General features: G+C 59.4%; 43 protein-coding genes (2 of these 43 running past the window's edge). 20 read left to right on the forward strand and 23 right to left on the reverse strand.

Annotated features, from left to right (window positions below):
- The 3 genes from ACIP66_RS03625 to ACIP66_RS03635 form a co-directional block, all read right to left on the reverse strand.
- A protein-coding gene (locus ACIP66_RS03625; RefSeq protein WP_400645499.1) for a gamma-glutamyltransferase family protein crosses the window boundary here: on the reverse strand, positions 1–552 show its start. The gene continues 1,020 nt to the left of window position 1, outside the view; only the first 552 of its 1,572 coding nucleotides appear in the window; its start codon is at positions 550–552; its stop codon lies beyond the left edge, outside the window.
- A 75-nt stretch (positions 553–627) separates the two neighbouring features.
- Complete coding sequence (locus ACIP66_RS03630) at positions 628–1,743, reverse strand: Rieske 2Fe-2S domain-containing protein (RefSeq protein ID WP_400645502.1); 1,116 nt, start codon at positions 1,741–1,743, stop codon at positions 628–630.
- Between the two features lie 87 nt (positions 1,744–1,830).
- Positions 1,831–2,079, reverse strand: a complete 249-nt coding sequence (locus ACIP66_RS03635) for a CsbD family protein (RefSeq protein ID WP_053120194.1) — start codon at positions 2,077–2,079, stop codon at positions 1,831–1,833.
- Between the two features lie 243 nt (positions 2,080–2,322).
- Here ACIP66_RS03635 and ACIP66_RS03640 point away from each other — a divergent pair, with 243 nt between their 5' ends.
- Together ACIP66_RS03640 and ACIP66_RS03645 are read left to right on the forward strand one after the other, a co-directional pair.
- A complete protein-coding gene (locus ACIP66_RS03640) occupies positions 2,323–3,861 on the forward strand; it encodes a cryptochrome/photolyase family protein (RefSeq protein WP_400645504.1) in 1,539 nt (512 codons plus the stop codon).
- Positions 3,858–3,986: a DUF2256 domain-containing protein gene (locus tag ACIP66_RS03645; RefSeq protein WP_082341438.1), complete on the forward strand. Its 129-nt coding sequence runs from the start codon at positions 3,858–3,860 to the stop codon at positions 3,984–3,986. The genes ACIP66_RS03640 and ACIP66_RS03645 overlap by 4 nt, the downstream gene beginning before the upstream one ends.
- On the opposite strand, the gene ACIP66_RS03650 is transcribed toward ACIP66_RS03645, so the two are convergent.
- Positions 3,953–4,579: a dTMP kinase gene (locus tag ACIP66_RS03650; protein WP_400645506.1), complete on the reverse strand. Its 627-nt coding sequence runs from the start codon at positions 4,577–4,579 to the stop codon at positions 3,953–3,955. The two genes, ACIP66_RS03645 and ACIP66_RS03650, sit on opposite strands and share 34 nt — an antisense overlap.
- 192 nt (positions 4,580–4,771) lie before the next feature.
- On the opposite strand from ACIP66_RS03650, the gene ACIP66_RS03655 reads away from it, so the two are divergent.
- From ACIP66_RS03655 to ACIP66_RS03670, 4 genes are all read left to right on the forward strand, one after another.
- A complete protein-coding gene (locus tag ACIP66_RS03655; protein ID WP_400645509.1) occupies positions 4,772–5,905 on the forward strand; it encodes an aminotransferase class V-fold PLP-dependent enzyme in 1,134 nt (377 codons plus the stop codon).
- Between the two features lie 119 nt (positions 5,906–6,024).
- Positions 6,025–6,936 carry a bestrophin family protein gene (locus tag ACIP66_RS03660; RefSeq protein WP_400645512.1) on the forward strand — a complete coding sequence of 304 codons (912 nt, stop codon included), beginning with the start codon at positions 6,025–6,027 and terminating at the stop codon, positions 6,934–6,936.
- Positions 6,937–7,221: 285 nt separating this feature from the next.
- The gene (locus ACIP66_RS03665; protein ID WP_400645515.1) at positions 7,222–9,627 is read left to right on the forward strand and encodes a glucose/quinate/shikimate family membrane-bound PQQ-dependent dehydrogenase; all 2,406 of its coding nucleotides are present in this window, start codon (positions 7,222–7,224) and stop codon (positions 9,625–9,627) included.
- Between the two features lie 89 nt (positions 9,628–9,716).
- Positions 9,717–11,015, forward strand: coding sequence for a carbohydrate porin (locus ACIP66_RS03670; protein ID WP_400645517.1), 1,299 nt, complete (start codon positions 9,717–9,719; stop codon positions 11,013–11,015).
- A 141-nt stretch (positions 11,016–11,156) separates the two neighbouring features.
- Here the strand turns inward: ACIP66_RS03670 and ACIP66_RS03675 are convergent, their stop codons facing one another.
- The 7 genes from ACIP66_RS03675 to ACIP66_RS03705 form a co-directional block, all read right to left on the reverse strand.
- On the reverse strand, positions 11,157–12,341 hold the full coding sequence (locus ACIP66_RS03675; RefSeq protein WP_159811796.1) for a DUF2252 family protein: 1,185 nt from the start codon (positions 12,339–12,341) through the stop codon (positions 11,157–11,159).
- An 84-nt stretch (positions 12,342–12,425) separates the two neighbouring features.
- Positions 12,426–13,772 (reverse strand): glutamine synthetase family protein, encoded by a 1,347-nt coding sequence (locus ACIP66_RS03680; RefSeq protein WP_053120123.1) that lies wholly within the window; start codon positions 13,770–13,772, stop codon positions 12,426–12,428.
- Positions 13,773–13,797: 25 nt separating this feature from the next.
- Positions 13,798–14,355 carry a helix-turn-helix domain-containing protein gene (locus ACIP66_RS03685; protein ID WP_053120121.1) on the reverse strand — a complete coding sequence of 186 codons (558 nt, stop codon included), beginning with the start codon at positions 14,353–14,355 and terminating at the stop codon, positions 13,798–13,800.
- A 25-nt stretch (positions 14,356–14,380) separates the two neighbouring features.
- The gene (locus ACIP66_RS03690) at positions 14,381–15,670 is read right to left on the reverse strand and encodes an NAD(P)/FAD-dependent oxidoreductase (protein ID WP_400645522.1); all 1,290 of its coding nucleotides are present in this window, start codon (positions 15,668–15,670) and stop codon (positions 14,381–14,383) included.
- A 101-nt stretch (positions 15,671–15,771) separates the two neighbouring features.
- Entirely contained in the window at positions 15,772–18,069 is a 2,298-nt protein-coding gene (locus ACIP66_RS03695) for a TonB-dependent receptor (RefSeq protein WP_400645524.1), read from the reverse strand.
- Between the two features lie 123 nt (positions 18,070–18,192).
- Complete coding sequence (locus tag ACIP66_RS03700; RefSeq protein WP_212549498.1) at positions 18,193–19,311, reverse strand: aryl-sulfate sulfotransferase; 1,119 nt, start codon at positions 19,309–19,311, stop codon at positions 18,193–18,195.
- Positions 19,312–19,372: 61 nt separating this feature from the next.
- Positions 19,373–20,350, reverse strand: a complete 978-nt coding sequence (locus ACIP66_RS03705) for an ABC transporter substrate-binding protein (protein WP_400645526.1) — start codon at positions 20,348–20,350, stop codon at positions 19,373–19,375.
- A gap of 47 nt (positions 20,351–20,397) precedes the next feature.
- On the opposite strand from ACIP66_RS03705, the gene ACIP66_RS03710 reads away from it, so the two are divergent.
- Positions 20,398–21,510, forward strand: coding sequence for a GlxA family transcriptional regulator (locus ACIP66_RS03710; RefSeq protein WP_400645529.1), 1,113 nt, complete (start codon positions 20,398–20,400; stop codon positions 21,508–21,510).
- On the opposite strand, the gene ACIP66_RS03715 is transcribed toward ACIP66_RS03710, so the two are convergent.
- Positions 21,499–22,845 (reverse strand): ATP-binding protein, encoded by a 1,347-nt coding sequence (locus tag ACIP66_RS03715; protein WP_400645531.1) that lies wholly within the window; start codon positions 22,843–22,845, stop codon positions 21,499–21,501. The two genes, ACIP66_RS03710 and ACIP66_RS03715, sit on opposite strands and share 12 nt — an antisense overlap.
- The gene (locus ACIP66_RS03720) at positions 22,842–23,564 is read right to left on the reverse strand and encodes a response regulator (RefSeq protein WP_400645534.1); all 723 of its coding nucleotides are present in this window, start codon (positions 23,562–23,564) and stop codon (positions 22,842–22,844) included. Before ACIP66_RS03720 ends, ACIP66_RS03715 begins: the two co-directional genes overlap by 4 nt.
- A gap of 147 nt (positions 23,565–23,711) precedes the next feature.
- Between ACIP66_RS03720 and ACIP66_RS03725 the strand changes: the two genes are divergently transcribed.
- Together ACIP66_RS03725 and ACIP66_RS03730 are read left to right on the forward strand one after the other, a co-directional pair.
- Positions 23,712–24,026: a hypothetical protein gene (locus tag ACIP66_RS03725; protein ID WP_159811804.1), complete on the forward strand. Its 315-nt coding sequence runs from the start codon at positions 23,712–23,714 to the stop codon at positions 24,024–24,026.
- The gene (locus ACIP66_RS03730) at positions 24,026–24,688 is read left to right on the forward strand and encodes a DUF3313 domain-containing protein (protein ID WP_400645536.1); all 663 of its coding nucleotides are present in this window, start codon (positions 24,026–24,028) and stop codon (positions 24,686–24,688) included. The genes ACIP66_RS03725 and ACIP66_RS03730 overlap by 1 nt, the downstream gene beginning before the upstream one ends.
- 272 nt (positions 24,689–24,960) lie before the next feature.
- Here the strand turns inward: ACIP66_RS03730 and ACIP66_RS03735 are convergent, their stop codons facing one another.
- Positions 24,961–25,542, reverse strand: a complete 582-nt coding sequence (locus ACIP66_RS03735) for a hypothetical protein (protein WP_159811806.1) — start codon at positions 25,540–25,542, stop codon at positions 24,961–24,963.
- 1 nt (position 25,543) lies between these two features.
- On the reverse strand, positions 25,544–26,314 hold the full coding sequence (locus ACIP66_RS03740; RefSeq protein WP_159811807.1) for a DUF2092 domain-containing protein: 771 nt from the start codon (positions 26,312–26,314) through the stop codon (positions 25,544–25,546).
- Between the two features lie 221 nt (positions 26,315–26,535).
- Between ACIP66_RS03740 and ACIP66_RS03745 the strand changes: the two genes are divergently transcribed.
- From ACIP66_RS03745 to ACIP66_RS03765, 5 genes are all read left to right on the forward strand, one after another.
- The gene (locus ACIP66_RS03745) at positions 26,536–26,868 is read left to right on the forward strand and encodes a cupin domain-containing protein (protein ID WP_400645539.1); all 333 of its coding nucleotides are present in this window, start codon (positions 26,536–26,538) and stop codon (positions 26,866–26,868) included.
- A 32-nt stretch (positions 26,869–26,900) separates the two neighbouring features.
- Positions 26,901–27,599 carry a cytochrome P460 family protein gene (locus tag ACIP66_RS03750; RefSeq protein WP_400645541.1) on the forward strand — a complete coding sequence of 233 codons (699 nt, stop codon included), beginning with the start codon at positions 26,901–26,903 and terminating at the stop codon, positions 27,597–27,599.
- 44 nt (positions 27,600–27,643) lie between these two features.
- Positions 27,644–28,705 carry a DUF4331 family protein gene (locus tag ACIP66_RS03755; RefSeq protein ID WP_400645544.1) on the forward strand — a complete coding sequence of 354 codons (1,062 nt, stop codon included), beginning with the start codon at positions 27,644–27,646 and terminating at the stop codon, positions 28,703–28,705.
- A gap of 174 nt (positions 28,706–28,879) precedes the next feature.
- Positions 28,880–29,656 carry a DUF4198 domain-containing protein gene (locus ACIP66_RS03760; RefSeq protein ID WP_400645547.1) on the forward strand — a complete coding sequence of 259 codons (777 nt, stop codon included), beginning with the start codon at positions 28,880–28,882 and terminating at the stop codon, positions 29,654–29,656.
- Positions 29,653–30,234 (forward strand): HupE/UreJ family protein, encoded by a 582-nt coding sequence (locus tag ACIP66_RS03765; protein WP_159811812.1) that lies wholly within the window; start codon positions 29,653–29,655, stop codon positions 30,232–30,234. Before ACIP66_RS03760 ends, ACIP66_RS03765 begins: the two co-directional genes overlap by 4 nt.
- 45 nt (positions 30,235–30,279) lie before the next feature.
- On the opposite strand, the gene ACIP66_RS03770 is transcribed toward ACIP66_RS03765, so the two are convergent.
- Positions 30,280–30,966: a DUF5064 family protein gene (locus ACIP66_RS03770; protein WP_400645549.1), complete on the reverse strand. Its 687-nt coding sequence runs from the start codon at positions 30,964–30,966 to the stop codon at positions 30,280–30,282.
- 372 nt (positions 30,967–31,338) lie between these two features.
- Here ACIP66_RS03770 and ACIP66_RS03775 point away from each other — a divergent pair, with 372 nt between their 5' ends.
- A complete protein-coding gene (locus ACIP66_RS03775; protein ID WP_400645551.1) occupies positions 31,339–32,358 on the forward strand; it encodes a hypothetical protein in 1,020 nt (339 codons plus the stop codon).
- A 32-nt stretch (positions 32,359–32,390) separates the two neighbouring features.
- Here the strand turns inward: ACIP66_RS03775 and ACIP66_RS03780 are convergent, their stop codons facing one another.
- The 5 genes from ACIP66_RS03780 to ACIP66_RS03800 form a co-directional block, all read right to left on the reverse strand.
- Positions 32,391–32,861, reverse strand: a complete 471-nt coding sequence (locus ACIP66_RS03780) for a hypothetical protein (protein WP_159811815.1) — start codon at positions 32,859–32,861, stop codon at positions 32,391–32,393.
- Positions 32,862–32,972: 111 nt separating this feature from the next.
- Positions 32,973–36,518, reverse strand: coding sequence for a transporter substrate-binding domain-containing protein (locus ACIP66_RS03785; protein ID WP_400645554.1), 3,546 nt, complete (start codon positions 36,516–36,518; stop codon positions 32,973–32,975).
- A 107-nt stretch (positions 36,519–36,625) separates the two neighbouring features.
- Complete coding sequence (locus ACIP66_RS03790; RefSeq protein ID WP_159811817.1) at positions 36,626–37,252, reverse strand: response regulator transcription factor; 627 nt, start codon at positions 37,250–37,252, stop codon at positions 36,626–36,628.
- 75 nt (positions 37,253–37,327) lie between these two features.
- The gene (locus tag ACIP66_RS03795; protein ID WP_400645557.1) at positions 37,328–37,903 is read right to left on the reverse strand and encodes an RNA polymerase sigma factor; all 576 of its coding nucleotides are present in this window, start codon (positions 37,901–37,903) and stop codon (positions 37,328–37,330) included.
- Between the two features lie 259 nt (positions 37,904–38,162).
- The gene (locus ACIP66_RS03800) at positions 38,163–38,531 is read right to left on the reverse strand and encodes a co-regulatory protein PtrA N-terminal domain-containing protein (protein WP_159811819.1); all 369 of its coding nucleotides are present in this window, start codon (positions 38,529–38,531) and stop codon (positions 38,163–38,165) included.
- 441 nt (positions 38,532–38,972) lie between these two features.
- Here ACIP66_RS03800 and ACIP66_RS03805 point away from each other — a divergent pair, with 441 nt between their 5' ends.
- Genes ACIP66_RS03805 through ACIP66_RS03825 form a run of 5 tightly spaced genes read left to right on the forward strand, consistent with a single transcriptional unit; the run spans position 38,973 to position 56,072 of the window.
- The gene (locus ACIP66_RS03805) at positions 38,973–50,318 is read left to right on the forward strand and encodes a VCBS domain-containing protein (RefSeq protein ID WP_400645560.1); all 11,346 of its coding nucleotides are present in this window, start codon (positions 38,973–38,975) and stop codon (positions 50,316–50,318) included.
- 25 nt (positions 50,319–50,343) lie between these two features.
- Positions 50,344–51,879 carry a TolC family protein gene (locus tag ACIP66_RS03810; RefSeq protein WP_400645562.1) on the forward strand — a complete coding sequence of 512 codons (1,536 nt, stop codon included), beginning with the start codon at positions 50,344–50,346 and terminating at the stop codon, positions 51,877–51,879.
- Positions 51,860–52,633, forward strand: a complete 774-nt coding sequence (locus tag ACIP66_RS03815; protein WP_159811821.1) for an efflux RND transporter periplasmic adaptor subunit — start codon at positions 51,860–51,862, stop codon at positions 52,631–52,633. Before ACIP66_RS03810 ends, ACIP66_RS03815 begins: the two co-directional genes overlap by 20 nt.
- The gene (locus ACIP66_RS03820) at positions 52,630–53,976 is read left to right on the forward strand and encodes an efflux RND transporter periplasmic adaptor subunit (RefSeq protein WP_400645565.1); all 1,347 of its coding nucleotides are present in this window, start codon (positions 52,630–52,632) and stop codon (positions 53,974–53,976) included. Before ACIP66_RS03815 ends, ACIP66_RS03820 begins: the two co-directional genes overlap by 4 nt.
- On the forward strand, positions 53,976–56,072 hold the full coding sequence (locus ACIP66_RS03825) for an HlyD family efflux transporter periplasmic adaptor subunit (protein ID WP_400645568.1): 2,097 nt from the start codon (positions 53,976–53,978) through the stop codon (positions 56,070–56,072). The genes ACIP66_RS03820 and ACIP66_RS03825 overlap by 1 nt, the downstream gene beginning before the upstream one ends.
- A gap of 151 nt (positions 56,073–56,223) precedes the next feature.
- Here the strand turns inward: ACIP66_RS03825 and ACIP66_RS03830 are convergent, their stop codons facing one another.
- Together ACIP66_RS03830 and aspT are read right to left on the reverse strand one after the other, a co-directional pair.
- A complete protein-coding gene (locus ACIP66_RS03830; RefSeq protein WP_400645571.1) occupies positions 56,224–56,472 on the reverse strand; it encodes a hypothetical protein in 249 nt (82 codons plus the stop codon).
- Between the two features lie 934 nt (positions 56,473–57,406).
- On the reverse strand, positions 57,407–57,671 hold the end of the coding sequence (aspT, locus tag ACIP66_RS03835; protein WP_400645574.1) for an aspartate-alanine antiporter. 1,427 nt of this gene lie beyond the right edge of the window; only the last 265 of its 1,692 coding nucleotides appear in the window; its start codon lies beyond the right edge, outside the window — the gene reads right to left on this strand; its stop codon occupies positions 57,407–57,409.

Below are 57,671 nucleotides of genomic sequence, written 5' to 3' on the forward strand. Positions count from 1 at the left end.
CCGCAGGGTGTTGGCCAACTCGGGCTGGCGCAACGTATCGCCCTCGCGTAACCAGTGTCCTTCGTGTTTGCACAGACGATGCAGATCCGGCAATTGCTCGATCAGGGGTTGGCGCAGGGTTTGCCAGAACAGCTGCGAGCGCGACACCTGCACACCGGCATCGGCCACGCTCGCGGCGTCACTTAACAGATCAGCCCAGCCGAGCCGCGAGCCCCATTCATGCCGACTGATGTTCGCCGCCGTCTGCCAACTGGCCATCGCGCCCGCCGTGCTGGCGACCGACGCCGGGCCGCGCACGGTGATGATTCCGCCCTCGGGCAAACGTTGCCCGGCCTGACCAATCCCCACGATGGTGCGCACCTGACTGTCGTGGATCATCCATAGGGCATCGCCGCCCAGGCCAGTCATGTGCGGGAACACCGCCGCTAGCATCGCACTGGCGGCGAGCATGGCATCAATGGCTGTGCCGCCCGCGTCGAGAATACGCAGGCCGGCGGCGCTGGCATCGGCATGAGGCGTACAGATCACCGCACGGCTGGAGGTTGCGATCATGGTGGCGGGCTCTCTCTTTGCTAGTGATCGTTATGGTGATTGCTAGCAAAGCAAGATGTATGCCTTCAGGAGCCGCTATTCCTGCTCGTGGGTAATGTCCACCAGCGGGATCGGTTCGATCGCCCAGGCGTGGATCTGACGACGCTCGGGGCTCGGCACCGCACAGGCCTTGCGCCCGGTAAATATTCGCGCGAGGCGTTCTTCATCAATGCGCCAGCCGCGCTGCTCCAGTGCCTGCACGTCTTTACGAAAGGCGATTTGCAGCGCGTCGGATTTTAACGAGACCTCTTGCTGAAAGGAGTCCGGCACGCGCTCCGGGCGTACGTTTTTCAGCACGGCGTGATCCTGTTCAAAGATACGAATGTTGCTGGCAATGAACCGGCGATCCAGCAGCCGTGAGCGCAGGAATGTTCTGCCCATCATCCACCAGGTTCGCGTGCGGTTGGCGTCAATCGGCACGTGCGCCGAGACGATGTAGATCCGCCAGCCATTGGGTAATTCGAGCTCCAGCGTTGTACACGGCCCGGACAAATGAAAACCCGGAACAGTGACCACACTGACAAACTCGGTGGAAGATTTGCGTCTCAACAGCCCTTTGCGCGCGGGCCTGCGCATGAGCATTTGTGCGCTGCCGCTCCACGCATCGCTTTCCACATCGAACGCTTCAATCTCGGGATGATCCGGATCGCCGAAGGTTGAACCATGCACAAAGGGAGCGTGGGCGAAATCGAGGCCGTTTTCGATAATCCGATCCCAACTGGCCTGCCAATCGAAATGGCCGCTGACCACCCGAATGGCCGGATCGTCAATCCAGTCGAGCGTTGGTAGAGGCGGACGTTCCGCTTCTGGAAGATCACCTAAAAACGCCCAGATCCAGCCATAGCGTTCCAGCGTTGGATAGGCGTCGACGCGAGCCTTCGCCGGAATCCGTTGGTCTGGCTGCGCGGGTATGTGCGTGCAGACGCCATCCGCACCAAACCGCCAGCCGTGATACGGACACTGCACGCTGTTGCCGACCTTGCTGCCGGCCGACAGCGAACCGCCGCGATGCACGCACACATCTGAAAGCAGATGCGCGACGCCCGCCTCATCACGGAACGCCACAAACGGTTGCCCGAGCAATTGCACCGGCATCAATCCTTCAGTCAATTGCGACGAGGGCAGAACGACATACCAGAGGTTCGTGAGCATGGGGCGCGGGTGATTCCGTCAATTCGGTTAGCTGAGATCATAAAACGAAAGCGGCTCCGAAGAGCCGCTATGTCTGCCTTACGTGATTCAACGACGCAGAAAGCGGTTGACCAACAGCAGCACTGCCGCACCGATGGCCAGTGCAGCCACTGGTTTTTCTTTAACAAACGTCGAGACGTTGTCCAACGTGTCGCCGTAGGTTTTAGTCAGTTGGCCCGAGGCCTGACGTGCAGCGCCTTCAGCGTCCAGCCGCGAATCACCGATCAATTTCCCGACTGCGCTCTGCGCCTTGCCTGCGAGTTTTTCTGCAACGCCTTCAACTTGTTCACTTTTCATAATTCATCAAACCTTCGTCTGTAAGTGGAGAGTTCAGAATCGACCTGAGCGTGTGCCGAGAGGCTATCTGCACAGCATTAGGGGAACGGGCGTGGTGATTGGTTCCATCGAGATGAGCTTCAGCAGCCGAAAACCCGTGTTTGCTGACCTTCTGCTGGACTCGCAAATACCTATACAGAAGACTACCCTTGTATAACTAATTGCCGGCCTGGCGATGACCTCGAATTTAACGGACTCCGATTGATGAATGCGACGCGGCGCTTGTGCCTGGTCTTGGGCGACCAATTATCTTTCGACCTCGCCTCCCTGCAAGGCCTCGATCAGGATCACGATGCCGTGTTGCTTGTCGAGGTGATGGAGGAAGCCAGCCATGTCCCCCACCATCCACAAAAAATCGTCCTGATCTTCAGTGCCATGCGGCATTTCGCCGAGGCTTTGCGTCAGCGTGGCGTTCGCGTGCACTACGTCACGCTAACGGATCCGGACAACAGCGGATCGGTGCCGAGCGAATTACAGCGCTGGCACGCACTGCTCAAACCCAGTGAGATTCACCTGACAGAGTGCGGTGACTGGCGCCTGGAGCAATCGATCAAGGATTGCGGCTTGCCCATCCACTGGCACAGCGATGCTCGCTTTCTTTGCACACGTAACGAATTTTCCGACTGGGCGCAGGGCAAAAAGCAACTGCGCATGGAGTTCTTTTACCGTGAAATGCGCCGCAAAAACAGGCTGTTACTCAACGGTGACGGCAGCCCGGTCGGAGGCGCCTGGAACTTCGACGCCGACAATCGCAAAGCCTTGCCCAAGGGCGTTCGGCCCCTTCCTCCCGTGCGCTTCAAACCCGACGCCATCACCCAAGAGGTGCTTGCGTTGGTGGCCGAACACTTCGCCAGCCACTACGGCGCGCTCGACACATTCGACTACCCGGTGACGCACGCCGACGCACAGGCATTGTGGGAGTACTTTCTCGATTGGGGACTGGCCGCGTTCGGCGATTATCAAGACGCCATGGCCAGCAACGAACCCTTTCTGTTCCATGCGCGGATCAGTGCGGCGCTCAACATTGGTCTGCTGGATCTTCGGCAGATTTGCAGCGATGTCGAATCAGCCTATTGGTCGGGCGGCATTCCGCTCAACGCGGCTGAAGGCTTTATTCGACAACTGATCGGCTGGCGCGAGTACGTCCATGGCGTCTACTGGCTGAAGATGCCCGACTACGCGCAAGGCAATGTCTTCGGCAACACCCGCGTGCTTCCAGAGTTTTACTGGACAGGCAAAACGCAGATGAACTGCATGCGCCAGGCCATCGGACAGAGCCTTGAACATGCTTATGCGCACCACATCCAAAGGCTGATGGTCACCGGCAATTTCGCCCTGCTCGCGGGCATCGCGCCCAGCCAGATATGCGACTGGTATCTGGCGATCTACATGGATGCCTTCGACTGGGTGGAACTGCCCAACACACTGGGCATGGTCATGCACGCCGATGGTGGTTATCTGGGTTCAAAACCCTATTGCGCGAGCGGCCAGTACATCAAGCGCATGTCTGACTATTGTCGTGGCTGCGCCTACAAAGTGAGCGAAAGCACCACCAACGACGCCTGCCCTTTCAATTCTTTGTATTGGCACTTCCTCATGCGCCACAGCGACCTACTGCGCGGCAATCAGCGCATGAGCATGCTCTATAAAAACCTCGACCGCATGCCTGAAGCCAAGCAGCAGGCGCTATGGCAACGCGGCGAGTTCTTGCTCGCCAAACTGGATCACGGTGAGTCGTTGTGAAAAAGAGCGAGCTGCCGGTCAAAACCTGCGTGACCTGCGGCCTTCCGTTCACTTGGAGAAAGAAATGGTCGCGCTGCTGGGAACAAGTGCGCTACTGCTCGGAGCGCTGCCGAAGAACCCGATAGATCTCGCCAACCACCTGAGCCACGGCTTCTTCAATCGTGCCTTCATTGCGGCACAACACCCAACCCTGATCCGCCACCGCGCGCGCGAACGCCTCGGTACACGCCACGTGTTCTTCGCGCTTGTGGATCACCGTGCTGCCCAACCCCCGGGAGCGTGCCGCCGCCCTTGCCCAGGAAATATCAGGATCGGTCACGACGCCGACATGCAGATCCGGCACGCGCACGTCTCGCGTCATGTTCATTTGGAGAATCTCTGCGAGCGGGACGGTACGGCGAAACGCCGCGTCTGACGGGTACCAACGGTCGATCAGGATGATGCTGTCCAGCGGTTGCTTGGGCAGCACATGCTGTGAAATCCAGCTGCGGCTATCCGCCAGACGCTGACAAATAGCCCACTCCAGATCCGTTGAGGGGTCTCTTGCGAATTGATTGACGAGGGTCATGGTGCCAGCCCTGTCGGGATCGTTTTTTCTCTCGCACAGGCGAATGACTTTCTTGTTGTCGGCCCTCAGGGCTGCCGTCACGGCTTCCAACAATGTGGTTTTGCCGGTGCCTTTGGGGCCATCGAGAGAAATAAACAGCGCGGGATTCATCGTTCACACGGCGTGTTGAGACATTGGTGGGCACTTTAACCGTATTGATGCCATTCAATCAGCTCATAGCTGTCCCTTGCCTACATTTCTTTGCCTGACCCGAAGCTGCATTTCAATCTCTGCAATCTTGTCATTTGCCAACACTTGAGGCACGGTCGAACCCACTGACATCTCTGCCAAAGGAATCACGCCATGTCGAAGCTCTATCCCAGTATCGATCCCGAGGGGTTGGTCGAGTACTCCGTGGTCTACACCGACCGCTCGCTGAACCACATGTCGCAGTCCTTTCAAGCGGTGATGAAGAACATTTCCCAGACCCTCAAGCAGGTCTACAACGCCCAAGGCGTTGCCGTGGTGCCGGGCAGCGGCACGTTCGGCATGGAAGCGGTGGCGCGGCAGTTTGCGACTGGCCAGCAATGCCTGGTGATACGCAATGGCTGGTTCAGTTATCGCTGGAGCCAGATCCTTGAAATGGGCAACATCCCGGCCGCCACCACGGTGCTGAAAGCTCGCCCCGTCGATGCCGGTCACCAGGCTGCGTACGCCCCGCCACCGCTGGACGAAGTGCTGGCAGCGATCGCCGCGCAAAAGCCGAAGATTGTCTTCGCTCCCCACGTTGAAACGTCCTCCGGGATTATCCTGCCCGACGAGTACCTGCGGGCCGTCGGCGATGCCGTACATGCGGTGGGTGGTCTGTTCGTGCTGGACTGCATCGCCTCGGGCACGCTTTGGGTTGATATGCACAAATGCGCGGTCGACCTGCTGATCAGCGCCCCACAGAAAGGCTGGAGCGCCTCCCCTTGCTGCGCGCTGGTGATGTTCAGCTCATTAGCCCTTGAGCGCATCGAACACACGCAAAGCAGCAGCTTTGCCTGCGACCTGAAAAAGTGGCTGCAAATCATGCAGGCCTACGAACAGGGCGGCCACGCCTACCACGCGACCATGCCCAGCGATTCCCTCGCACGGTTTAACGACGTGATGAAAGAAACCCAGGCCTACGGTTTCGACAAGATTCGCGACGAGCAACAGGTGCTGGGTGATCGGGTGCGCGCGATGTTGACCGGCAAGGGCTTCAAAAGCGTCGCCGCTGAAGGCTTTCAGGCCCCGGGTGTGGTGGTGAGTTACACCGACGATGCCGACATCAAAAACGGCAAGAAATTTGCCAATCATGGTTTGCAGATCGCCGCCGGCGTGCCGTTGCAATGCGACGAACCGGCCGACTTTCAAACCTTCCGCATCGGGTTGTTCGGGCTGGAGAAGCTGCACAATTTCGAGCGTACGGTGAGCACGCTAGAGCAGGCGCTGGATGAGGTGATGGTTGACTGATCGGGCGCGGATGACTCGTCGTTCCGGACACATTGTGTAAAGCGATCGCCGAACCTTTGCTGCGAAAACACCGTCCGAGCTAAGGCATCACTGCTTCCGGCTCGCCACGAGGTTTCCGTTTGAAAGCTGCCATCGTCAAAAAATACCGTTTGATCATCAAGACCCTGGGCTATGTCGGCTGGGCGTTGTTCTGGCTGTTGCTGTGGGACATCGCCGTCACGGTCGACTTCATGCTGTTTCTCAACGCCAAGCTGAATTTGCCGCTGATGCCCCTTACGTTATTGGGTTCGGCATTGATCGTGCTGATCAGTTTTAGAAACAGCAGCGCTTACAACCGCTGGTGGGAAGCGCGGACGCTGTGGGGCTCGATGATCAACAGTTCGCGCAGCTTTGCCCGGCAGGTGCTGACGTTGCTGGATGATCCCGACAGCGAAGTTAATCCGGTCAAGTCCACCTTGCTGCGCCGCCATGTGGCGTACGTCAATTGCCTTGCGGCACATCTGCAAGGTTTGCCTTGCCCTGAGGAAGTCCGGGCGTTTATTCCCGCTGATGAGTTCGCCCGCAGCGGCACCACCAATAACTTTGCCAACGACATCCTCACCGGCTCCGCTGCGTTGTTGGCGCGGGAATACAAGGCCGGGCGTCTGGACAGCATTCGTCTGGCGCGGCTGGAGTCGACGCTGGTGGATCTCTCGAACAGTCAGGGCGGTATGGAGCGGATCGCGAATACGCCGCTGCCCTACCCTTATGTGTATTTTCCGCGCCTGTTTATTTCGCTGTTCTGCCTGATCGTGCCGGTGGGGTTGGTGGAATCGCTGGGCTGGTTTACGCCGCTGGCTTCGACCGTGGTTGGTTTTATGCTGCTGGCCATCGAGCGGATTGGCACGGATCTGCAGAGCCCGTTTCGCCATAGCGAGCATCAGATTCAGATGGAAGCGCTGTGCGAAACCATCGAGAAAAACTTGCAGTCGATGCAGCGCGACTCGTTAGGCATTGAACGACGCAGCGAAGCTTTCACGCAGCCCTTGTAGGAGCTGCGGCACGCTGCGATCTTTTGATCTTTAAACAATCAACATCAAAAGATCGCAGCGTGCCGCAGCTCCTACAGGGAATCGTTGGCTGTCATAACTTACGGTTTATTTGTCGAAAGCGCTGTTTTTTGAGATTTCAAATATTTATCCCGCCCGTTGAACAGCGCCCATCCCGTTGAAAGACAGACCATTCGGCAGTGATCTACGCTTTACGCCGAATTGATGATTTAACTGGATAGTTAACTAACTATATAATGGCCATCTCATTTCAACGGGACACTCAACGTGAAGCAGAGTCAACGCCTCTCGGGCATATCAAAATTCATTCTGGTCGGGCTGGGCGTCGTCATCGCCCTGCTCGGCTTGGCGCTGGCTGCGGGCGGCGTGAAGTTGGTCAGCCTGGGAGGCTCGTGGTACTTCCTGGTGGGTGGCTTGGTCATGGCCGTTTCCGGTCTGTTGATCGCGCGCTTCAAACTGAGCGGTGCCTGGTTGTTCGCGGCGTTCCTGGTCGGGACGGCGATCTGGGCGGGCAGTGATGCCGGTCTGGTGTTCTGGCCGGTGTTCTCGCGCCTGTTCATGTTCAGCGCGATCGGCTTGGTGGTGGCCTTGGTCTACCCGATGCTCAAGCGCGCCAACGGTGGCGTTGCGGGTCGCGGCGCTTACGGCGTTGCCGCTGTGTTGGCGGTTGGCCTGGCCGTTGCTGCCGGCAACATGTTCGTCGCGCATCCGACCGTTGCCGCCACCGGCACTGGCCCGGGCCTCACTCCGGTTGAGCCGGACAAGGCGCAGAAGGATTGGGCGCACTACGGTAATACCGAAGGTGGCAGCCGCTTCGCTGCACTGGATCAGATCAATCGCAACAACGTCGACAAGCTCAAAGTAGCGTGGACCTATCACACCGGCGACATTGCCGAGAGCGATGGCAACGGCGCCGAAGACCAGCTCACCCCGCTGCAAATCGGCAACAAAGTGTTTATCTGCACCCCGCACAACAACCTGATCGCCCTCGATGCCGACACCGGCAAAGAGCTGTGGAAGAACTCGATCAACGCCCAGTCGAAAGTCTGGCAGCGCTGCCGTGGCATGGCCTATTTCGATGCGACTGCCGCCATTGCCCAGCCGAGCAATTCGAGCATCATCGAAGCCAAACCGGCGCCGGCCGCCAATTGCCAGCGTCGTCTGCTGACCAATACCATTGATGCTCGCCTGATCGCGGTCGATGCCGACACTGGTGAGTTCTGCCAGGGTTTCGGCAACAACGGTCAGGTCGATCTGAAGGCCGGTCTGGGTAACGTCCCGGACAGCTACTATCAGTTGTCCTCCGCACCGTTGATGGCCGGCACCACTGTCGTGGTCGGCGGTCGCGTGGCTGATAACGTGCAAACCGACATGCCGGGCGGCGTGATCCGTGGTTTCGACGTGATGACCGGCGCCATGCGCTGGGCGTTCGACCCGGGCAACCCGCAGGATCGCAACGCGCCGGCAGACGGCAGCACCTACGTGCGCAGCACGCCGAACAGCTGGGCACCGATGTCGTATGACCCGGCGACCAACACGGTCTTCCTGCCGATGGGCAGTTCGTCCACCGACATCTATGGTGTCGAGCGCAGCAAACTCGATCACACCTACGGTGCTTCGATTCTCGCGCTGGACGCCACCAGCGGTGAAGAGCGCTGGGTGTTCCAGACCGTGCACAACGATCTCTGGGACTTCGACCTGCCAATGCAGCCGAGCCTGATCGACTTCACCAAGGACGGCAAAACCGTTCCGGCGCTGGTCATCGGCACCAAGGCCGGGCAGATCTACGTGCTCGACCGTGCCACCGGCAAACCGTTGACCGACGTAAAAGAAGTGCCGGTCAAAGCGGCGAACATCCCGAACGAACCGTACTCCCCTACCCAGCCGAAATCGGTGGGCATGCCGCAGATCGGTGCGCAGCACCTGACCGAATCCGACATGTGGGGCGCCACCCCGTACGATCAGTTGCTCTGCCGCATCGACTTCAAAGGCATGCGTTACGACGGTTTGTACACCGCGCCGGGCATGGATAAATCGTTGAGCTTCCCGGGTTCGCTGGGCGGCATGAACTGGGGCAGCATCTCGACTGACCCGGTACACGGTTTCATCTTCGTCAACGACATGCGTCTGGGTCTGTGGATTCAGATGATCCCGTCGCAGAACAAAGGCCAGGCCACGTCCGGCGGCGAAGCACTGAACACCGGCATGGGCGCCGTTCCGCTGAAGGGCACACCTTACGCGGTGAACAAAAACCGCTTCCTGTCGGTGGCCGGCATTCCGTGCCAGGCACCGCCGTTCGGCACCCTGACCGCAATCGACATGAAGACGCAGAAAATCGCCTGGCAGGTTCCAGTCGGCACGGTTGAAGACACCGGTCCGTTGGGTATCCGCATGCACCTGCCGATCAAGATCGGTCTGCCAACCCTCGGCGGCACGCTGTCGACCCAGGGTGGCCTGATCTTCATCGCTGGCACGCAGGATTTCTACCTGCGCGCGTTCAACAGCGGCAACGGTGAGGAAGTCTGGAAAGCGCGTCTGCCGGTGGGCAGCCAGGGCGGCCCGATGACTTACGTCTCGCCGAAAACCGGCAAGCAGTACATCGTCATCACCGCGGGCGGCGCTCGTCAGTCGACCGATCGTGGCGACCTCGTCATGGCCTACGCGTTGCCGTAAGCCGTCGTCACTTCATCCAGTCAAGCGCGGCACCTTAGGGTGCCGCGCTGCTTTGCTCCATTGCCCAAGATTCCAGCAGGAAGATTCACATGCAATCGGCTGTTCGTTTTTCTCGTTCCGACCTGTTCAAAGGCCTGTTGATCGGCCTTTCCTGCACCACTGCCCTGCCCGCGCTGGCCGCCGGCGAATCCGATCTGTTTACCCGCAGCACGCTCACTGGCGACTGGGGCGGATTGCGTCATCAGATGGATGAACAAGGCGTCAAATTCACCGGCGATTACAGCGGCGAAACCGCTTACAACGCTGACGGCGGCTTGCACCGTTCGGCGCGTTACTCGCAGAACATCAAGCTCGGCGTGCAGTTCGATCTGAGCAAATTGTATGGCGTCGATAACGCCGGCAAAGTGCAATTGACCATCAACGACAGGCGCGGCAACAGCGCTTCAGAAGACCTTGTCGGCAACCGTTTGCCGATTCAGGAAAACTACGGCGGCCTGTACACGCGCCTGACCGAACTGAGTTACGAGCGCAGCCTGTTTACCCCGGCGCTCAATGTGAAACTCGGCTACATGGCGATGGGCAACGACCTCGGCGGCCTCGACAGCGGCATTCTCTGCAACTTCATGAACGCAGGGTTCTGCGGTCATCCGCTGAACATGTCCGGTGGCAGCGGCTGGACCAACTACCCCAACGCGCATTTGGGCGTGCGGGTGAAATACGACCTGTCGTCCTCCTGGCAATTGCGCGTGGCGGCGTTCAACGTCGACCCGCAAAGCAACGGCAACTCCAGTCGCGCCTGGCACCTTGGGCCGAAACACACCACCGGTACGGTGGTGCCGATCGAGCTGGTGTACAAGCACGGCGGCGAATTGCCTGGCGAATACAAGGTGGGTTACTACTACGACAGCTCCGACGTTAAACGCATCGGCAGCGACGATGAAGTGTCCGGTCGCGGCGGTCATTATTTGCTGGTTGATCAAGCGGTGTGGGCTTCGCAGACTTCCACCGGCCGCAGCCTGCACGCGTTCGGTCAGTATTCAGCGGCCAGCGACGCGGCCTCGCCGTTCAGCAAGTGGTATGGCACTGGCGTGGTGTTGTACAAACCGTTCGACAGCCGCCCGCATGACACCGTCGCGCTGGGTTACGGTCGCGCCGTGCCTAACCCACGCAGCCGTGATGTGCAGCAAGACGCTGCACTGGCGAATGGCACCGCGTTCCCGAATCTGGACAGCGCCGAGCAATTGATCGAATTGGGTTATGGCTATCAAGCCACGCCATGGCTGACGCTGCGCCCGAATGTGCAATACATCATCGAACCAGGCGCGTTCTCGGGGCAAGACATCGACAACGCACTGGTCGTGGGCCTGCAAGTAAAAGCCTCGCTCTAACACCACGCCCTGTAGGAGCTGCCGCAGGCTGCGATCTTTTGACGTTGTTTTTTAAGATCAAAAGATCGCAGCCTGCGGCAGCTCCTACAAGGGTTCAGCGTTGTATGTGTAATAGATTCAGCGTTGCAGTGTGTAAGGGGTTTAGTGTTGCAGGGCGTAGCGGCGACAGTGTTCGAGATAGCCTTTCTCATGACTGCCAACCAACTGCACAACACTCGACCAAAGCCAAGACGGCGCATCCAGCGTCTTCGATCGGCAGTTCTGCAACTCGCTGATCCACGATGACCGCGTCGCCAGATCCATCTGTCGCGCATGGGCAATCCCCACCACTCGCGCCAGATACCCCGCCGCCAACATCGCATCACGCTGACTCAACTGATCGAGTTCCAGCTTCATGTCCTGCGGCAGCAATTCGCGGACAAAAAATCCGTGGTCGAGCACGCGCGTCGCAATCATGCGGTTACCCAACCCCGGCGATAGAAACCGCGCGCCCTCAACCACACGTTTACCGTTATCGCGCGGCATCGAAGATCTGGCCGCACGCGGTGCTGCAGCCGTTACCGCTTCTTTGACATCGAGCAGGCAGAAGTCCTGATCATCGCCCTCACCCACACCCAACAACACCGCGTAACGCTTCAATCCGAGCGAGCTGCAGCCTTTGACCCAATACGCCGAGTCGAGCAGTTTGACCCGGTCATCCTTCGACCGGCCCTTCAACGAAGTCACTAACGTATGAATATCGTCGGTAGCGCACAGGGTTTTCAGCGCCGCACGCTCTGCCCGCGAAAGCGACCAGAAGTGTTTGCCCAAGGGAATCGTCGGTTTGGTGTTCTCGATACGCTCCTGCGCCAGATGCTTCCACGTGCGCTGCACGGCACTGCGCATGCCAGCCTTGACCTGCGCCGGGCGTGGCGGCTCTTTATCGACATCGTCAACAAACGCTTGCTCGTAGCCGCGCATCATTTCTTCGAGCATGCGCGCGGTCGCGACACCGGGCAGATCGGAACCGCGTGCCGCCGTGGCCAATGACAGGGCCAGTCTGACCAGGTCGTGCGCGGGATTGCCGATAACGGTCTGATCGAGGTCGCGGATATGGATGTCGATCTGCCCTTTCAGATCCCCGGTGGGCCCGAGGTTGCCGGCGTGGCAATCGCCACAGATCCATACGGCAGGCCCGTGGGGAAGGCGCCGGCCGGGTTGGCTGTGCAGCCATTCATAAAATTGCACCGTGCTGCCGCGAACATAAGCATGCGCTGACCTCGCCATCTTGAAATTTCGCAGTTGCGAAAGGGTTTCCAGGCGTGCGGAGGGACGAGGTGTTTTCATGGGGACTTCTGGCAGGGGATGTGCTCTGTTGACCCCTGCCCTCAGCTGATTGTTTCAAGATGTTTCGTCAAAATCTAAAAAACATCACAAATACCAGCGATATTCCCGCGCGCTGATCTCCTGCATAAACGCCAAATGATCCTGACGTTTGTTCTCGCAATACACATCCACAAACTCGGCGCCCAGCCCTTCACGCAATTGCGGCTGCTGCTGCATGGTTTTTACCGCTTCAAACATTTCAGTGGGGAAACCGATACCGCTGTCACGGTCTTCATTCAGCGGCGCGATGGGTTCCTTGCCCGCTGCCAAGCCGTGCTCCAGTCCCACCAGAATCGCTGCCAACACCAGATACGGATTGGCATCCGCGCCGGCCAGTCGATATTCAATGCGCAGGTTTTTCGCGTCCGATTCAGGAATGCGCAAACACGCATCACGATCCTCAAAACCCCAGCTTGCCTTGGTCGCCGTGTTTACCGTACCGCCCAAGCGGCGCATCGCGTTCTGGTTCGGGGCGAAGATCGGCATGCTGTGCGGCAACAATTCCAGACACCCCGCCACCGCATGACGCAACGGCTGTTGTTGATTCGCCGCCAGCAGGTTATTGCCGTCAGCATCGTAAAGACTGACGTGCACATGCATGCCGCTGCCCGGGTGCTGCAAATACGGTTTGGCCATGAAACTGGCGCGATAACCGTGCTTGAGTGCCACGCCACGGGTGCTGCGGCAGAACAGCGCCGCCCAATCCGCTGCACGCAAACCATCATCGAGATGCCCGAAATTGATTTCAAACTGACCGGGGCCGAGTTCCGCCGTGATCACCGTGGCGTCGATACCCTGCGCTCGTGTCGCCTCGACCATCTCATCCAGCACCGGCGCAAACCGCGACAAGCGCTCGATGTGCATGTTCGGCTGATCATCGGCATCGTCGGTCAGGTCATCACGAGGGAATTGCGGGAGGCCGTCGCGCAGCTTTTTATCGAACAGATAAAACTCCAGCTCGAACGCCACCACTGGGTGAATGCCTTTACGCGCCAGTCGATCGAGTACCTGCGCCAGCACTTCACGGGGTTCGAATTCGATGGGTTTTTCAGTGCCGTCCGAGGTAATCAGCATCTGCCCCAGCGGCTGCGCTTCCCAGGTCACCGGCTTCAGCGTGCCCGGCACCAAACGCCGTACGGCATCCGGATCGCCATCGTTAAAGCAGTAATCACCAATTTTAAACAAACCGCCCTGCACGCCCAGCAGCACGCAGTTTTGCGGCAACTTGAGCGCGCTGCCCGCCGCGACTTTTTCGAGCATGTCGATCGGGTAGCGCTTGCCGTAAAAGTGCCCCGGAATATCCAGAGAAATCAGGTCGACATAACGCACTTCGGGGTGTTGTTGGCGAAACGCGCGCACTTCAGCCAACAGGTCGGCGCAGACAGCGTCCATCGTGTTCATCCTTTATTTGTTGTTATCAGGTGTAGACCCACAGCACGCGTGTGAGCTGATCGGTGAGATTGCCGTAGCGGCAAACGGTGTGGCTGTCGAACTGGAAACTGTCGCCAGCCTTGAGCGTTGCCGGCTCTTCGTCGTCGCCCAGCCACAGCGTCAACTCGCCTTCGAGCACGTAACCGCCCTGCTCCGAGCTGTCCGTCATATGCCGATCGCCGCTGCTGGCGCCCGCTTCCAGATGACTTTCAAGCATGGAGAACGAGGCGCGCATCTGCGGCGACACCAGAATGTCGGTGATGCCGTTGGCGTAATACAACGTGCGGCGCTCGTCCGGGCGCGTGACCCACGGCAGCTCTTTAGGCTTGGGCAAACTGTAGAAATACGTGGTCGGCACGCCAAAGGTTTCGCTGATCGCGGTGAGGTCTGCCACGGTTGGCCGCGACAGGCCGCGCTCGACCTGCGAGAGAAAACCCACCGAGCGGCCGATCTTGTCGGCCAGCTCTTTCAGCGTCCACTTCTTGTGCTTGCGCAGGTCATGGATGAGGATCGCCAGTGCGGCGATTTCTTCTTGCTTGTTCATGATTCAACTTCCGGAAAGTGACGCATCAGACGCTGTCACGCAGTCGATACCAGGCCTTGCCGATGGCTTCCAGCGGCGCGGCAAAATGTTTACCGCCGGGGAAACGACCGTTGCTCAGGCCTTGGTACAACGCCAATTCATCGCTCTGACCGAGGATCGCATCGGACACCGCGCGGGCGGCGGCCAGTGTCGGCAACACGCCGTGCCCCGAGTAACCCTGAAGCCAATAGCGGTTGCCCTCGCTGCCGACATCCGGCGTGCGCTTCAACGTCAGATCGATATGGCCGCCCCAGGCAAATTCCACCTCGACGCCTTTGAGTTGCGGGAACACTCGCTGCAGAAACGGCCGAGTGGCCGCCGCAATATCCTTGGGCATGCCGCCCAGATAGGTGCAGCCACCGCCGAACAACAAACGGTTGTCCGGTGTGCGGCGGAAATAATCGAGGACGAATTGGTTGTCGGTCACGCAGACGTTGCTCGGCAGCAATGCCGTGGCTTGCTCCGGCGTCAACGTCGCGGTGGCGACCTGATAAGTGCCGACCGGCAAAATGCAGGCGGCCAGTTGTGGATCGAGTTCATCGAGATAAGCGTTGCAGGCAAGGATCAACACATCAGCGCGAACTGATCCGCGCGCAGTGTTGACCCGAAAACCTGCGCCCTCCTCCTGATAACTCAGCGCTTTGCTTTGTTCGTAGATGTGGCCGCCGGCACGTTCTATCGCGGCGGCAAGGCCGAGGGCCAGTTTCAAAGGATTGAGGTGTGCGCCTTCCGGGTCATAGAGCCCGGCTTGATATCGCTCGCTGGCCACCCACTCGGGCAACTGTTCACGCGCAATGAACCGCAAAGCATCGTGGCCCCATTTGTGGCTGGCCTCGTGTTGCCATTCGGTCAGCAAGCCAACCCGGCGCGGCATCACAGACGTCCACAAATGGCCGGGCCGGTAGTCGCAATCAAAACCATGACGCCCCGGCAATTCACGCAACTCCTGCGCCGCCCAGCGCATACCGTCCCACAGACGTTTGGCGCGTTCATGGCCGAGCGCGGCTTCCAGCGGCGGCATGTCGCACGACCAGCCAAGAATCGCCTGCCCGCCATTACGCCCCGAAGCCGCCCACGCCACCCGACTGGCTTCCAGCAAAGTCACGCGTTTACCGGCCAAGGCCAGACGCAACGCGGTGTGCAACCCACTGAAACCGGCGCCAATGATGACGACGTCGGTGTGCTGCTCGCCTTCCAGCGCAGGTCGCTCACGCAAAATATCGGCGCAACTGTGGGCGTAATAGCTGTCGACGTGCTGCGTGGATTGCTGAAACATTCGCGACCTCATGAAATTATCTTTTTATAATTTCATGAAAATCTACAGAACTAATTTCACGCAAGCAACATCGGCAGTGTGAAAACACAGATGTTTAATGATCAAAAATCGTAACGCGCCGTCATCCCCAGCGTCCTCGGCGTGCCCAACACCCCGGTATAAGCACCATTCGGTGAATTCCACAGCGTGGTGTAGTAAGTCTTGTCGAAGGCATTTTTCAACCACAACGACACGTCCCACTGAGCCTTGCCCCAATCACCGCGCACGCCGGTGGACAGGTTGACCAGTCCATAACCCGGCAACTGCGCTTCACTGGAATCATCAACGGTGCCGACTGCATGCGAGCGCCAGGCGTAGTTGCCGTTGACGTAGGGTTGCAGGCCGTCCTGCAGATTCCATTGATAACTGGCGCTGGTGTTGAAGATCCATTTCGACGCGCCCACCACCGCGTGGCCACTGAGGTCGCAGGATGCCGGGGCGCCGGGGCGCAAAGCCACTTCGGCGGGACACGGTGCATCATCGTAAGACAGGTAACGCACATCGTTGAACGAGCCGTTGGCGTTGATCGTCAGGCCCGACATTGGCCGCCAACTGCTGTCGAGTTCCAGTCCTCGACTGCGCACCGTGCCGGCGTTGGTCAAATAGCTGGTGAGCGAGACATCGTCGTAAGCGTTGGTCTGGTAGCCATGCACCACCGTCCAGAACAGATTGGCATTGAGCAGCAAGCGCTGGTCGAGCAGCGTGGTTTTGATGCCCAGTTCGGCGTCGTTGGCGCGTTCGCTGCCGATCAACAACGAGTCGGCACCTGCGACGGGGGCGCTGGCCACGCCGAGATTGACGCCGCCGGATTTCTCGCCGTGCGACAACGAGCCGTACGCCAGCACTTGATCACTGACATGCCAGGCCAGACTGGCCAGCGCCGAGGGGCTGAAACTGTAGAGGCTCAAGTCGCCGGAATCGTAAGCACCGACCCTCGCATCTCTGACGCGCAATGCAGCGGCGCTGGCCGCATCGCCACCGAGCGGCACGTTGCGGGTGACCTCTGCGAGTTTGCGTTCATAGGTGCCGCGCACGCCCAGGCTGAAATCCAGGGTTGGCGTCAAGTGCCAGGTGCCTTGGGCAAACGTGGCGTAACTGTCGGTGTCGACATCGCCATGGCCGACGCTGGTGACGTTGTTCAGCGCGCCCTGCGGGGTACCGTTCCACGTGTCCGCCAACGGGCCGTAATCGGTGAACACTGTGTTGCTCATTTCCTGGCGGAAGTAATAGGCGCCGAGCACGTAGTCGAAATGTTCACCCACCGGTGAGGCCAGACGAATCTCTTGCGAATATTGTTTGTCGCGCGCGGATTGCCCGACGTTGTGCATCACGTCGACGTTCAGCTCATCATCATTGCGCGGGGTGAAATCCCACCAGCGATAGGCGCTGATCGAGGTCAGTGTGTAATCCCCGGCCAGATTCCAGTTGGCTTCCAGCGAGGTGCCGCCCTGAAACACCGTGACGTTCTGATCGGCATCCAGATTGACCCGACGGCCGTCCACCAGCGTCGCCCCGACCGCCGCTGCACGCTGTTGGTAACGGTTGACGCCGTTGATCACCGGCCCGGTGCTGAACAGCGAACGCGTGCCAGCGCTGGAATCTTCCTCATGATAATCGGCCAGCCAGCGCAGATTGAAATCCTCGTTGGGCTGAAACTCCAGTTGCCCACGAACACCTTGGCGCATGCCGCCGCCGAGTTCATGGCCGTCGTACTCGTTTTTCACGTAGCCGTTTTCATGAGTCTTGTAAGCGGCGATGCGCCCGGTGAGCGTGTCATTCAACGGCCCGGAAAAACTCGCTTGAGTCTGCGAGTAACCGTCCTCGCCGACCGACGTCGCGAGGGTGCCTTGCGGTGTCGCTGAGGGGCGACGCGTGGTGATGTTGAGCACGCCCGCCGTGGTGTTCTTGCCGAACAAGGTGCCTTGCGGGCCGCGCAGCAATTCGATCTGCTCGACATCGAGCAAGTCGAACACGGCCATGCCGGGGCGGCCGAGATAGACGTTGTCCAGATAGATCCCGGCGCTGCCTTCCAGACCATCGCTCGCCGGATTGTTGCCCAAGCCACGAATCGACAGGCTCGACTGCCGAGCGTGCATAAACGCGACGTTGACGCTCGGCATCGCCTGCTGCAAATCCTGCAGGCGATACAGACGTTGTTCCTCAAGGGTTTGCGCGCCGAGCACGCTCATTGCCGTGGGCACTTGTTGCGCGTCTTCGCTACGACGACGGGACTCGACCGTTACCGTTTGCAAGACATCGCTGTTGCCGGGTAAATCATTGGCGATCGCCGGCAGCAGCGGCATTAACGAACACAAGCCCAGAGCGGTCGCAGAAAAATTGCGCGAATAAAGAAGATTCATCGGTGGTTCCTGGAGCTGCATCACGCAGCTCTTTGAGAGGAATCGATACTTCGCTGCGCGTGGCCTGCGTGAGCGTGATCGTTGCGGTTGAGGTTAAGGTTTGGGTTTGAGGTTTATGGGTGATCAGTCACGCAGCCATGGCAGGTCTTCGCGTTGATAGCGGTGAGCACGGAAGATCGCGTTGTTTTCGCCCGGCAGATAACGGCGCGAGGCGGCATCGGGGTACGTGGCGAAGTGTGGATTGACGTATTCCCAGACCACATCGCCGGCTGGCGTCACTTCAAACAACCGACCGAAGTTGGCCTCAGTGACCAGCGTGTTGCCGTTATGCAACCGCTGCGCGCCGCCCATGAACGGGGTGAAAAACGCATAGCCCGGGGTGTCGGCGTATTGCCATTCGATGCGCTGAGTCGACGGATTGATTTCGAGGATGCGCGAGTGCGGCATGCTCACGTGCGGGCGGAAGATGCCGTTGTCGAACACCAGCACGTTGCCGTTTTCCAGTTCGCTCGGGCAATGTTGCTGGGCGACCAAATCGTGGCCCAAACGCCACAACACCTCGCCGCTGCCGCGCTGCACGGCGATCACCGAAGACACGCTGCGCAGGCTGAGAATCACCTTGCCGTCACGGCCCGGCGTCACCGCGTTGGTCATTGGCCAGTGATGCCGCTCGAAGGCTTCGTGCAGCGGATAGTCTTCCGGTTGCAGGTGTTCCCAGCTGCGCCATTCCCACACCGTGTTGCCTTGGCGATCGACTTCCTTGACCACGTCGGCATAAATCACCCCGCCCGGCGCCTCGCTACCGGGAATGCCGCCGACCACGCGTTTCGCCAGTTCCGGCGGCAACGGCTCGGCGGTGGTGTAGAGCAGATGGCCGTTATCCAGCCATTGCGCATCGTGGTGATGAAGCAGATCGGTGTGCTGCCAGACCACTTCGCCGTCCGGAGTGACTTCGCTGAACGCGCCGCCGTGCCACACCGACCAGCCCGGAAACAGATCTGGCGAATCCGGGTGATTGCCGTTGTAGCCGAGGTTGCCGTTGCGCAAGATCACCGCGTCGCGACCGGGGCGTTGCGGGAGTTTCCAGCGGTGCACGACTTCGCCATCGAGGTCGATGAGGAACACATTGCCGTCCGCCGTTTGCGGTGCGAACAGCGTATAGCCGCCGGCGCTACGGGTGTGATCGACGGCGATGAGGCCGGTTTTACGACGTTTGAGTGTGGTGGGATGCAGTTGAGGCATGGCTTTTCTCCAGGCGAGTGAATCCCGGCCGCGAGCAACGCGGCACGGTCAGTTCAAAGGGTTATTGAGGGTTGGGCAGCAAGCGGTTAAAGCGGTCGTCGAAGATTTGCTCGACCTGCAGCGGTCGCGGAATCAAGCGCTCGGCGGCGAACATGTCGGCCAGATGCTGCTGCGAATCGATGACGGTTTTTTCAATCGGCACATAACGCAGATCCTGATGCGCGAGCATCTCTTGCACCAGCGCGACCGGCAGGCGCGTGGTCTGCGCGAATACCTCGGCCCACGCTTGTGGATGCGCGGTGGCCCAAGCCTGAGCGCGGGCAAATCTGCTCAGCAGGTCGCCGAGTTGCGCTGCCCGCTGCGAGTCGTTCAGGGTTTGCAGGCCGGCGACGGTGAAGTTCAGACCTGTTTCCGGCCAGCCACTGCCGTCGACCAACACGCGGGCACCGCGCGAAGTGGCCTGCCCCACAAACGGATACCACACCGCCCAGCCATCGAGTTTGCCGCTGGCGAAAGCGTTTTGCGCATCCACCGGGCTGACGTAAGCAATGTTCACATCACGAGGCGTCAGCCCGGCACGCTGCAGGGCCGCGAGTAAAAGGTAATGGCCGCTACTGCCTTTGGCCACGGCCACGCGTTGACCCTTGAGATCGGCGACTTCCGTGACGGTGGAGCCTTCCGGCACCAGCAGCGCATTGTTGTTCTGCGCGCCACTGGCCACACCAACGATGCGCACATCGTAGCCGCCGGCCTGAGCGAATACCGGCGGCGCATTGCCGACCACACCGACGTCGATGGCCCCGGCACTCAGTGCTTCAAGCATCGTCGTGCCGGCCAGGAATGGATGCCACGACAGCGAATACGTGATGCCCTCGTCCTCGCCGGCGGCGTGCAGCAGCGCCTGAGTCAAACCGCTCTGGTCACCGACTTTCAGCCCGTCGTTCGCCGCCCAAAGCGGATGTGCGATCAACAACGCAGCGCAGCACAACAGCGCTTTCAGAGTGAGCGATGGCTTGGCAGCAGAAGGTTTTACCGGCATTGTCGTGCTCTCATTTTTGCGTTGAATTCAGTATGTCGAGGCCCGCCGTGCCGCTCCATGCCAAACACCCCTCCTTTCCTGCCATCCCGGACATCGCCGCGCAGCCCGTGCGTACCGTGGTGGTGTTGGCGTTCGATGATTTGCTGCTACTCAACGCGGCCGGGCCACTGGAGGTTTTTGCGGCGATCCCGCGCGTGCTCGGCGGAGCGTTCATCGGCAGCCCGCCCTACCGACTGTTGATCGCTTCGGCGCAGGGTGGGCAGGTGATGTCGATTTCGGGGATCAGCGTGAGTACGTGCTCGCTTGAGCAAATCGATCAAATGGCGCCGCAGATCGACACGTTGATTGTCGCCGGCGGCCCGGGCATGGCGGCACTTGAGGCTGACGAACGTGCTTGCGACTGGTTGCGGGGTCGCTCTGCAAACATCCGCCGGCTCTGCTCGATTGGCACCGGCACCTTTGCCCTCGCGGCTGCCGGATTGCTCGACGGGCGCCAAGTGGTGACGCACTGGAAATTCGCCGCTGAATTGCAGGCGCGTTATCCGGCGGTGCGCTGCCAGACCGACGCGCTGTACCTGCACGACGGCAATCTGTGGACGTGTGGCGGCGCGACGGCGGGCATTGATTTGGCATTGGGGCTGGTTGAACAGGATTTGGGCGCGCAAGCGGCGTTGTCACTGGCGCGTTATTTCACGGTGTTCCTCTGGCGCGGCGCGGAACAACCGCAGCTAAGCGCGTCACTCAATGCGCAATCGAGTGCCTTGCGCACCGATCCGGACGTGCGTGTGGCGCGTCTGCACGCGTGGATTGCCGGGCACCTCAACGAAGATTTACGCGTGGAACGACTGGCCGAGCAATTCGGCATGAGTCCTCGGCACTTCGCCCGCGCCTATGTCGCCGCGACCGGGCAGACACCGGAGCAAGCGGTCGAACAATTGCGTCTTGAGGCGGCCTGCCGATTGCTGAAAACCAGCCATGAACCGATCAAGCGAATCGCCGAAACCGTCGGTTTTGGTCGCGAGGAACGCATGCGCCGCACCTTCCAGAAGCATCTCGCTACGAGCCCGAATGGCTATCGCAACCAGACCGACGCACCTGAGCCGTTAGATCGCCGGCAATCCTCCCGCGTCGGCATCGCGCTGGAGTGGTTAGCCCAATAGCGTCGGCGCAACGGCCAGCTCGACGCGCGCCACCAAACCTTTGCGGCGCTGATTGCGCAACGTCAGATCACCGCCCTGCTCCCGTATGATCGCTCGCGCCGCCGACAGTCCGAGGCCGACGCCACCGGTGCTGCGGTTGCGCGAAGTCTCCAGACGGAAGAACGGGTCGAAGACCTTTTCCAGCGCCTCTTCCGGAATGCCCGGCCCTTCATCGCTGACCTCGATGCGAATTGCGTAATCATTACGGCTCAAAGTGATGCGCGGATTGCGCGCGTACTTCACGGCGTTTTCCAGCAGATTGACGATCACTCGTTTGATGCCCAGCGGCCGGCCGTTGTAAACCAGATGCGCCGGACCGTCGAAGTCGACATCAATGTGTTGGTCGCGATAGTCGTCGACGATGGTTTGCAGCAACTCCGACAGATCGAACGCCGTTGTCGCCTCGCGATGGGTGTCTTCGCGGAAGAACTCCAGCGCCGCGTTGATCATCGATTGCATCTCTTCGACATCACGGATCAGTTTGCGCTGATGGTCGAGGTCTTCCATGAATTCGCTGCGCAGACGCATGCGCGTCAGTGGCGCACGCAAGTCGTGGGAAATCGAAGCGAGCATGTGCGTGCGCTCGGCAATGAAATGCTGAATCTGCGCCTGCATGGTGTTGAAGGCGACGATGGCCTGGCGGATCTCGTGAGGCCCTTCGACCTTGATCGGCGGTGCGCGCAAGTCGGTGCCGAAGCGTCTCGCGGCAGTGGCAAAGCGTTGTAGTGGATTAGCCAATTGGCGGGTAGCGACCCAGGCGACAAGGAACGTGGCGATCAATCCCAAGGCGATGATGATCGCGATCCGCGTGCCGATTTCCAGGCCCCAACTCCTTTCAGGCGGGGTGAATGACAACCAGCTGCCATCGACCAATTGCACCAGCGCGGCGTAATGCGCCTGAGGATTGTCCCGCGTCCAGTCGCCGGGGTTGAACGCCTCGATGTTTCGATCACCCCCCAACAACTGTTCCAGCACCGGCACCCGACTCGCTTCAACGCGGGCGCCGTCGTTGGGCAAACCAAAATCGGCGCGCTGCGCCTTCCACACGACTTGCAGCATGTCGCTGCTGGCGGCTTGCGCCAGTTGCGGGCGCAAGTCAGCGGGCGCGACCTCGATCAGCCGCGAGGTGACGGCGATCTGCTCGAGCAGCCCGGTACGCTCGATGGGCGGACGCGCCCAGATGCCGGCGACTTGAATAAACAAAGCATTCAACGCCACCGATGCGAGCATCGCCGCGACGATGGTCAGGGCAATGCGTCGCCGCAGCGTGTCGCCGCGCAGTAGCCGCCCGATCACGTGCGGCTGACCTTGGCAGTGAACATATAGCCGCCATTGCGCACCGTTCGGATCAGATCCGGACGCTTGCAGTCGGGCTCTATCTTGCGGCGCAAACGGCTGACCTGGACATCAATGCTGCGGTCGAAAGCGTCATGTCCTTGGCCGTGAGTCAGGTCGATCAATTGTTCGCGCGTGAGGATGCGTTGCGGATGATCGAGGAACACCACCAACAGATCGAACTCGCCGCCGGACAGCGGAATCATCACGTTTTCGGGTGAGCGCAATTCGCGGCAAGTGATGTCCAGATGCCAACCGGCAAAGGCAATTACCGGTCGCGACGGCTCAACCGGACTGGCCTGTTCACCGGCGCGGCGTTGCAATGCGCGGACACGAGCAAGCAATTCCTGCGGGGCGAACGGTTTGGTCAGGTAGTCATCGGCGCCGAGTTCGAGGCCGACGATGCGATCGCTCAACTCGGCCATCGCCGTGAGCATGATGATCGGAATGCCCATCTGCGCCCGCACTTTCTGGCACAGGCTCAGGCCGCCTTCGCCGGGCATCATCACGTCGAGAATGAGCGTGTCCGGACGCCCCAGCGCAATCGCCGCCCACATCGCTTCACCGTTCTCGGCAACATCGACGTCATAGCCGTGCTGGGTGAAGAACTTCTTCAACAAGGAGAGGATTTCCACGTCATCGTCGACGAACAGCAATTTGCTCACGGGTACAAAATCCATGGACCGAAAGCCGCCAATCTAAAGCCATTTGCCGCTGCGGGTCATTTATTTCAATCGAGCAACATTTCGTCCGGAGCGACATCAAGCGGACATCGTATGGCAAAAACCCTCGGGCACCCTGTGCGCATTCCAATCCAAAGGGTTTGCATGATGGATTTCAACAGCGGCCATAACAGCAAAAGCCACACCGCCAATCGCCCATTGATTCTGAGCCAGCGCACCGCCGCGCTGGGCCACGATACGCCGATCGTTTTTCAGGAGTCATGCCTGGGGGTTTCCAACGATCAGACCCGGGTCGTCCTGCGTCGTTATTTCGAGCACTTCAGCCCGACCAATGCGCACTGGGTTGAGTACGTTCACAGCATTTCTACCGCGGACCTTATCGAGTGGGTCATGAGCCACGGTCATCTGCACATCGAGTGCTCGGACAACACCCCGTCTCACCAAAAGGAAGCACGTTGATGATGCGCATTCGCTCACTCTCGCTGGTCATGGCGACCACCCTGAGTCTGTCAGCCTGCAGCAATAACAAAGTTGAACCGAAAAGCGGATTTCTGCAGAGCTACAGCGTGCTGACGGAGCGCCACTCGCCTTCGGGTCAACCGGTGCTGAGTTGGGTCAGCCCGGCGTTGGCCAGAGCGCGCTATACCCAGGTCTATCTGGCGCCGAGCCAGTTTTACCCCAGCGCCGTCCCGACTGAACGGATACCCCTCAGCACGCTGGCCGGCGTCACCGATTACTACGACGCGGCGCTCAGGCTCGAATTGGGCAAGGTGCTGCATATCGTCAACAAACCCGGCCCGAACACGTTAATTGTCAGACCCGCCATCACCCGGGTGGCCACCAGCACCCAGGGTTTGCGCTTCTATGAATGGCTGCCGGTGACTCTGGTCGCCGCTGGCGTGAGCACAGCCACCGGGATCCGCGATCAGGACAGTGAAATCAGCACCGAAGTGTCGTTTGAGGATGGCTCGACCGGTGAAGTGGTTGCCGAAGTCGTGCGCAAAGGCACCGGGGTGCCGCTGGACAATGACAAGCAAATCCTCAAGGCCGATGACATCAAAGTGGTGCTCGATGGCTGGGCCAGTGATTTGAGCCAGTCCTATACCGCCCTCCATAAATAGCTTGCTCGCGAACGCATCCGGTCATTCAACATCGACGCTGAATGAACCGGCCCCTTCGCCGTAATGGCCTGCCCAATTTGCATCGAGTAGTAGACGTTTTTGACCTCTGTAGGAGCTGCCGAAGGCTGCGATCTTTTGATCTTTAATAGCAAGATCAAAAGATCGCAGCCTTCGGCAGCTCCTACAGGGATTGAAGGGGCTTCTGCTAAAAAACCGTCGTTCCGGTTGATCGGGACGGCGGTTTTTTGCGGGCACGCTTGCTCTTGCATGGGTTATGGCGCGTTGACCACCACGTAGGTCACGTCGCTGCCCTGATACTGCGGTTGATACCAGGTTGAGCCGCATTGCATGTAGGCGACGTTGTAACGGATGACCTGCGTACAACTGCTGGGCATTTGCGCAGGCGTCATTATGGAACCGACTACCGCCGCCGTCACCGCGACGGTGGCCGTCACAGCAGCGGCGGTTGCTATCGGGTGGTAATGGTCGTCGTAGCCGTAGCGACCATGGCCATCCACGTCGATGTCGACGTCACGGTGGTTATTGACGTTCACATTGCGTGTGCTGTTGTTGACGTAATTGCGATTGCCGACGTTGTTACCGGCATTGACCCGGTTGCCCGAGTTGACCCGATTACCCGCGTGCGCCCGATTGCCGGCGTTCACATTCGCCCGCTGCGGCGGGTTGATCCGTTGCGCGCGATGTACATTCGGCGCAGGGGCGCGGTTGACCGATGCTCGCGCATGCCCTTGGGCGCGCATGGGTCTGGCGTCCGCTTCAGCGATCAGGCCGGCGGTCAGCAGCGCAGCGGTCGCCAGTGAGATGCACAAACTCCACGACATTGACTTGATCATGTCACTGCCCTCCCTGATCGCTGGCTTTCTTCATCGCGATCGCCACGTCGCCCTTGGCCGGTTTGAAGGTGAAGATCGAATCTGCAATCGTCGGTTTGAGATTCCAGTGGTACACGGCACTGTATTCAGGCGAGCTTTTTTCGTCGGTGGTGGTAATCACCAGTTTGCACGGCAACGGCTTGTCGGAGCGGGTGATCCACAGTTGCCAGTCAATGCCCTCCTGCCGAAACGCCAGGTGATCGCACAGTTGCCCCTTAATCGTCGACGGTCCGACGTACAACGCCGCTTTCAGCGCATCAATCTGCGACTGGTCGCTGCCGAACAAAAACAGATCTTCCATCGGCACTTGCACGCCGTAGTGATCCTCGATCATGTGCAGCGCCTCGGCGACCTTCGGCGGCGCATCGACGGTGGTGTAGTACTTGAGATACGGCGAATACTGAGTGAGTTTTTTGCCGTTGTAGAAAAACTCGCGAGTGCGTACGTCGCCTTCGGTTTTGGCGTACATGCGGTCATGGCCGACGACCTTCAGGGTATTGGACGACTCGGTTTTGATTTTCTGCCCGGACTCCAGAACGGTGTCCCGCGACACATCGGCATCGACCTGAAACTTCGGCAGGCTGCGCAGGTAATTGCCCATGTCGATGAGCTTGTCGACCACCTGCGGGTTGACCGGCGGGCTGTCGTCGGTTGCCGGCGGATCGTCGGCATGCACCACGGGGCTGAGGATCAGGCTGAAGAACAGGCACAAAACAGGTGTTCCGGCTTTCATGGATCCCACTCCTGGCCCGGTCGGGCCGTCGCTCCCGGAAGATATTCAAATGCTCGGATACCCGGCGTTGGCAAGCATTGCCCGCGCGCTGGAAAGCTGAGCCTAGACCGCCATCCCCAAGAGTGCCAATGGCCGCCCGTCCTTTCCCTGCAAGGCAGGTCTGTAACACCTCACCGTCGAAAAACTCTACAAGAGCTCCACTCGAACCAAGGCGGAACACCGTGAAAACCTACAAAAAATTCAAGCTCAACGACGACGTCAGCCTGCAGATCATCAGCATTTCCGAACACATGTTGACGGCGCGGTTCTGGTTTACCGGCAAGGGCTTCGGCAGCACTCATCACCACACCAATGAAGAAGTGAATGTGGTCATCAATGGCGAGTTCATCGCGACTAACGGTGACGAACAGTTCCCGGTGTATCCGGGACAAGCGGTGTGCGTGGCGCCCAACGTCGAACACGACATGCGCTGCCTGACGCCGGTCGGCGAGATGATTTCCACTTGGACGCCGCCGCGCCAGGATTTGATCGAGAAATTTGCCCAGCCCGAATGACAGGGGCTCATTCACTTAAAAGGAGTGTCGGCGTGCATAAAAAAACCGAAATTCGTCTGCTCAATCTCAGCGCTTGTTTGCTCGCCGTAGCGTTCAGCGCTGGCAGTTCGGCTGCCTCTGTGACCGAGGGCGTAGCCGCGAGCGCCAGAGCAACATTTGAAAGCAATACGGTGGTGAAACTGCCGGAAGGCTATCGCAACTGGACCCACATCGGCACGTACTTCAAGGAGCCGGGCAAGACCACGATCCTCGATGGCAGCGTCATCAAAGGCGCCCAGTTCGGCAATACCTATGTCGAGCCGTCGGCCTTGGCGGCGTTCAAAAAAACCGGCAAATGGCCTGATGGCACGCAACTGCTCAAAGACTTCTCGGCGTCAGGTTTCAGCGATCAGTGTGACGCTGCGTCCGGCGTTTGTTCGATGAATCAGGGCAAAAAATGGCCTCAGGAAATCAAGAGCTGCGACAAGGTCACCGGTGTCTGCGCGACCACGCATGGCAAAGGCGTTTTCGAACAGTACTACTTCGGTGCTGGCTACATGGTCAAGGACGCCAAGCGCTTCCCCAAGGCCCCCGGCAACTGGGGTTACTTCGGCTTCGGCCCGGTGAAAGGTACGCCTTACCCGAAAACCGCAGAACTGCGCCCGATGGAGCAGTGCTCCGGGTGCCATGTCGCCAATCGCGCTGACAGGGACTTCGTCTTCAGTGATTTGCACCTGGGTTTGCAGCAATAACCTCTGATCACTCTTTCACTTCCATCCCTTTGCAGGAAAACACTATGAATTATCGAATTTCGACATTTGCTTTCGCCCTGACGGCCGCCAGCCTGGTCAGTGGCCAGGCCATGGCCAGCCATCACTTTGAATCAGTGATTGTTCAGAAAACGCCAGCACTCAATCAGCTGGATAACTACGTATTCGCCTCGCCGAAAGCCGATCACACGGTGTTCGTCATGACCGTGAACTCGGTACCAAAGTCGGGCCCTAACGGCATTTTCGCCACGGATGCGCTGTACAACATTCACGTCGCTGACGATGCCGGTTACAAAACCGGGCATACCTTCAGCCTGTCGTTCAACAGCGATAACACCTTCACTGTTTATCAGGCGCAGACGCCCAACGGCGCGATCGGAAGCAAAGGCGCGGAAATTGGCTCGGGTAAACTCGGCAAAACCAGCGCACTGGCCACCGGCATCAAAGTCTGGGCCGGGGTGGTCAAAGATCCGTTTTTCGGCAACTCCACCAGCCTTGGCCTGTTGCGCGCGCAGTTGAACGCGGGCAAGTCATATGACGCTTCGGTCTGGGCGCAGGCGCAAGGCAAAAGCATCTTCCTCGGCCGTCAGGCCTCGGCCATCGTACTGGAAGTGCCGAACGCGATTCTCGGCAAAACCGTGCGCACCTTCATGACCACCGCCGTTGACGACAAGGGCACCTGGAAGCAAGTGCAGTACTCGGCCAATCCGTTGCTGTCCCACATCATGCTGTTCGAAAACGCAGCGTTAAAAGCCGAGCACGATCAAAGCCGTCCGGATACCGAAAACGGCATCAAAGCCATCGTCTCGGCGCGCGTCGCTCGGGCATCAGCACTGGCCAAGACCGTGAAGGATCCACAGCAATACGGCGATTCGATTGCCGATCAGTTGATCCCCGATGTTCTGACTTACAACGTCGGTACCGCCGCCCACTACACCGTCAAAGAGCGTAACGGTCGGTCGCTGGATGACGATGCCATGAGCACCGTTTTGACGATGCTGCTCGGCACGCCTACCGACCAGAAGATCGCCAATCCAAAACTGCACACCGCGACTTTCCCTTACCTGATGCCAGCACAAGTCAAATAGCCCCTCACGCTGCGCACTGACCACCTGAGGAGGGCCGGCACCCTCCTCTCCCATTCAATCCTGGCGAGGATCAGCCCCTTGTATTTACCGTTGAATGCCTCTCGCGCAATCGCGATAACAACCCCGACGCGTCGAAGCGGCAACCTGCGGCGCGCCGCGCAGGCTCTGGCACTTATGCTGCTGACCCCGTTGGCGTCGGCCCATGAGTTTTGGCTTGTCCCTCACGACGCGGTGACAGGCGTCGATCAACAAGTGGTGTTTGAATTGCGTATCGGGCCGACCTGGCCCGGCGTGCAGAGCCCGCGTCTGAAAAACCTGGTCGACTGGTTCAAAGCCGTCGACGCCCAAGGCATGCGCACTGTCGACGGACGCGACGGTGCCCTGTCGGTTGGCCATCTGCACACGCGAGCACCTGGCGCCACCGTTGTGGCGATGCGCACCCACCCTACGCGGATCAGTCTGTCGGCCAGCGAGTTCAATCAGTACCTGGAAGACGAAGGCCTGAAAAACGTGCTGGCCCTGCGCAAGCGCTACGACCTGATGCAAACGCAGGGACGCGAGCAGTATTCACGCTGCGCCAAAAGCATCGTGCTGGTCGATGGGCGCAGCGAAGGGTTTGACCAGGTCATGGACTTGCCGCTGGAGTTTGTTGCCCACACCGATCCATTGAAGTTTCAGTCCCGTGAAAAATTTCAGTTGCAGGTGCTGTTGCACGGTGAACCACTGGCAGACACCCTGGTCAAGGCGCAGCTCAAATCCGATCCGGTCAAGGAAGTCACCGCCGTCAGCGACGCGCAAGGCCGGGTCGCCTTGCCGCTCACCGACCCGGGCCTGTGGCTGTTCAGCACCGTGCACATGGAGCCCAGCGGCGAAGACGGTGTGGACTGGGAAAGTCTCTGGGCCTCGTTGACCGTCAACATCTCCTTCCAAGACAGGAGCCCGTTGCAATGACGGCGAATCTGCAGCGTTACTTCAATCTGCCGGTGCTGCTCACGGGCGTTTGCGTCAGTGAAATGGCGCAAGCCCACGCCGGTGGCGCCGCCGGCTGGCTGCATCCATTGTCGGGGCTGGATCATTTGCTGGCCATGCTCGCCGTTGGCGCCTGGAGTTGCCAGATGGGTGGCCGGGCAATCTGGATCGTGCCCAGCGCCTTCGTCTGCTGCATGTTGCTCGGCGGATTGCTCGGGTTCGATCAGGTGAACCTGCCGGGCAGTGAGATCGGCGTGTCGTTGTCGGTTGTTCTGCTGGGACTGGCCATCGGCATGCAGAAGACCTTCGCTGTGCCCGTGGCGGCCATCGGTGTCGGTGTCTTCGGAATCTTCCACGGCTACGCCCATGGCTACGAAATGCCAGTGATGGACGACAAATTCGCCTACGCCGCCGGGTTCCTGACCACTACTGCGTGCCTGCACGTGATCGGTGCCGTTGGCGCCGTGCTGATCCTCAAACTCAACACCGGCGCCCGCATGCTCCGCGGCCTGGGCTTCATCTGCGCGGCAGCGGGTGCCTGGTTGCTCACCACCCTGTAAATGGGGCGAGGGAGCTTGCCTCCCTCACCCCAAAGGCGTCCAGGTTCAGGCACCTTCGCTGCACGCCGCCAGACGAGTGCGGATGTCGGCGTACATCAGGTCGTAGAGTTTGTGGTTGTACTTGATCAAGCCGTTATCGCGCGGCATGCCGTGTTTATGGGCGACACGCGTGGCCACGCTACCGAAGTTGTAGGCGCTGCTGCGCGGCAGGCTGAATGACTCTTCGAAACGCTTGCCGCCGACCTCTCCCGCCAGCCGCATTTGCACCACCGAACCTTCCTTGGCGTCATGCACGATCGTGTAATGCAGATCGACGCAGTATGGCGGCTGGCCGTCCAGCGGATTCTGGTTGGCGCGGTGCAGGCGGCCGGGCACAAAGCTGTCATACGCCGAGCAGCTCGTTTCAAAGGCGCGGCGAAACTCCGCGAAACGCTCGTCGATGTCCTTGTTGACGCGAATAACCTCCGAATGCTCTGCCGTCAGCAGATCAGCCTCGGCGATGCCGCGGTTGCGCGCGATGAAGTTGATGACTTTGGCAATGCACGGTGAGGACTGACGGCTGAGCTTGCACTCGTCGTGGGTGATCACACCCGCGACGTCGCTGCGCACGGTCAGGTGCATGAACGGATCGTTCTCATGCTCACGAACAACTTCGTACGCAACGTCGATGGTGAACTCGGGAGAATGCTCAGGTCGACTGCGATGACGTATGTAGCCTGGTTCAGTACGCATGGTGATGCTCCTTTTTTGTTCCGCTCGAAGGGCTGGCGGTCATAAAAGTGCTGTTCAAAAAAAACCTCCCAATGGGAGGCTGAAAGAGAGGTCTACGCCTGATTAGGCAGTCGCAGGCATAGGAAAATAATCAAATAGGCTGCGTAGATCTGTAGGAAATTTCCTATTTTTCCATTTTCATTTTGGTCGCGGTATTGGATTCGTGTCTCAAGGCAAACCACGCCGCTCTCGGATGGAAAACAGGACGTTTCCTACAGCCACCCATGCAAACCTTGCGGAAACTGACAGGGATTTGCCTCGCAATTTGCGCTCATCGTTGACGAAACAGCTGGCGCAATAGGTTGCAGGCGTAGATTTCTTTCCGAGCCCTCCATGCCATTCACTTCATTGCAAACGTTCAACACCGCCAATCTGACCTGCCCCTTCGCCAGACACACCGTTAGAAGTCTGGAAGTGCTCGACCTGCTGTCTCCCGGTCTGGCCGTGCAAGCTGTGATTTATGTCTTGACCGGCAACGCTGAGGACGTATTGGACAAGCTGCATGACGTTGATGCCGGAGCGGCGAATGCCATTTTCTGCCAGCCCGATATTTCCAGCTGGTGGCGCTCGCCGCCCATGTTTGCGCAGAAATATCAGCAACGGATTCAGTCCGCATCCCGCGCTCGCGCCCGGCTTTACGCGTTCGCCCACGAGGCGCACGCATTGAAGTTGGTACGCTTGGGTAAAGTGCTCAGCGCTGCCTGCAAGGGCATTCACCTGCGCCGAATTGCCGAAGCACCTGAGTGGTTTCTGTATCTGACGGTGGACGCGCTTAGCACTACTTGTACGCAGAGGGGCGATCATTGCCGTGCGTCCATGCCGCCGAGCTGGAATTTCAAATTGCTGAACAGTCTGTTGGCTGCGGATCAGCGCCCGCCTCTGGACGCCTTGCTCGTGGTGCTGGAACGTCGGGATCATCTGTATTGGCGCGATTTCGATGGCCTGCTTGAATGGCCTGATTTCACGGACTTTGTGCTGAACAATCCGCGCATGACCCGCCGCCTGATCGACGAGCTATCAATCAGCGGGCGCTTGTCATTGCTCAAGGTTTTCGACGCTCACCCGGTGCTGGCCGAAACCTTCGCCGACATCATGGTCAGGCTTGCCGTGACGGGCGATCGCCGAGTGCGCATCGTCGCGGCGTCACAGGTGATTGCACTGCCACTGCCGCTCAAGCTGCCGCACCTGCGTCTGCTGATGAACAAAGGCACGGAAAGCGAGCGCACACGCGCCGTCAAGTTGCTCGCGCACAGCGGTGACGAGGTGCGCAGGATCTTTCAGGCGCGGTTGAAAATCGAAGGTGCCAAACCAGTACTGAAGGTGCTAAACCAAGCACTTGCGCGGGCGAAATGATACCCGCTGCCAGTGATCCGAATCAGTGCCGTTCAGGATGACTCGGTGGGCGAACTGAGGCCTGCCGATTGAAGAAATTCACGCTGGGTCAGATCAACCTGACGGGAGAGCTGCAAGAGTTTGCCGTAAGAGGTGTTAATGCCCATCAGCAACTGCACACCGTTGAAGTTGCCGGTCTTCTTGATGTATCGCTTGACCCTTAAATAATAAAGCGCTTCGGTCTCGTAATAACGACTCAGGGCCAGTGAAAAAGCGTTGGCATTCGCGCCGTGCGGGATGTTGTCGATATCGGCCATGGCTTGCCGCGCGCCGTCACTCAACCGCTGCATGGTGCGATATTTCAACGAATAGTAGTCGTAAGTGAATTCCCCGCTGTCAACGCGCTGCTGGACTTCATTGACCTTGTCGCGGTGCGAGACGTATTGTGTCATGACCTGTTCGTTGTAATCGAAATCCTGATTACTCCCACAGCCAGCCACCAGCAAAAACAGCAGTGCAGCCATTATTCGAGTCGCTTTCAAAACCCGTTCCTGCGGCGTTTCATATGCATTCCTTTCCTTCTTTAACACGGTGCTCTTGATGAGCGCCCCCGACCCTACACGGCAAACCGCTTCTTAGCCAATCTGCCGCTCAAGGTTTTCACGCAATTGCATCATGGCGTGACGCAATTGCGCGGCAGCCATCAATACCTGGGCGCGTTCAGCACTGTCATTGACGGACTCCATTGCCTCACACGCCTCCATCAAACGCGATGCCTTGATGATGCGCGCCCCGCCTTTGACGCGGTGTGCCAGATCCTGCAAGGCATTCAGGTTCAACGGTTCCTGCAACGTTTGCAGCAGAGCCAAATCTTCTTTATTGCTGCGCGCCAAGTCCATCAGCAAACCACGAGCCACTTGTTCGTTGCCCCCGGTCAGCTTCAGCAATGCGCTCCAGTCCCCGCCGCCAGAGTTGTCTTCATCCTCTTCGGGGTGCGGCGATTGCAACGGCGGTTCAACGCCGCTCAGGCGTTGTTGCAGATCATGCAGCGTGATCGGTTTGAACAGGCAGCCATCCATGCCGGCCGCCTGACAACGCAAACGTTCTTCGGGTAGCGCATTCGCCGTGAAGCCCAGCAGCAGGCACGCCTTCACGTTGCGTTGCTGCTCATCCTTGCGAATGGCATTGGCCAGTTCGTAACCGGTCATTCTGGGCATATGACAGTCGGTGATCACCACATCGAACTGCTTGCGCCCCCAGACTTGCAGACCATGAACGCCATCAACCGCTTCTTCGACCCGATGCCCGAGGTATTCCAGTTGCTGCGACAACAACATGCGATTGACCGGGTAATCATCCACCACCAACACCCGTAAGCGGGCACCGGCGGGCGCTGGTGATTCTGGCTTGATGTCGCGCGGTTCTTCCGGTTCCAGTAGCGGAAAATCCAGCCGGACGCTGATGCACGTGCCCTGCCCGACTTGACTGGAGAGGCTTAGCGTTCCGCCCATCATTTCGCACAATGACCGTGAAATCACCAACCCCAAACCCGAGCCCGTACGAGCCGCATTGCGATTCCCGCGGGCCTGGGAAAACGGCGTAAACAGACGTGCTTGATCCTCGGCGGATATACCTATGCCGCTGTCGCTGACGTCAAATTCGACTTGCAAACGCAAACCATCGTCCGACTGGCGGCTGCGATAGCTGACCCGCACCCCGCCCGTCTCGGTGAACTTGATGGCATTGCCAATCAAGTTGGACAGCACTTGCTTGAGGCGCAGCGGATCAAGCAGTGCGTCGTGATCGCTGGTCTCCTGCACATCGAGCACCAGTGCGATGCCTTTTTGTTGCGCCAGACCGTCAAAGATTCGCACGGTGGATTCGATCATGTTGCGCAACTGCGCGCGCTCCGGGGTCAGCGTCAACTTGCCGGCCTCGATGCGCGCGATATCAAGAATTCCGCCGATCAGATCCAGCAGATCCCGCGCCGCGCCAGAGGCGACGTCCAGCGCCAGCCTGTCCATGATGCCCTGATCGCCCTTCTTCATGGCGAGTTCGAGCATGCCGATCACCGCGTTCATCGGCGTGCGGATTTCGTGGCTCATGGTCGCGAGAAATGTGGTTTTTGCGCGGTTGGCGCTTTCCGCTTCTTCCTTGGACTCCTTGAGCTCGTCGAGCAGTCGCTTGCGATCACTGACGTCGATCCAACCAGCGATCAATCCACTGACCATGCCGCTGCTGCCGCGATAGGGCAATGCCCAGTGATAGACCGTGCGCGTGCTGCCATCGGCCAGCGTCAGCAAGCGGTCGCCGATCACCGCCCGACCGTGGCGCATGACGTCTTGATAGGATTTGTCGAATAATCTGGCGTCAGCCGGGCTGAATTCCGAACTGTCAACCAGACGCTTGCCCAACAGTTGCTCCATTTCCCGCCCGAACACTTCCAGATAACTGGCGTTGCAGGAAATCAGTTTGCCTTCACGATCACGCACGTAAATCGGATGGGGCGTTTCATCAATCAGCACCCGCATGAATTCCATCTGATCGCTGAGCGCTCGCTCGGCCTGCTCGCGCCGGTGCACCAGGCGACGCAAGTAAGTAATCCAGGTAATTGCCACGAGCAACAGAACACCGGCAATGATGAAACCCTGAATGATCAGCCCGCGATGACGCCGCCAGTAACTGTCCTGGAAGACCACCTCGGAGCGCCAGCGCTCAGCCAGCTTATCCATCTCACCGGGCGGGATACTGAGCAAGGCTTTGTTCAGGATCGAATTGAGCTCAGGCGCTTCGGTCGTTGTTGCAAACGCGATCTGCGAGCGCGAGGTGCCGACGGTTGAGGTGATCTTCAGGCGATCCTTGAAATCACGGGACAACAAGTAACGCGCGCTGATCAACGAGCTGATAGCCGCTTGCGCGTGCCCCTCAGCGACCATCGTAAATGCCTGCGACGTACTGGCGGTCTCGACCCTGTGAATCGTCGGGTAGTGCTGGGTCAAAAAGCTGCGCAGGTAGCGATCATCGGTAAACGCCACCGTTTGCCCGTCAAGCTCATCGAGCGCCCCCGGGCTGTTCAATGCATTTTTGCTGACTAGCACGAATGACGTCGTGAAGTATGGTCGGGTCAAACTCAAGGACACGCCCTGCTCTTGACCGGAAGAAAACGCCGCCAGCATGTCGGCCTCACCGCGGTTCAACGCAGCGGCCAGGTCTGTCTGAGCGTGTACGGTCTTGATTTCAAACTTCAGCCCGGTGCGCTGACTGACGTTGTCCAGTACGTCGGCGCTAAGCCCACGAAAGCGATTGGACTCATCCAGGTACGTGAACGGCAACAGGCTGTCGTCGATCAACACCCTGACGGTGGGGTGGTGCTCGAGCCAGTGCTGTTCAGTAGCGCTCAGTTGCAGGCGTTGCTCACCGGGAATGCTGATTTCATCAGCGCCCCAGCGCTGCAGAATAGTCATCCGCTCGCCTTTGGGGATCGCCTCCAGCGCCTCATTGACCAAGCGCAACAGTGTCTGGTTGGAACGCGTCAGCGCGAAAGAGAAGCTGGCAGTATCCAGATGAGCGAAATTCACCAGCCGCATAATCCCCCGGTAGTTGCGGTTGACCAGGTAATGGGCGCCAATGGCGTTACCGAGAAACACATCCGCCTGACCAAACGCCACTGCTCCCATGGCGCTCAGCGTCGAGGGATACAAATGCAAGGAGGCTTTGGGGTAAACCTCGCGGATCGCGCGCGTAGGGAGGTAGTGATAAACCGTGGCCACCCGCACCCCCGCCAGATCGACCGGGTATACGACGTCTTCACCGAGGCGCGTGGCCAGCGTCGGCTGATCATTGGCATAGGGTCTGGATAACACCAGATCCGGGTCGGCCACGTCGAAATCGTTGGCGGTGCCGAGCAGATCGACGTCACCGCGTTTGAGCGCCTCGATCGCGGCGTTACGGGACAGGTAGCCTTTGACTTCAACTTGCACACCGAGCAACTGGCCCAGCAGGCTCGTAAAGTCGGCAGTGATCCCTTCGTAGTCGCGGTTGTTGGCAATGATATCGAGCGGCGGGTAATCGGGCAGTGACACACCGATGTGCAAAACACGTTTTTGCGCCAACCACCGATGATCCGCCTCGCTGAGGTGGGCCTCATATCCAACGACAGCGGAACGTCCGAACAAACGCATTTCGTCGCCGGGCGCTGCCTGGCAAACGACTGCGCATCCGGCCAACAATTGAACAGTTACAAAAAAGCGTAACAGGAGTGCTCTCATCCGCTCCGAGCGCTTTCGCGCTAAATCAAACCGTTGCGTTTAGCCAGTTCGGCGAGTTCCACGACCGATTTCAACTCAAGTTTTTCCAGCAGTCTGCTTTTGTAGGTACTGATGGTCTTGTTGCTGAGAAACATGGTGTCGGCAATCTGCTTGTTGCTAAAACCTTTGGCCAACTGCTGCAGCACCCGCATTTCGCGATCAGACACCGTTCCCAGGCGTTGTTGCTCGTCGGCGTCACCGTCGAGCTTGCGCACGGAACTGAAGGCGATATTCGGGAAATAAGTGTAGCCACTCATGACGGCGCGGGCCGCCTTCGACAATTCGGCCAATTCATCGTTTTTACACACATAACCCGCCGCACCGGCATGTTTGCAACGAATCGAAAACTGTTCGGGCGACTGTGTGCTAAGCACCAGCACCTTCACCGCACGACTGAGGCCGGACAACCGATTGATGACTTCAAAACCATCGAGATCGGGAATGCCGATATCCAGCACGATCAAGTCAGGCTGCAGGTCACGCACCAAGCGGATCGCTTCCTGGCCGTTGCCGGTTTCGCCGACTATATCGAAGCCGTCCTGGGACAACAGCGCCTTGACGCTGGCGCGCACGAAAGGATGGTCGTCTACAACAATGACTTTATACATGGCCCGTTCTCCGGTGGTCGACGCTCGTGGTGCAGTTACGCGCCCCTGCCAGGTGGTTGGGCAGACTGGCTGCGCTCACTCGCGCCGTTCCATTGCCGACAACAATGTCGCCCTCGCGCGATGCAGCAGCACCCTGACATTGCCCTGCGTAATACCGTGCCGGTCGGCAATATCGTTCATCGCCATACCCTGATAATCATAGAGGTAAACCACCTCGCGCTGACGTTTTGGCAATGCTTGCAATCCCGCCTCCAGTTCCTCGCACTTTTGATCTCGAGCCAGTAGAGCATCTGGCGTTTCGTCGTGCCACAACACACTGGCGCCGTGTTCTTCCTGTTCCTCTGCGGATACAACTTTCAACGCATTGCGGGGGATGCGGGATAGTTCATTTCTCGACTTTCGCAAATGGGCCTTGGCCATGTTTGCGGTGATCACCAACAACCATGTACGCAGGCTCGCGCGGCCCTCGAAAGACTTGATGTTACGAAAAATACTCAACCAGGCATCCTGTACGACATCATCCGCCAACATCGGGCCGACTATCGCTCGGGCCGTTGCATCCATACGGCTCTGATGCCGTTTTACAAACTGGTTGAAGGCATATTGATCGCCTTCGATCAAGTTCGATAACAACGTGCATTCTGAAATCATTGGGTATTCCGCAAGGCTTGATTATTTTTTATTTAGCTGAAGAACCGGTTCAACTTATCGATAAAAAAAACAAGACGCTGTAGGAAATTTCCGAAATCCCTCGGCACAACTCATTCAACACCAGGCCGATTTTTCGACCCAGCGCCAAAACTGTTTCAATGGGAACATGAATGCCATGCAGAAAGCATGGCTTGAGGCGGGATGTCGAGCGAAGCGCTGGTCTCGCCCGCGAAATGCTCGGGCGAAACCGCAGCCGTCGTCAGTTCAGGTTATGGCTAAGCGAAAACATCATCGCGTGCTCGCGGCGCATCTGGCTCAACACATCGGCAACGATTGCCTGATGTTTTTGCATCCAGACCATCTTGTCCTTGTCGGACATGGCGGTGTCGGGCGTGGCTTTGCTCAACTGATCCATCACATCGCCAAGCATTTTCATGTGTTCACCCACCATGGGGGCCTGATCTTTTTTCGGCATTTTCTCAATGTCGGTCAACATCATGGCCGACGCTTGTTGCATGCGCATCAGCTCTTCGATATGGGCAAACGTCCGATCACCGCCGCCTTCCGCATAAACGGTAGAAGACAGCAACATGGCACCCGCAAGTAATACAGATTTGAAGTGATTCATTGTTATATCCATAGCGATAGGCAGTGGTTGTTTTAAGTATCAACTTCCAACCGAACAGGTCGGCAGTTCACTTAAAACCTAGCGCCTGTGATCAATCGACTCTGTAGGAAATTTCCTAAAGTTGGATATTTTCATCACTCAGAACTTGGATATTTTTTCCTTTTGTCCCTCACGGTCTTCTGCATCACCGATTTCGCGGGCTCGTCTGTTCATTCGCGGGCGCGGATCTTCCGCGCTCCAACGGTCGGGGCGCTATAGGAAATCTCCTCAAATCCACCTTGATTTTTTGCGCATGCGCACGTAGGGGCAGCCGATTCTTTTAGCTATAAGGTATTTCGCCAACAGACTGGAAAAGCACAAGAAAAGTCCTACGCTGAATCTGTTCGTAAGGGACTTGATACGGACGAAATTTCTGACCACGCAGTTAGAGGTATGGAAACGATGCAAGAGTCTCCTCGTTCGCAGTTTGGCTCCCATTTGCGCCCACAACGTCAGGCCCTTGCGCTGGAGCCACGGATTCTCTTTGACGGCGCCGCCGCGTCTGCCGCTGTCGACCAGCATCACAGCGACCCTGCTGCGCCGCCGGCAGCGGTCGATGCACAAGTCCCGCATGCCACGCCCACCGAAGCCCGCGCCACGCCAGAACAGGCGCCTTCTGCCGCGCGCAGTCTGTTGGTGATCGACAGTCGAATCGAAAACCGCGACCAACTGCTGGCGCAATTGCCCGGCAATGTCACCGCCATCGTAGTCAACGTCGGTGAAGATGGCCTGGCGGCGATCTCGGCGGCATTGGCACAATTGGGCAAGGTCGACTCAATACAAGTGATGTCCCACGGCGCATCCGGCCAGTTCACCCTCGGCAATCGCACCATTACCTCGGACAACGTCGACTCCCTCAGCAAAACCCTCGAACAATGGCGCAGCAACCTGACGCAGGGTGCGGACATTCAACTGTACGGCTGCGACGTCGGCGCTGGGGCTGCCGGGCAAACGCTGGTCACCGAACTGGCGCGCTGGACCGGTGCCGACGTCGGCGCCTCCAGCAATGACACCGGCAGTGCCAAGGCTGGCGGCGACTGGACGCTGGAAACCAAAGTCGGCGACATCGACAAGAGCATCGCCATCAGCGGCCTGGCCATGAGCCACTTCGATGGCTTGCTGGCCGATGCTGCGCCCACTGCGACCGTCACCACCGCCGGCACCGATGTACTGATCGGCGAGCGGTTCACCTTTACCGTGAATTTCAGCAATACCTCGGGCCAAACCGGTTTCGCGCCCTTCATCAACCTGGCCATGCCGGCCACCGGCAAGGACGGCGATGACGGCGTCAACTTCATTTCCGCCACGTTCCTTGGTCAAAACCTGACCGCCCAAGTGTTGACGTTTGACGCTAATGGCAACGCGACCCACCCGCTGGCAAAAGACGCCAGCGGCAACTTTCTGATCATCAATGCCGCCAGCTACGGCATGCGCGCCGGCGACAAACTGGTGGTGATCGAACTGCCGTTTGCCAGTGTTACCAACCAGCAACCGCTGATCAGCGTGCAGGTCACCGCCAGCCTGAGCAATCTGGCCGACACGTCCTTTTCCAACGGCACACCTGACCTGACCTTACGCGCCAGCGGTGGCTTCGAGTTCGGTAACGATGCGCTGGACAATCCGACCAACGACCCAAGCCTGATTCAGGCCGGTACCGCAGCGTTTGTCGTGCATCCGACCGTCATCACTGTCAGCGAAATCATCAATGCTCCCGAAGGCGAAACGGTCAGCGGCCCCAACTACGCGCGCACGCTAACATTGTCCGCGACGCCTGCACCGGGGCAGACCCTGACCAATGTGGTCATCACCCAACCGCTGCCGGACAACATTCAGGTCAATTCGATTACCCCCGGTGCCGGCGGCCGTCTCGCGTCGATCACCCTGCACGACGGCACCGTGGTCAGCAATCCTGCGCAAATTGCCGTGTTGCTGGCCGCGAACGACGTGTACATCAATTCGTTCACCGTCGAGTACGCCACCCTCACCGGCAAGACCGACACCGTGGTCGCGTTTTACGTGCCAGAAGTCGATGCCAACGGTCAGCCAGTGATCAACCCGGTCACCGGTGATGCTGTCACGATCACCATGGGCCCTCCGACCGCGTCCGGGCAATGGACGCCGCTTGATCCGCGTGACGTGACCGCACCGAACACCACCATTGATTTCAGCGGCACCGGCCTGGGCACACAGTTTGTGGCCAAGTCGATCACGCTGCTGAAAACCGTGTCGATGCAAACCGATATCGGCCACGTCGGCATCAGCCCCGGCGACACGCTGCAATACAGCCTCAATGTGGCGATTTCCGACTACTTCGCCTTCGGCAAGGACTTCTTCAACGAAGGGCAATTGGTGGTGCGCGATCAACTCAGCGACGGCCAGACCCTGAGCGGCACGCCGACCGTCACCGTGACCATCAATGGCGTTGCGCAAACCATTAACCTGGTGACCACGCCAGTGGCCAACGCTGACGGCAGCACCTCGATCGTGTTCGACATCGGCCAGTCGCTGCGTAATTCATCGAATAATATTCGCGGCTGGCTCAACGGCGATCTGGCCTTCGACGACACGCTGCAAGGCGCCGTGCTCGCGGTATTGAGCTATTCGGCCGTGGTCGGTCAGACCTACAAGCCACCGTCGGGCAACCCGCAACCGGACATCAATGAAGGCGATGAGCTGGGCAACACGGCCACCGTCGATGGCACGTTGCTGGTGGATCAGTTCAACCTGACCGGTCAAAGCGAAACCGACGGTTCCTCGACGACTAGCGTGATTCCGACCAGTACCGTCGACATCAGTCTGGTCGAGGTCAATAACGGCACACCACCCGGCAACGGCGAACTGCGTCCGGGCGATGAAGTGACGTTCGAGCTGAGCTATGACCTGGTCACCGGTGACTACGAGCAATTCAAACTCACCGCGTATCTGCCATTGCCGCTGTTCAACGTAAACGGCGTGACCTGGGGCAGCGGCAGCGATGTCGGTCAGTGGCAACTGGGCCCGGGCAATACCAATGCCGGCGGCGTCGTCAGCGTGACCAGCGCCAATGGCAACTCTGTGGTGTTCGATTTCGGCAGTTTTGCCACCAACACCACCACCGGTAGCCGCATCGTTATTCGCTTTACCGTGCGCGTCGGCGATCAACCATTTGCCGACCAGCGCTCGCTGGATGTGCTGGCGCAATCGACCCAGCAAACCACCCTCACCGACCGCACGTTGATTTCCTCGGACGTGGTGGCGATCGTCTCCGTCGCAGAGCCAGTGTTGAACATCAAACACGGCGTGGTTTCAGGCACCAACGGCACCGTCACCGGCACCACCGGCAGCTGGAATCCACCGGGCAGCACCGGCGTACCGTTCAATGGCAGCGTCACCGATCTCGCCGCCGTGGATGGCAACATCAGCAACATTGACGGCGCTGATCGCCTGCGCCTGGTCACCGCGATTGAAAACACCGGTGGCGGCGGCGCGTTCGATGTCGGCACCAGCATCACCCTGCCCACGGGGCTGAGTTTTGTTGGCGGCAGTCTGGCCGCGGCCAACCTGCAGATTTATCGCGGTGACGGCACCCTGTTGGTACTCGGCACCGATTACAGCGTCAGTGGCAACCAGATTACCTTCCTCGATGCCGGCGGACAGGCGACTTTGCTCGCCGGACGCGCCGGCACCGCCGCTGACACCAGCGGCGCCAACGTCGTGGTGATCAGTTATGACGTGGTGGTCAGCAGCACCATCGAAGCCAATCGCACCCTGCAATCGAGTGCGACCCTTAACAACTACGCGAGCGTCAACAATGGCACCGATTTCACCCCGACTGATCTGACCGATCTGGCCAACCAGCAAATCGCCGCGCCGGTGATCAGAAAAGGCTTCGCCGACGGCTCGCTGGATAACGGCGATTCCAGCGCCACACACACCACCGGCAGCGATCTGGTGGTCGGCGAAAGCATGCGTTACGACATCGTCATCAGCCTGCCCGAAGGCACTACGCAGAACCTGCGCATTCAGGATCTGATTCCACCGGGCATGCGTCTGGACACCAGTTTCAACGGCGGCCTCGGTTATCAGATCATCACCACCCGCGCCGGCAGCGGCGCACTTGGAGCCGATTTCGCCGGCAGCGTGCTTATCAGCGGATTCGCCGGTGTCGGCGGCGCATTGGGCGCTGACGGCGTCGATGCGCGCTGGACCTTCAGCGTGTCCAGCGTTTCGGCCGACAACGTGACTGGCAACAACACCTTCGTGATTCGCCTGCAACTGGTGGCCAATAACGTCATCGCCAACCAGGCCAACGTCTCCCTGCAAAACAATGCGCAACTGACCTACAGCGACCCTGATGGCAGCACGCCGAACGGCACGGTCGCGCAGGACCGTAACGTCGCGCTCACTGGTGGCCAGCCCACTGTGACCGTGCGCGAACCAACGCTGCAGATCAACCAGGTGATCACCTCGACCTCAGGGCTCGGTGGTTACGATCAGGGCGACACGGTGACGTTCACCATTACCATCAGCAATGGGAATGGCAGCAACGATTTCACCGCGTTCGATATCAGTTTCCTCGACAACCTGCCGACCCAATTGAGTAACGTGACGCTGGTGGGCGTGTTGTATCAGAACGGCGCCACCAACAACGGCGGCGTCGATTTCCAGATTATCAATGGCCAGTTGGTGACCGCCAACGGCGCCAATATCGACATCGCCAAGGGTGGCAGCATCGTCTTGCGCCTGTCGGGCGTCGTCAACGCCAGCGCTGCCGCGCAATCGAACATCGCCAACGTCGCCAGCGTGCAGTGGACCAGCCTTGATGGCGCCAATGCCGGTGAGCGCACCGGTGTCGACGGCACACTCAATGGCGGCACACTCAACGATTACCGTAACCTCTCGACGTTGATTATCCCCGTGGCCCAGGCCATCGAGATTTCCCGGGTCGGCGGTCTGCCAGACACCGCCGCACCCTCGCCGACCACCGCGATTGTCGAGCAAGTGACGGTCGGCGAAGTCATCCGCTACCGTGTCGTGGTGGTCGTGCCCGAGGGTGACAACCCCAATTACCAGATACAGATCACCCTGGCCAACGGCTTGCAATTCATCTCCCCGGACGCCTTGGTCAATGCGCTGCGCATCGCCTTTATTTCCAACGGTGGGCTCAGCAGTGATGCCAACCTGATCGTCGGGGGCACGCTGAATATTGATGGCAACGAAAACAGCCCGGAAGCCCTGCCGATTACCGCCAACCTTTCAGGTGCCGCCCCGCAAGGCGTATTCGACCCGAGCCGCGTGACCGTGATCACCAATCCCGACGGCAGCCAGGTGGTGACGTTCAACCTGGGCAACGTGGTCAACGCCGGCGACGATGACGATCTGGAAGGTGTTTCCATTGAGTTCAACGTCAGGGTCACCAACATTGCCAGCAACATTGCCGGCGTTCAGTTGGGTGCAACAGCCCGGGAAATCGTCAACGGCGGCGGACGGGCCGTCAGCGATACGGTGCTGGAGCGGATCGTCGAGCCAAGCTTCAGCGGCCTCGACAAACAGATCGTTGCGTTCGATCCCAATCCAACCGGCACCACCGGCAACGCCACGGTGCAACTGAGTTTCACCCAGAACGGCGGCCTGCCGGCCTTCGACGCGCAAGTCAGCGACAGCTTTGCCGGCGGCAGCAACTACACGCTGGTCAGTATTAGCATCAACGGCGTGACCTACGGCCCGGGCAACCTGCCGGCCGGTGTGAGCTTCAGCACCAGTGGCGGTTTGAGCGTGAATTTCGACCAACTCGACGTCGGCGCGCAGATTCAAGTGCGCTATCAGGTCACCCTGCCCAACTCGACCATCGTCGCCAGCAGCAACGCAACACTGACCTGGAGCAGCCTGCCGGAAGATTTCACCAGTTGGGGCGGCAACAGCGTCGGCGTTGACGGCACCACCACTGGCGAACGTGACGGCAGCGCCGTTGGTCCGAACCAATACATCTTGCGCGACAACGCCGGGCTCGGCGTGATCAGCGGCACGTTGTGGAACGACACCGCCAGCCCGACCGCCAGCGCCACACCGGACGGCGCAGGCCTCGCCGGACAAACCGTGACCCTGACGTGGGCCGGTGCCGACGGCAATCTGGCGACCACTGCCGATAACCTGATTTTCGCCACCCTCACCGATGCCAACGGTCAGTACCGTTTCGGCGTGCTGCCGCTGGGCGTGTTCCGCATTGATGTGCCGGCCGGCCTGGTCAGCTATCCGCAACCGATCGGTGATTTGCGCGTGCGTGTCGACAGTGATGCCGGCACTCTTGGTCAGATCACCATCAGCCTCGGCGATGCTGCCGCGCAAAGCGCCAACGCCGGTTATGTCGAACAGAACGACGCGCCGGTCAACACCCTGCCCGGCACGCAAAACGGTCAGGAAGATATCGTGCTGGCGATCGGCGGCATCAGCGTTGCCGACGTCGACGCCAACCGCGATCCGAACGTCAACGACCGCGCCATCAGTGTGATCCTGCAAGTGACGCAGGGCACGCTGTTCCTCGGTGCAACCGTGCCGGGCGTGACCGTCACTGGCGCCAACACCGCTACCTTGACCCTGACCGGCAACCTCGCCGACATCAACACCGCGCTGGCCGGTTTGCGTTATCTGGGCAACGCCAACTTCAACGGCATCGACACCCTGACCGTGATCAGCAATGACCGTGGCAATTACGGCGATGCGGATGGCGACGGTATTCCCGGTACAGCAGCGGATGCACTGACCGACACCGACACCCTGCAAATCGTCCTCGCTGCGGTCAACGACAACCCGGTCGGCGTCAACGACAGCGCCACCGCCGTAGAGGCTGGCGGCACCAATAACGCCTCGGCCGGCGTCGACCCGCGCGGCAATGTGCTGGACAACGACACCGATGTCGACATCGCCACCAACGCCGATTCGCTGCAGGTAGTGTCGGTTGGCCCCGGCGCCGGGATCCCGATACCGAGCAACGGCGTGGTAGTCGTCAACGGTCTGTACGGCCAATTGCTCATCGGCAGCAATGGTTCCTACGAGTATGTCGTCGATAACAACAATGCCACCGTGCAGGCGTTGCGGCTGTCCGGCCAGACCCTGCAAGACACCTTCAATTACGTGCTTGCCGACCTTGCCGGGGCGACGTCAACCGCCGTGTTGACCGTAACCATTCAGGGCGCCAACGACACGCCGCTGGGCATCAATGACGACGGCGTGGCGATTGAGGCTGGCGGCATCAACAACGGCACCCCCGGCAGCCCAGCCACCGGCAACGTGTTGACCAACGATCAGGACGTCGACAGCGTGGCCAATGGCGAAACCCGCACCGTGACGGGTATCCGTGCGGCGGCCGAAGCTGGTACGGGTAATTTCACGGCGGTCAGCGGGCCGACCAATATCATCGGCGCGTACGGCACGTTGACCATCAACCCCAATGGCACTTACACCTACGTGATCAACAACGCCAACACCACGGTGCAGCGCCTGAGTGCCGGTGAACAACTGATCGAATTCTTCAGCTACCGCCTCACCGACACTGGCGGTCTGGACGATGTCGCGCAACTGCGCATCACGATTCAAGGCGCCAACGACAACCCGGTGGCCAGCGATGATGCTGCCGAAGCGCAAGCGGCATCGACCAACCCCAACTCCGCGGAGAGCAATCCGAGGGGCAACGTCATTCTTTTTCCAAGTCGCCCCGGCACCATCAATCAGCCCGGCGGCAACGGCGTCGACCAGGACGTTGATGACAACGATCGTCCTAGCAACCAGTTAATTGTCAATGGCGTCATCAACAAAAGTGAAGCCAGCTACAACCCCGCCGTCGACGTACTGAGTACCGTGAGCACCGGCACCACGTCGGCCAACGGTACTGTGGTCGTCGGGCTCTACGGCACGCTGACCATCGGCGCGGACGGCTCGTATTTCTACGATGTCGACAGCACCAACGCAGCGGTTCAGGCCTTGGGCCCCGGCCAGACGCTGACTGAATTTTTCACCTATCGCATCACCGACACCACCAGCCTGACCGATACCGCGCAACTGGTGATTACCGTGCGCGGCATCAACGACCCACCCGTGGCGCAAACCGTGGTGGTGATTGCCACGGAAGCCGGCGGTATTGCCAACCAGACACCGGGGGTCAATCCGAATGGAGATGCGACGGCCAACGACTTCGATCCTGACGGAGACCCTCTGACCGTCACGCTGATCAAGGCAGGCCCCGAAGGCAGTGCGGGCACTGATCAGGCTGTCGATGCTGGTGGCACTGAGATCCTCGGCCAATACGGCACGCTGACGATTTTCCCTAATGGCAGCTACGTGTACCAACTGGACAATAACAACCCTGATGTTCAGGCCCTGCGCCGTGGCAGTGATCTGCTGTTGGAGCGCTTCACCTACACCATCAGCGATGGCGTCGGTGCGACGCCGGAAACCGACTCGGCGGAAATCATCGTGTTGATCCGTGGGCAAAACGACAACCCGGTAGCCACCGATGAAAGCGGTCTGGCCATCGAGGCCGGCGGCTTGAACAACTCGCAACCGGGACAGGATCCGACCGGCAACGTGCTGGACAACGACACCGATGTCGACGGCGGCGAAGTGCCCGGCGACCTGCCCGACCATGACTATGGCGAAACCAAAGCCGTGCTCTCGGTACGCACCGGCGGTGAACTGGACACCGGCACCGCCGGCGCCTTGGGCACCGAACTGCGCGGCACTTATGGCTGGCTGACCCTGAATGCCGACGGCAGCTACAGCTATCGCCTCGACAACAACATGGCTGAAGTCCAGGCCTTGCGCGCTGGCAACAGCCTCCTCGACTCGTTCAGCTACGAGGTCGTCGACAGGACAGGCGCCACTGATCGCGCCACGTTGAATATCAATATTCAGGGGCGCAATGACGCGCCGGTGGCGCAGAACGATAGCGCCACGGCCGTCGAAGCCGGAGGCTTGAACAACGCCACGCCGGGCGTCAACCCGACCGGCAACGTATTGACCAACGACACCGATGTGGATGGCAACGGTGAAGTCATCAGCGTGGTCGGCTTCAATCAAGGCAGCTCGGTGGGCCTGGTCGGCAGTGCCTTGAATGGCACCTACGGCAGACTGACCTTGAATGCCGATGGCAGTTACAGCTATCTGGTCGACAACTTCAATCCACAGGTTCAGGCACTGCGCAGCAACGCCGACACCCTCAGCGAAACGTTCACCTACCAGATCCGCGACCTCGCCGGCGCTACCAGCACCGCGTCGCTGACCATCACCATTCGCGGTGCCAACGACAACCCACTGGCGACGGATGACAGCACGGTATCGGTCGAGGCCGGTGGCACGTTCAATGGCACGCTGGGGGTGAATCCAACCGGCAATGTGCTGACCAATGACAACGATGTCGATGCCAGCGACGCGATGCTGGTCACTGGCATTCGCAGTGGTACCGAAGCGGCGGGCGGGACGTTCACCACCATTGGCGTCACGCAATCGTTCGCCGGTCTGTACGGCACCCTGACCATCAACGCCAACGGCACTTACAGTTACGTGCTAGATAACAATCTGGCAGCGGTTCAAGCATTGAAGGCTGGCGATTCGCTGGTGGAAACCTTCACTTACCGCATGCGCGACATCGCCGGTGCCACTGATACCGCGCAACTGAGCATTCGCATCGACGGCGCATGGGATGCCCCGGTCGCGGCAGACGATCTGGCTGTCGCCGTGGCCGATAACGGCAATGACAACGGGGTCAATCCGAGCGGCAACGTGCTGCCCAACGACACCGATGTCGATCAGGGTGACAGCAAAACCGTCACCGGTATCCGCTTCGGTGCTGAAGGGGCCAACGGCACCCTGACCGACGTCAATGCCGAAACCGACAACAGCAACGGCACGTTGATCAACGGCCTCTACGGTCAGTTGATCATCGGCGCTGACGGCAGCTACACCTACAACCTTGACTCCAGCAACCCGGCCGTTCTGGCGCTGGGGCCACTGCAATTTCTCAACGAGCGGTTCACCTACCAGGTCACCGACAGTGGCGGGCAGAATGATCTGGCGGAAATCCACATCATCATTCGCGGACGCAACTCGGCACCGGTGGCCAATGGCGACACAGCGACGGCGGTCGAGGCTGGCGGCGTCAATAACGGCCAACCCGGGGTCAACCCGAGCGGCAACGTTCTCAACAACGACACCGATGCTGAAAGCGATCCGCTGACGGTGATCGGCATCCATACCGGCACCACCAGCGACATCGGCACGGTCGGCACCGTGGGCACAACCTTGCAAGGACAGTACGGCACACTGTTGCTCAACGCCGATGGCGGCTACACCTATACCGTCAATAACAGCCTCGCCGCCGTGCAAGCCTTGCGTCAAAGTGGCCAGACACTGTCGGAAGTGTTCACTTACACCATCGTCGACAAGTGGGGTGAAACCAGCACCGCCGAACTGCGCGTCACCGTCGATGGCCGCAACGACACGCCGACCGCCGTCGATGATGGATCCGTGGCCGTCGAAGCCGGCGGCGTCAACAACGGTACTCCGGGCAGCAACGCCACCGGCAACGTGCTCGACAACGACAGCGATGTCGACAGCGTCGCCAATGGCGAAAGCAAACACGTCTTGAGCGTCAGCAATCAGGCCGGTCAGTCAGCAGGCGCCGGGCAAGTATTGATGGGCCTTTACGGGCAACTGACGATCAATGCCGACGGCAGCTACACCTACGTCATCGACAACAACAATCCGCTGGTTCAAGCCTTGCGCACGGCCGGTGAAACCCTCAGCGAAACCTTCACCTACCGCATGGTCGACACCGCCGGTGCAACTGCCGACGCGCGTTTGACCGTGGTCATTCAGGGCGCCAACGATGCGCCGATTGCACGCAACGACAGCGGCTTCGCCAGCGATCAGATCGCCGGCCCACAAACCACTGGCAACGTGCTGCCCAACGATGGTGACATCGATGCCAATGACAGCTTGGTCGTGGTTGGCGTACGCACCGGCGCCGAAGCGGGTTCAGGCGCGGACGGTGTGATCGGTCAACCGATCAAAGGTCTCTATGGCACGCTCGTACTCAACGCCGACGGCAGCTACACCTACACCATCGATCAGAGCAACCCGGACGTGCTCGCCGCAGCCGGACTCGGCCGGGTACTGCGTGACGTGTTCACCTACACCATCAATGACCGCGCCGGTGCCAGCGATCAGGCCGAACTGGTGATCACCCTGGACATCGCCACGCCGTTCATTCCGGCACCGGATGGCGGCAACCGTTTCAGTCGTGACAGTGATCTGGATTCCAGCGATTTCCTGATCCCCGATCCGCAACCAGCGATCTTCATCACCCCGGTGGTCGAGCGCTACGCCGAGGTCAACGAGCTGACCAGCTACGGTGTCGATGGCAGCAATTTGCGTCTGGCCTCGGTGGGGGAATTCGAGGTTGATTCGTTGGGTAACGGCTTGGGTCTGGTGCCGGGACAATTCGTGGCGCAAGCGGTGCGCGAAAGTCGCCGCGCCAGCGAGTTCGACCAGCTCTGGGTGCAGGGCCGTGAGGGTCGCACCAATTTGAGTGCCGACGGTTTGCTCAGTGATCCATCGTTGTTTGCGCTCGATCCGGCAAACATGACGAAACATCCGATCCACGCGGAAAAACCCGCAGAAACGCGTCACGGCAAAGGCTTCTCGGCGCAGCTGCGACACGCGGCCCAGCGCTTGCATACCAGCAATCCCAGCGGTAACAGCAGCAGATCCGAATAAATTCCAAGAATGCAAAGGAATGAACATGCGTAAAAACGCGACCCGGCTTCTCAGTAGCGCCATCGCCTCCGCACTGCTGCTCAGTGCCTGTTCGTCGACGGAACCGAAACCTTCCACCGACGAGGAAAACCGCCAACGCATCATTGCCGATCAGTCGCGCATGTACTCCGGGCAGGAACCGGTCACAGCGCCGATCACCTTTTACGACGCAGCAGCCCGAGCGCTGAAATACAACCTCGACTATCGACTGAAACTGATGGAGAGCGCGCTGGCCTCAGACCTGCGCGACGTGTCCAGCCATGAAATGCTGCCGAAGCTGGTAGCCTCGGCCGGTTATGCCGGACGAAACAACGACTCCGGCGGCACCTCGATCGGCATCGAGGATCGTCAGGTCAGCTTGCGGCCATCGACGTCAGAGGAACGCTACCGCGAAGTCTACGGCCTCGGTTTGAGCTGGAGCCTGCTGGATTTCGGCGTCGCCTATTACCGCACGCAACAGAAATCCGACCAGATTCTGATGGCCGAAGAACGCCGGCGCAAAGTCGCGCAAAACGTCCTGCAGGATGTGCGCAACGCGTACTGGCGGGCACTCGGCGCGCAACGTTTGATGCCGGAAGTCGACAAACTGCTGATGCGCACCCACACCGCGCTGACCTCCGCGCGAGAAGCGGAAACCCGGGGCCTGTTGCCGCGTCAGGAGATCCTCGCCTATCAACGCGCCCTCCTCGACTCGATCTACCTGCTGACCGTGCGCCGTCAGGATCTGGAGTTCGCCCAAGCCGAATTGTCGGCGCTGATGTCGCTGCCACCGGGCTCGAAAATGGTGCTGGCTGACGTGCCCGATCCACCGCTGCCGGAAGTGCGTCAAAGCATGGCGCAGCTTGAACAGCTGTCGCTGGAGAACCGCCCGGAAATCATGGAAGAGTGGTACCGCAAACGCGTCAACCAGAAGGATCTGGAGATTGCCAAGGCGCAGTTGTGGCCGAACGTCAGCGTCGATTTCGGCTACAAATATGACTCGAACAAATACCTCTACAACAACGACTGGATGAGCACCGGCCTGCAAGTGTCGACCAACCTGTTGCGCCTGCTGCAACTGCCGTCGCTCAATGCTGCGGAGAAATCCCAGAGCGAAACCGATGACACCCGCCGCGTGGCGCTGTCGATGGCGATTCTCACGCAAGTGCGCGTTGGCACCCTGCGCTATCAACTGGCGCGTCAGGAAGTGGAGTTTGCTGAAGACAGTCTGCGCGTCGACCGCAGCCTGCTCGACTATGCGCAAGCCGCAAAGACCGGCGCACTTGGCTCGGAGCTGGAAGTGATCCGCTCCGAAGGCCGTTATCTGCTCTCGCGTTATCAGCGTGAAGCGGCGTTCTCCAGTGCTCAAGCGGCGTGGGGGCGGATGTACAACTCGGTCGGCCTCGATGTGCTGCCGAAGGAAATCGACCAACACGACATCAAGACCCTGTCGCGGGAAATCCAGCGCACCCTGAACCAACAAGAACAGCAACGCCTGCTCGTCACTTCGCAAGGAACGCCGAATGCGCAAAATCGCCCTTGAACCCCGTTTCGGGGTTCTGTTGTTGGCCAGTCTGATCCTCAATGCCCACGCCGAAGACGCACCTTCGGCCCCGTCCCTGGAAAGCGCGAGCGCCATTCGTGTGTTGCTCGCTTCGGAGCTGGAAACCACGCTATCGAGCCAAATGAGCGGCACCCTCGGCGAACTGAAAGCCGGGTTCGGCGAACAGGTCGGCAAGTCCGAACTGCTCGCTCGCTTCAACTGCAACGAGGCCGAAGCGCGGGCCAAAGTCGCGGCGGCAGAACTGGCCATGGCCAAACAGAATCTGGAGGCAAAAAAACAACTGCGCCAACTCAATGCCGTTGGCGATATCGAAGTGTCGATGGCCAACACCGAAGTGCAAAAGGCCGACGGCGCGCGGGCCATGGGTGCGGCGCAAAGCAGTTATTGCCAAGTGCTCGCGCCTTTTTCCGGGCGCGTCGCCAAGGTGTACGTCAAGCCGTATCAGACCGTCACCGCCGGTACGCCATTGTTTGATCTGGTCAGCGATGGCGCGCTGAAAGTGCGTTTGAACGTGCCGTCCAATCTGCTGAAAAATCTGAAACCCGGCCTGCCGCTGCAAGTCAGCATTCATGAGACCGGCAAGACCTATCCCGCGCATGTCAGCGGGATCAACTCGCGCGTCGATGCGGTGGCACAAACCGTCGAACTCGAAGCGCGCCTCGACAACAAATATCCCGACTTGATGGCGGGCATGAGCGGCACGGCGCAATTTGATCAAGCTGCGCAACCATGACCATGAACGAGCAACTGCCGCACCCTCACCTGCTGCTCGAACTCGACGCGCTGCGCGACAAGGCCATGGCGGCCGACTCGCTCAATGCGTTGGCATTCAGCATGGCCAACGACTTGTATCCGTTGTTGCAATTTCATCAGGCGCTGGTGTTTGCCCAGCGTGAATCATCACTGGAATTGTTGAACGTCTCGGGATTGTCCCGGCCCAGTGAAGACTCGCCGTATCTGGTGTGGCTGCGCCGCGCCAGTCGCTGGATCGCCACGCAAGTCCCTGCTGGCGAACCGGTGTGGCTGACACAGGAAACGGTCGACGCACCGGCCGACATCGCCGAAGGCTGGGGCGAATGGTGGCCGTCGGGCGTCTGGTGCGTGCCGATCCAGGATCGCGATGAGCAGCGCCTCGGTTTGCTGCTGTTGCTCCTGGAGCAGGAACCGCCGGCGGTGTTGTGGCAGCACCTTAAAGGTCTGGTCGGTACCTGGGCGTATTGCTGGGCGGCGCTGACCAAGCGCAAGCGTTTCAATCGCTGGCGGCCCAGTCGCAAGCAATTGCTGCTGACCGCGATTGTGCTCGGTGCCCTGTTGCTGTTGCCGGTGCGGCAAACCGCGCTGGCGCCGACCGAAATCGTCTCGCGGCAGGCACAGATCATCAGCTCGCCCATCGATGGCGTGATCGAGAAGATCGAGGTTCGGCCCAATCAACCGGTCGATGCTGGCACGCTGCTGTTTTCCCTCGACGAAACCACGTTGCGCAGTCGCGCCGAAGTGCTCGGCAAGGAAGTCGCGGTGGCCGATGCCGAGTTGCAGGCGGCCAGTCAACGCGCGTTCGACAACCCGCAAAGCAAAAGCGAATTGACCCTGCTTGAAGGCCGCTCCCAACAGCGTCGCGCAGAACTGGCGGCGGTCACCGCGCAGTTGAAGCGCACCAAAGTCCTGTCGCCTCGAGGCGGCGTTGCGGTGTTCAGCGATCCCAACGATTGGCTGGGCAAACCGGTGGTGACTGGCGAACGAATCATGCAAGTCGCTGATCCGACGCAACCGGCGATGCTGATTCAACTGGCCGTAGCCGACGCGATTGCGCTGGAGCCAGGCGCCGAAGTAACGCTGTTTTTGACCGCTTACCCGCTGACGCCGCTCAAGGGCAAAATTCTCGAAACCAGTTATCAGGCGCGGCCGAGTGATGAAGGCGTGGTCGCCTATCGCTTGTTGGCGAGCATCGACGGCGCACCGGAACACGCGCGCCTCGGCTTGCACGGCACCGCGAAACTGTATGGCGGGAGGGTGATGCTCGGTTATTACTTGCTGCGTCGACCACTGGCGACAATGCGGGCGTGGAGTGGCTGGTAATGCTCGATCCGGCCGATCTGCCCCTGCCCCCTCTGCGTGAAGACCTGCGCCTGAGCGAGGCTGCCGATGGCAGCAACGGTGAACCGGCGTGGGTGATTCAAGACACGGTGATCAATCGTTTCTACCGCATCGGCTGGCTGGAATTCGAGTGCCTGCTGCGCTGGGGCCAATCGCCCCGACAGATCAGCGAGCAGATTGCTGAAGGCACGGCGCTCAAACCCGATGTCGAACAGATTCTCGATTTCCGCCAGTTTCTTGAACAGCATCAGCTGCTGCGTGCAGGCCCGGCGGCGCTGGAAAAGCTTAAAGCCAAAGGCGAAGAAGGCGGCTGGCTGACCTGGCGCTGGTGGCTGCACCATTACCTGTTTTTCCGCATTCCGCTGCTGCGCCCGCAACAACATTTACAGCATCTGGCGAAGGCGCTGGGCTGGCTGTTTCATCCGCTCACCGGCATGCTCGTGCTCGGTTTAAGCCTGCTCGGCATCGTCCTGGTGTTGCAGCAGTGGGACACGTTTACCAGCGCGGTGGTCGAGTCGTTTTCCACCGAAGGCCTGTTCAGTTTTGCCTTGGCGTTGATCGTCGCCAAGACTCTGCATGAACTAGGGCATGCCTTGGTCGCGACGCGGCTGGGCTTGCGCGTCGGGCACATGGGCATCGCATTTGTGGTGATGTGGCCGATGCTCTACACCGACACCGGCGAGAGCTGGAAACTCAGCCGTTCGCGGCAGCGTCTGGCGATTGCCTCGGCGGGGATCATCACCGAACTGTCGCTGGCCGGTCTGTCGACGTTGGGCTGGGCGGTGTGCGATCCGGGGGCGCTGCGCAATGCCCTGCTGTATCTGGCGACCACCAGTTGGTTGCTGTCGCTGGCGTTGAATGCCAGTCCGTTCATGCGTTTTGACGGCTATTTCATTCTTTCTGATCTGCTTGATTTTCCCAATCTGCATGAGCGTGCGTCGGCGTTGGCGCGGGTGACGTTGCGGCGCAACCTGCTCGGTTTGCGCGAGGACTGGCCGGAGACGTTTCCGACCGGTCAGCGGCGCCTGTTAGTGACGTTTGCGATCTTCACCTGGATATACCGTCTGGTGCTGTTTCTGGGGATCGCGCTGGCGGTCTATCTGTTCTTCTTCAAGGTCTTGGGGATTTTCCTGTTTATGGTCGAACTGTCGTGGTTTATCGCCCTGCCCGTCATGCGCGAACTCGGTCACTGGTGGAAACACCGCGCGGCGGTGCCGAGCCGGCGCAAGGTGCAACTGTATCTGGTGTTGCTGGCGATTCTGGCGGGTTTGGCGATCCCTTGGCGCACGCAGATCGATGCAGTGGGCGTGGCGCGGGCCGAGCATCAGATGCGCGTCTATGCGCCCTACCCGGCGCGGCTGCAATCGATTCACGCCGATGGCCCGGTCGAGGCTGGCACCAATCTGGTGGTGCTGGATGAGCCGGACATCGCCTCGCGGGTACGCAGCAGTGAAGCCAATGCACGTAGCTATGAGGCCCGGCTGTCCGGGCTGATCGCCGATCCCGGTGGGTTGGCTGAGGATGCTGTGACCCGTCAACGCCTCAACGTGCAATTCGAAGAAGCCCGCGCGGCCCGCTCGGAAATCGCCCGGCTGAATCTGCAAACACCGTTTGCCGGGGTGTGGCTGGACGTCAACCCGGACTGGAAACCGGGGCAATGGGTCGGTCGTCAAGAATCGCTGGGCATGCTGGTTGACCCGCGCAGCTGGCAGGTGGATGCGTATGTCGCGCAGGATCAAGTGCACCGCATGGCCATCGGCGACCGCGTACGCTTCTACCCCGACGGCCAGACCACGCCACGTAGCGGCCGCGTCCTGCAAATCGGCAGCACCCGCGCGAGCCAGTTGTCCCACCGCATGCTTTCGTCACGCTTCGGCGGCCCGGTACCCACCACGACTGCCGAGCACTCGTTGATCCCGAGCAGCGCTTTGTTTCAGGTACTGATCCAACTCGACGAACCCATGCCCACCCTTCGCGAAACCCGTGGGCATCTGAAAATCGAAGGCGAACGGCGCAGTTTGCTGGCCGATGGTGCAACGCATGTATTGGCAGTGTTGATGCGCGAGAGTGGCTTTTGAATTTTGATAGCTGGTCAAAGATAAACTTGGGATGAATGGTTTTATCAGGGGAGGATAAAAGCTGGTACTTATAAATACTCCAGCTTGTGTAAAACGGGAAAAAACCGATACGAACACTACAGAACCCTATACTTTTGAACGTCACCGAATTTCAATAAGGTGAGCCAATTTTTGTGTCAGGCTTGCAAATTTTCCATTCGGACGTGGGTTGTGCCGAAGTGGAAAGTTCTTCGATAGCAGTTACCACCCCATCAACTCCAACTCGAGCGTACGTTTTTCTATCTGAGGCAATAGCACTTCGAAAATTATATCGAGGAGCGTCATCCCCAGCAAAACCTGCCTTGCACATGCCTGACCCTTCATCGGGCACCAACGCAGCAACATCATCATCTCCATTCATGATCATTCTCCAGAGTATCGTGTATGAAGTTTTAGTGTAGTGACCCTCGACAACAGGGAATGGATGAATTTGAAATATCAAAACAGGCTTGCGATTATTTAAAGCCCACTCGAAAACCTCAGGTACACACTAAAACCTGTGGCGAGGGGATTTATCCCCGATGGGCTGCGAAGCGGCCCCAAACCCGCTAACCCGATACATCAGAAACACCGCATGCACTGGCTTCACGACTGCTGCGCAGCCGGTCGGGGATAAATCCCCTCACCACAGGGGAATGGGGGTCACCTCAGAAAACTGCACTTCTGCGAAACCCAGCCAGCCATCAACCCCATTTCAACTGACACACCACAAACCCATTTCAACTGACACACCACAAACCCATATCAACCGACACATCACAAACCCATTCCAACTGACACACCACAAACCCTGTGGCGAGGGGATTTATCCCCGTTGGGCTGCGAAGCGGCCCCAAAACCTACAATCCCGGTACATCGGACACACCGCACGCACTAGATTCACGACTGCTGCGCAGCCGGTCGGGGATAAATCCCCTCACCACAGGGGAATGGGGGTCACCTCAGAAAGCTGCACTTCTGCGAAACCTAGCCAGCCATCAACCCCAGTCCAACTGACACACCACAAACCCATTCCAACTGAAACACTACAAACCCTGTGGCGAGGGGATTTATCCCCATTGGGCTGCGAAGCAGCCCCAAAACCTACAATCCCGGTACATCAGACACACCGCATGCACTGGATTCACGACTGCTGCGCAGCCGAACGGGGATAAATCCCCTCGCCACAAGGAAAGCGGGCTACCCAGGAAAATCTGCACTTCTGCTGACCCCAGCCAGCCATCAAATCCAATTCCACTGACACACCACAGGGAATGGGGAGCTTCAAGGTGGTGTGTAGGTAGCTCCGGGGAAATTCAGCCAGCCACCACAAAGATGATGATCGGCCCGCACACCGCCAGCAGCACATTGGAAATTGCATAACACACGGTGAAGCCAATCACCGGTGTATTGCTGCCAGACTGCTCAATGATCTTGTTCATCGAAGCCGCCTCTGTCTGCGCCCCAGCCAATGCGCCAAAAAGAATCATCGGGTGCAAGCGCAGCACGTAGCGACCGAAGTACAGCGCCACCAATGGCGGCACAATCGTCACCACCGCGCCGGACAGCAACAACGCCAGC

This window comes from Pseudomonas sp. NPDC088429 (assembly GCF_044753305.1).
GTDB lineage: Bacteria > Pseudomonadota > Gammaproteobacteria > Pseudomonadales > Pseudomonadaceae > Aquipseudomonas > Aquipseudomonas rustica.

What these genes read in the sequence shown, in the direction of transcription:
- ACIP66_RS03630 (WP_400645502.1), bottom strand. Translation starts at nt 1,743, where the DNA reads ATGCTCACGAACCTCTGGTATGTCGTTCTGCCCTCGTCGCAATTGACT.
- ACIP66_RS03635 (WP_053120194.1), bottom strand. Translation starts at nt 2,079, where the DNA reads ATGAAAAGTGAACAAGTTGAAGGCGTTGCAGAAAAACTCGCAGGCAAG.
- ACIP66_RS03640 (WP_400645504.1), top strand. Translation starts at nt 2,323, where the DNA reads ATGAATGCGACGCGGCGCTTGTGCCTGGTCTTGGGCGACCAATTATCT.
- ACIP66_RS03650 (WP_400645506.1), bottom strand. Translation starts at nt 4,579, where the DNA reads ATGAATCCCGCGCTGTTTATTTCTCTCGATGGCCCCAAAGGCACCGGC.
- ACIP66_RS03655 (WP_400645509.1), top strand. Translation starts at nt 4,772, where the DNA reads ATGTCGAAGCTCTATCCCAGTATCGATCCCGAGGGGTTGGTCGAGTAC.
- ACIP66_RS03670 (WP_400645517.1), top strand. Translation starts at nt 9,717, where the DNA reads ATGCAATCGGCTGTTCGTTTTTCTCGTTCCGACCTGTTCAAAGGCCTG.
- ACIP66_RS03675 (WP_159811796.1), bottom strand. Translation starts at nt 12,341, where the DNA reads ATGAAAACACCTCGTCCCTCCGCACGCCTGGAAACCCTTTCGCAACTG.
- ACIP66_RS03680 (WP_053120123.1), bottom strand. Translation starts at nt 13,772, where the DNA reads ATGGACGCTGTCTGCGCCGACCTGTTGGCTGAAGTGCGCGCGTTTCGC.
- ACIP66_RS03685 (WP_053120121.1), bottom strand. Translation starts at nt 14,355, where the DNA reads ATGAACAAGCAAGAAGAAATCGCCGCACTGGCGATCCTCATCCATGAC.
- ACIP66_RS03690 (WP_400645522.1), bottom strand. Translation starts at nt 15,670, where the DNA reads ATGTTTCAGCAATCCACGCAGCACGTCGACAGCTATTACGCCCACAGT.
- ACIP66_RS03695 (WP_400645524.1), bottom strand. Translation starts at nt 18,069, where the DNA reads ATGAATCTTCTTTATTCGCGCAATTTTTCTGCGACCGCTCTGGGCTTG.
- ACIP66_RS03700 (WP_212549498.1), bottom strand. Translation starts at nt 19,311, where the DNA reads ATGCCTCAACTGCATCCCACCACACTCAAACGTCGTAAAACCGGCCTC.
- ACIP66_RS03705 (WP_400645526.1), bottom strand. Translation starts at nt 20,350, where the DNA reads ATGCCGGTAAAACCTTCTGCTGCCAAGCCATCGCTCACTCTGAAAGCG.
- ACIP66_RS03720 (WP_400645534.1), bottom strand. Translation starts at nt 23,564, where the DNA reads ATGGATTTTGTACCCGTGAGCAAATTGCTGTTCGTCGACGATGACGTG.
- ACIP66_RS03725 (WP_159811804.1), top strand. Translation starts at nt 23,712, where the DNA reads ATGATGGATTTCAACAGCGGCCATAACAGCAAAAGCCACACCGCCAAT.
- ACIP66_RS03730 (WP_400645536.1), top strand. Translation starts at nt 24,026, where the DNA reads ATGATGCGCATTCGCTCACTCTCGCTGGTCATGGCGACCACCCTGAGT.
- ACIP66_RS03735 (WP_159811806.1), bottom strand. Translation starts at nt 25,542, where the DNA reads ATGATCAAGTCAATGTCGTGGAGTTTGTGCATCTCACTGGCGACCGCT.
- ACIP66_RS03740 (WP_159811807.1), bottom strand. Translation starts at nt 26,314, where the DNA reads ATGAAAGCCGGAACACCTGTTTTGTGCCTGTTCTTCAGCCTGATCCTC.
- ACIP66_RS03755 (WP_400645544.1), top strand. Translation starts at nt 27,644, where the DNA reads ATGAATTATCGAATTTCGACATTTGCTTTCGCCCTGACGGCCGCCAGC.
- ACIP66_RS03760 (WP_400645547.1), top strand. Translation starts at nt 28,880, where the DNA reads ATGCTGCTGACCCCGTTGGCGTCGGCCCATGAGTTTTGGCTTGTCCCT.
- ACIP66_RS03765 (WP_159811812.1), top strand. Translation starts at nt 29,653, where the DNA reads ATGACGGCGAATCTGCAGCGTTACTTCAATCTGCCGGTGCTGCTCACG.
- ACIP66_RS03770 (WP_400645549.1), bottom strand. Translation starts at nt 30,966, where the DNA reads ATGCGTACTGAACCAGGCTACATACGTCATCGCAGTCGACCTGAGCAT.
- ACIP66_RS03775 (WP_400645551.1), top strand. Translation starts at nt 31,339, where the DNA reads ATGCCATTCACTTCATTGCAAACGTTCAACACCGCCAATCTGACCTGC.
- ACIP66_RS03780 (WP_159811815.1), bottom strand. Translation starts at nt 32,861, where the DNA reads ATGGCTGCACTGCTGTTTTTGCTGGTGGCTGGCTGTGGGAGTAATCAG.
- ACIP66_RS03785 (WP_400645554.1), bottom strand. Translation starts at nt 36,518, where the DNA reads ATGCGTTTGTTCGGACGTTCCGCTGTCGTTGGATATGAGGCCCACCTC.
- ACIP66_RS03790 (WP_159811817.1), bottom strand. Translation starts at nt 37,252, where the DNA reads ATGTATAAAGTCATTGTTGTAGACGACCATCCTTTCGTGCGCGCCAGC.
- ACIP66_RS03795 (WP_400645557.1), bottom strand. Translation starts at nt 37,903, where the DNA reads ATGATTTCAGAATGCACGTTGTTATCGAACTTGATCGAAGGCGATCAA.
- ACIP66_RS03800 (WP_159811819.1), bottom strand. Translation starts at nt 38,531, where the DNA reads ATGAATCACTTCAAATCTGTATTACTTGCGGGTGCCATGTTGCTGTCT.
- ACIP66_RS03805 (WP_400645560.1), top strand. Translation starts at nt 38,973, where the DNA reads ATGCAAGAGTCTCCTCGTTCGCAGTTTGGCTCCCATTTGCGCCCACAA.
- ACIP66_RS03810 (WP_400645562.1), top strand. Translation starts at nt 50,344, where the DNA reads ATGCGTAAAAACGCGACCCGGCTTCTCAGTAGCGCCATCGCCTCCGCA.
- ACIP66_RS03815 (WP_159811821.1), top strand. Translation starts at nt 51,860, where the DNA reads ATGCGCAAAATCGCCCTTGAACCCCGTTTCGGGGTTCTGTTGTTGGCC.
- ACIP66_RS03820 (WP_400645565.1), top strand. Translation starts at nt 52,630, where the DNA reads ATGACCATGAACGAGCAACTGCCGCACCCTCACCTGCTGCTCGAACTC.
- ACIP66_RS03825 (WP_400645568.1), top strand. Translation starts at nt 53,976, where the DNA reads ATGCTCGATCCGGCCGATCTGCCCCTGCCCCCTCTGCGTGAAGACCTG.
- ACIP66_RS03830 (WP_400645571.1), bottom strand. Translation starts at nt 56,472, where the DNA reads ATGAATGGAGATGATGATGTTGCTGCGTTGGTGCCCGATGAAGGGTCA.